Source organism: Microcoleus sp. B9-D4, assembly GCF_036705105.1.
Lineage (GTDB): Bacteria > Cyanobacteriota > Cyanobacteriia > Cyanobacteriales > Microcoleaceae > Microcoleus.
Genome location: NZ_JAUBTS010000048.1, coordinates 1 through 49,944, shown reverse-complemented (window position 1 = coordinate 49,944; position 49,944 = coordinate 1). Strand labels below are relative to the sequence as shown.

Annotated in this window: 37 protein-coding genes and 2 pseudogenes; 15 read left to right on the top strand and 24 right to left on the bottom strand. The window is 45.6% G+C overall.

Going from position 1 to position 49,944, the window contains the following annotated elements:
* The 4 genes and pseudogenes from QUB24_RS23950 to QUB24_RS23935 all read right to left on the bottom strand — a co-directional run.
* Positions 1-1,968, bottom strand: a pseudogene (locus QUB24_RS23950) (hypothetical protein); the annotation flags it as partial.
* A 508-nt stretch (positions 1,969-2,476) separates the two neighbouring features.
* Complete coding sequence (locus QUB24_RS23945; protein WP_333155999.1) at positions 2,477-3,652, bottom strand: D-alanyl-alanine synthetase; 1,176 nt, start codon at positions 3,650-3,652, stop codon at positions 2,477-2,479.
* A gap of 23 nt (positions 3,653-3,675) precedes the next feature.
* Positions 3,676-4,737, bottom strand: a complete 1,062-nt coding sequence (locus tag QUB24_RS23940; RefSeq protein WP_333155998.1) for a DMT family transporter — start codon at positions 4,735-4,737, stop codon at positions 3,676-3,678.
* Positions 4,738-4,879: 142 nt separating this feature from the next.
* On the bottom strand, positions 4,880-5,380 hold the full coding sequence (locus QUB24_RS23935) for a thioesterase family protein (protein ID WP_333155996.1): 501 nt from the start codon (positions 5,378-5,380) through the stop codon (positions 4,880-4,882).
* Positions 5,381-5,523: 143 nt separating this feature from the next.
* Here QUB24_RS23935 and QUB24_RS23930 point away from each other — a divergent pair, with 143 nt between their 5' ends.
* Entirely contained in the window at positions 5,524-6,375 is an 852-nt protein-coding gene (locus QUB24_RS23930; RefSeq protein ID WP_333155994.1) for a universal stress protein, read from the top strand.
* Between the two features lie 120 nt (positions 6,376-6,495).
* On the opposite strand, the gene psbM is transcribed toward QUB24_RS23930, so the two are convergent.
* The 7 genes from psbM to QUB24_RS23895 all read right to left on the bottom strand — a co-directional run bounded on the left by psbM (position 6,496) and on the right by QUB24_RS23895 (position 12,739).
* The gene (gene psbM / locus QUB24_RS23925) at positions 6,496-6,609 is read right to left on the bottom strand and encodes a photosystem II reaction center protein PsbM (protein ID WP_015177760.1); all 114 of its coding nucleotides are present in this window, start codon (positions 6,607-6,609) and stop codon (positions 6,496-6,498) included.
* A gap of 227 nt (positions 6,610-6,836) precedes the next feature.
* A complete protein-coding gene (locus QUB24_RS23920; RefSeq protein ID WP_333155992.1) occupies positions 6,837-7,133 on the bottom strand; it encodes a 2Fe-2S iron-sulfur cluster-binding protein in 297 nt (98 codons plus the stop codon).
* Positions 7,134-7,251: 118 nt separating this feature from the next.
* The gene (locus QUB24_RS23915) at positions 7,252-9,099 is read right to left on the bottom strand and encodes a TolC family protein (RefSeq protein ID WP_333155991.1); all 1,848 of its coding nucleotides are present in this window, start codon (positions 9,097-9,099) and stop codon (positions 7,252-7,254) included.
* Between the two features lie 141 nt (positions 9,100-9,240).
* Positions 9,241-10,626: a TIGR03279 family radical SAM protein gene (locus tag QUB24_RS23910; protein WP_333155990.1), complete on the bottom strand. Its 1,386-nt coding sequence runs from the start codon at positions 10,624-10,626 to the stop codon at positions 9,241-9,243.
* A 170-nt stretch (positions 10,627-10,796) separates the two neighbouring features.
* The gene (locus tag QUB24_RS23905) at positions 10,797-11,132 is read right to left on the bottom strand and encodes a hypothetical protein (protein WP_333155989.1); all 336 of its coding nucleotides are present in this window, start codon (positions 11,130-11,132) and stop codon (positions 10,797-10,799) included.
* Between the two features lie 354 nt (positions 11,133-11,486).
* The gene (locus QUB24_RS23900) at positions 11,487-11,648 is read right to left on the bottom strand and encodes a hypothetical protein (RefSeq protein WP_333155988.1); all 162 of its coding nucleotides are present in this window, start codon (positions 11,646-11,648) and stop codon (positions 11,487-11,489) included.
* Positions 11,649-11,836: 188 nt separating this feature from the next.
* On the bottom strand, positions 11,837-12,739 hold the full coding sequence (locus QUB24_RS23895) for an undecaprenyl-diphosphate phosphatase (protein ID WP_333155987.1): 903 nt from the start codon (positions 12,737-12,739) through the stop codon (positions 11,837-11,839).
* A gap of 322 nt (positions 12,740-13,061) precedes the next feature.
* Between QUB24_RS23895 and QUB24_RS23890 the strand changes: the two genes are divergently transcribed.
* Together QUB24_RS23890 and QUB24_RS23885 are read left to right on the top strand one after the other, a co-directional pair.
* Complete coding sequence (locus QUB24_RS23890) at positions 13,062-13,673, top strand: thylakoid membrane photosystem I accumulation factor (RefSeq protein ID WP_333155985.1); 612 nt, start codon at positions 13,062-13,064, stop codon at positions 13,671-13,673.
* A 250-nt stretch (positions 13,674-13,923) separates the two neighbouring features.
* Positions 13,924-14,985, top strand: a complete 1,062-nt coding sequence (locus tag QUB24_RS23885) for a mannose-1-phosphate guanylyltransferase (protein WP_333155984.1) — start codon at positions 13,924-13,926, stop codon at positions 14,983-14,985.
* 267 nt (positions 14,986-15,252) lie between these two features.
* On the opposite strand, the gene QUB24_RS23880 is transcribed toward QUB24_RS23885, so the two are convergent.
* The 9 genes from QUB24_RS23880 to QUB24_RS23840 form a co-directional block, all read right to left on the bottom strand.
* Entirely contained in the window at positions 15,253-16,332 is a 1,080-nt protein-coding gene (locus QUB24_RS23880) for a serine protease (protein ID WP_333155983.1), read from the bottom strand.
* Between the two features lie 181 nt (positions 16,333-16,513).
* The gene (locus QUB24_RS23875) at positions 16,514-17,071 is read right to left on the bottom strand and encodes a COP23 domain-containing protein (RefSeq protein ID WP_333155982.1); all 558 of its coding nucleotides are present in this window, start codon (positions 17,069-17,071) and stop codon (positions 16,514-16,516) included.
* 106 nt (positions 17,072-17,177) lie between these two features.
* A complete protein-coding gene (locus tag QUB24_RS23870) occupies positions 17,178-19,013 on the bottom strand; it encodes a trypsin-like peptidase domain-containing protein (protein WP_333155981.1) in 1,836 nt (611 codons plus the stop codon).
* A 68-nt stretch (positions 19,014-19,081) separates the two neighbouring features.
* Positions 19,082-19,657 carry a hypothetical protein gene (locus tag QUB24_RS23865; RefSeq protein ID WP_333155980.1) on the bottom strand — a complete coding sequence of 192 codons (576 nt, stop codon included), beginning with the start codon at positions 19,655-19,657 and terminating at the stop codon, positions 19,082-19,084.
* Positions 19,658-19,804: 147 nt separating this feature from the next.
* Complete coding sequence (locus QUB24_RS23860; protein WP_333155979.1) at positions 19,805-20,410, bottom strand: COP23 domain-containing protein; 606 nt, start codon at positions 20,408-20,410, stop codon at positions 19,805-19,807.
* A gap of 372 nt (positions 20,411-20,782) precedes the next feature.
* Complete coding sequence (locus QUB24_RS23855) at positions 20,783-22,519, bottom strand: serine/threonine-protein kinase (RefSeq protein WP_333155978.1); 1,737 nt, start codon at positions 22,517-22,519, stop codon at positions 20,783-20,785.
* A 185-nt stretch (positions 22,520-22,704) separates the two neighbouring features.
* Positions 22,705-26,088 (bottom strand): tubulin-like doman-containing protein, encoded by a 3,384-nt coding sequence (locus QUB24_RS23850; protein WP_333155977.1) that lies wholly within the window; start codon positions 26,086-26,088, stop codon positions 22,705-22,707.
* 253 nt (positions 26,089-26,341) lie between these two features.
* Entirely contained in the window at positions 26,342-27,256 is a 915-nt protein-coding gene (locus tag QUB24_RS23845; protein ID WP_333155975.1) for a VWA domain-containing protein, read from the bottom strand.
* Positions 27,257-27,292: 36 nt separating this feature from the next.
* Positions 27,293-28,906, bottom strand: coding sequence for an ABC transporter substrate-binding protein (locus QUB24_RS23840; protein WP_333155973.1), 1,614 nt, complete (start codon positions 28,904-28,906; stop codon positions 27,293-27,295).
* A 213-nt stretch (positions 28,907-29,119) separates the two neighbouring features.
* On the opposite strand from QUB24_RS23840, the gene QUB24_RS23835 reads away from it, so the two are divergent.
* From QUB24_RS23835 to QUB24_RS23820, 4 genes are all read left to right on the top strand, one after another.
* Positions 29,120-30,772, top strand: coding sequence for an AarF/ABC1/UbiB kinase family protein (locus QUB24_RS23835; protein WP_333155972.1), 1,653 nt, complete (start codon positions 29,120-29,122; stop codon positions 30,770-30,772).
* Between the two features lie 344 nt (positions 30,773-31,116).
* A complete protein-coding gene (gene uvsE, locus QUB24_RS23830; protein ID WP_333155971.1) occupies positions 31,117-32,061 on the top strand; it encodes a UV DNA damage repair endonuclease UvsE in 945 nt (314 codons plus the stop codon).
* A gap of 467 nt (positions 32,062-32,528) precedes the next feature.
* Positions 32,529-33,200 carry an SOS response-associated peptidase gene (locus tag QUB24_RS23825; RefSeq protein ID WP_333155970.1) on the top strand — a complete coding sequence of 224 codons (672 nt, stop codon included), beginning with the start codon at positions 32,529-32,531 and terminating at the stop codon, positions 33,198-33,200.
* A gap of 150 nt (positions 33,201-33,350) precedes the next feature.
* The gene (locus QUB24_RS23820; RefSeq protein ID WP_333155969.1) at positions 33,351-33,737 is read left to right on the top strand and encodes a VOC family protein; all 387 of its coding nucleotides are present in this window, start codon (positions 33,351-33,353) and stop codon (positions 33,735-33,737) included.
* 222 nt (positions 33,738-33,959) lie between these two features.
* On the opposite strand, the gene QUB24_RS23815 is transcribed toward QUB24_RS23820, so the two are convergent.
* Positions 33,960-34,577, bottom strand: a complete 618-nt coding sequence (locus QUB24_RS23815; RefSeq protein ID WP_333155967.1) for a CP12 domain-containing protein — start codon at positions 34,575-34,577, stop codon at positions 33,960-33,962.
* Positions 34,578-35,091: 514 nt separating this feature from the next.
* Here QUB24_RS23815 and glpX point away from each other — a divergent pair.
* The 3 genes from glpX to QUB24_RS23800 all read left to right on the top strand — a co-directional run bounded on the left by glpX (position 35,092) and on the right by QUB24_RS23800 (position 40,799).
* Entirely contained in the window at positions 35,092-36,129 is a 1,038-nt protein-coding gene (glpX, locus tag QUB24_RS23810) for a class II fructose-bisphosphatase (RefSeq protein WP_333155966.1), read from the top strand.
* A 145-nt stretch (positions 36,130-36,274) separates the two neighbouring features.
* Positions 36,275-37,567: a glutamyl-tRNA reductase gene (locus QUB24_RS23805; RefSeq protein ID WP_333155964.1), complete on the top strand. Its 1,293-nt coding sequence runs from the start codon at positions 36,275-36,277 to the stop codon at positions 37,565-37,567.
* Positions 37,568-37,790: 223 nt separating this feature from the next.
* Positions 37,791-40,799 (top strand): UPF0182 family protein, encoded by a 3,009-nt coding sequence (locus QUB24_RS23800; RefSeq protein WP_333155963.1) that lies wholly within the window; start codon positions 37,791-37,793, stop codon positions 40,797-40,799.
* A 326-nt stretch (positions 40,800-41,125) separates the two neighbouring features.
* On the opposite strand, the gene QUB24_RS23795 is transcribed toward QUB24_RS23800, so the two are convergent.
* The 3 genes from QUB24_RS23795 to QUB24_RS23785 all read right to left on the bottom strand — a co-directional run bounded on the left by QUB24_RS23795 (position 41,126) and on the right by QUB24_RS23785 (position 44,740).
* On the bottom strand, positions 41,126-41,794 hold the full coding sequence (locus tag QUB24_RS23795; RefSeq protein WP_333155962.1) for a hypothetical protein: 669 nt from the start codon (positions 41,792-41,794) through the stop codon (positions 41,126-41,128).
* Positions 41,795-42,022: 228 nt separating this feature from the next.
* Positions 42,023-42,973, bottom strand: coding sequence for a hypothetical protein (locus QUB24_RS23790; protein ID WP_333155961.1), 951 nt, complete (start codon positions 42,971-42,973; stop codon positions 42,023-42,025).
* A 240-nt stretch (positions 42,974-43,213) separates the two neighbouring features.
* Positions 43,214-44,740, bottom strand: a complete 1,527-nt coding sequence (locus QUB24_RS23785; protein WP_445300433.1) for a site-2 protease family protein — start codon at positions 44,738-44,740, stop codon at positions 43,214-43,216.
* Between the two features lie 493 nt (positions 44,741-45,233).
* Between QUB24_RS23785 and iscB the strand changes: the two genes are divergently transcribed.
* From iscB to QUB24_RS23760, 5 genes and pseudogenes are all read left to right on the top strand, one after another.
* Positions 45,234-46,520, top strand: a complete 1,287-nt coding sequence (iscB, locus tag QUB24_RS23780; RefSeq protein ID WP_333155959.1) for an RNA-guided endonuclease IscB — start codon at positions 45,234-45,236, stop codon at positions 46,518-46,520.
* Between the two features lie 7 nt (positions 46,521-46,527).
* Positions 46,528-46,785, top strand: coding sequence for a hypothetical protein (locus tag QUB24_RS23775; protein ID WP_333155958.1), 258 nt, complete (start codon positions 46,528-46,530; stop codon positions 46,783-46,785).
* A gap of 347 nt (positions 46,786-47,132) precedes the next feature.
* On the top strand, positions 47,133-47,462 hold the full coding sequence (locus QUB24_RS23770) for a hypothetical protein (protein ID WP_333155956.1): 330 nt from the start codon (positions 47,133-47,135) through the stop codon (positions 47,460-47,462).
* A gap of 83 nt (positions 47,463-47,545) precedes the next feature.
* Positions 47,546-48,815 (top strand): annotated as a pseudogene (locus QUB24_RS23765) (RNA-guided endonuclease InsQ/TnpB family protein).
* A 35-nt stretch (positions 48,816-48,850) separates the two neighbouring features.
* A partial coding sequence (locus QUB24_RS23760; RefSeq protein ID WP_333155955.1) for a hypothetical protein occupies positions 48,851-49,944 on the top strand: 1,094 nt, incomplete at its 3' end.

Sequence of the window (49,944 nt, the reverse complement as noted above, 5' to 3'; positions counted from 1 at the left end):
GATTTGACTTTGCAATTGGGAGATTTGAGAAGTGAGCTGAGATTCCAATTCAGAGCGACTTTGACGCACACTCTCTAGCTGAGCTTCTAAGTCGGATACTTGAGATTGAAGTTGAGCTTGATTCTGATTAGCTGTCTCGATTTGACTTTGCAATTGGGAGATTTGAGAAGTGAGCTGAGATTCCAATTCAGAGCGACTTTGACGCACACTCTCTAACTGGTGTTCTAACTCGGATACTTGAGATTGAAGTTGATTTTGATTCTGGTTGGCTGTCTCGATTTGACTTTGGAATTCCGACAGTTGAGAATAAAGTTGCGATCGTTCAATGTTAGCAGTTTCTAGCTGAACTTCTAATTCAGAGCGAGTTTGATGCAGGCTATTTAGCTGATTTTCTAAGTCCGATACTTGAGATTGAAGTTGAGTTTGATTCTGATTGCCCGTCTCGATTTGACTTTGGGATTCCGAGATTTGAGAAGTGAGTTGAGATTCCAATTCAGAGCGACTTTGACGCACAGTTTCTAACTGACTTTCTAAGTCGGATACTTGAGATTGAAGTTGATTTTGATTCTGATTTGCTGTCTCGATTTGAGTTTGCAATTGGGAGATTTGAGAAGTGAGCTGAGATTCCAATTCAGTGCGACTTTGACGCACAGTTTCTAACTGTTGCTCTAAGTCCGAGATTTGAGATTGAAGTTGATTTTGATTCTGGTTTGCTGTCTCGGCTTGACTTTGAATTTCCGAGAGTTGAGAATAAAGTTGCGAGCGTTCGGTGTTAGCAGTTTCTAGCTGAACTTCTAATTCAGAGCGAGTTTGATGCAGGCTATTTAGCTGATTTTCTAAGTCCGATACTTGAGATTGAAGTTGAGTTTGGATCTGGTTGGCTGTCTCTATTTGACTTTGGGATTCCGACAGTTGAGAATAAAGGTGCGAGCGTTCTGTGTTAGCAGTTTCTAATTGAGCTTGCAGTTCTGATAACTGAGACTGGAGTTGCGAGATATCTCCCTCCTTGCCATGTATCTGAGACTCCAATTCGGACAATTCTGACAGCAGTCTTTCTCGCTCTACAACAACCATTTCGGATTGAAGTTGTACTTCATGAAGTTGAGAGTTTAACTGCATTTTCTCCAGATTAGCAGCTTCTAACTGTCTTTGCAGTTCTAATAATTCAAATGGAGGTTGCTGTGCTTGTTCGCGAGCGGTTTGCAATTGAGAGTTGAGTGTTTTGCGTTCTTGCTCTGCACTCTCCAATTGAGCTTGTAGCTCTGACAATTCCGAAGTAAATTGCGATCGCTCGGCTTCGACTAATTGCAGTTGAGCTTGCAAACCCGCAAGTTGAGACTGAAGTTGCTGCCGCTCTTCAATGGAGCGATCGAACTTAATTTGAATTTCCGACAACTGGTACTGTACCTGCAATCTGCTTTGGCTAGCCGTTTCCAACTGACTCTCAAATTCCGACAGCAGAGCGTGAAATTGAGAACGTTCTGCATCCACCGTCTCTAACTCTGCTTCCATTTCCAGTAATTGAGCGTTAAGTTGCGATCGCTCCCGATCCGCAACTTCTAACTGCTCTTTAAGTTCTGCCACTTCTGCTAACTGGGACTCAGCTTGTTGAGCATTTTCTAGCTGAAACTGCAAATCAGCAATCAGAGCATCAATTTGCGATCGATCCTGGGCAATTCCTGCCAAAAATTCTTCCATTTCCGACACTTGATTTTTTAACACTTCTTGCTCGCGAGTCACAGTTTCCAAGCGACTTTGTAACTGAGACAATTCAGAATTTAGCTGATTTTCATTCTGCACCTTTTGCCGCAATTCCGAAGTTCGGGCATCCAACTGAGCAGCCAAATTCGATATAGCCTCCTGCGAACCCTGCATCCGCACCAAATTGCGTGAATTGCGCTTATTCAAAATTAGCCAGCAGACTAATGCCCCGCCTCCAAATCCTATTAATAAAAGTAATGCTTCCATGTGTTTTATCTAATTAATATAACTTGAGGGATTTTGATTCTGACCCAAAAAATGGTCTCTACAAATCGCTATCTTATATCGTTTCCGGTTGCATCGGAATCATAAAATCGAGTCAACAGTTAACACTCAACCATTCAGTTTTGCGACTCCGAGTCAATCGATTTTAGATTTTAGATTGAAGCATTGACTCCACGCATACATTCGGGGGGCAAGTTTCATCGAATACAGGTTTTTTATTTCTGGGTCCTGAGTCTGCTTTCGGAATGAATCCGGGGGCTTGTATCCTGGATGCTTTCGGTCAACTGTCAACTGTCAACTGTCAACTGTCAACTGTCAACTGTCAACTGTCAACTGTCAACTGTCAACTGTCATGAGGAGTGCAACCGCAATTGATATTACTCAAAGCTATCACAACTTGCCAGCCTGTGTTCACTTTGCTCAACAATTTATATTTCTTTACAAATCCCTTTTGTTTACAGGTAAGGTGCAGCGCACCCTGCAAGTCCGATTAATCAAGCAAATGCACAATATGAGGAATAATTTCGATATGCTGAGTCAACAAATAATCCAACCTATCCGCCAGTAAACTAAAAATTAAATCGTTATAACTCATTCCGTATTCCGCCAAACCTAAAGCTACCAAACTCGTCACATTTTCCCCTGGATGTTTCAAATCCGGTTTGGGATTTGCTTCCAAAACATAAAGCGATCCATCAGCATCACTTCGGACATCGATCCGCACCAAGCTGTTCAAACTAAACTCCCAATAAATTTTTCTAGCTAACTCAATTAACTCTTGTTGGAGTTCAGGTTCCTCACTGCCCATCAACCGTCCTCGATCGGCCGTAATTGCTTTTTTATCCATAGAAGTAAAGATAAGTTCGTCAGGCTCCAGCACCCGCTCTATCGTGGAAAAAGCAAAAGGTTTTGTATCTTTACAAAAGCCGCCTTTAGCATATTTAACATATCCACAAACTGCTACACAAAATTCTCGTCCCGGCAAATATTTTTCAAGTAAAGCAGTATTGTGAGTGGTTCGGTGAACTTCCGAAACCGCCTGAGACAAACCCTCAATTGTGTCTACAAAATGAACGTGCAGCGAAGCGCGACCGGATACGGGTTTAACAACAAACGGCCCTTGATAGTCACCAAAAGCAATGGCAAAACGCTGATGTAAATTAGGCTCAAAAATCCCTTGAGAAGGATGCCAAGTCATAAACGGAGCGGTTTTTATTCCGACTGATTGCAGTTCTCGTTTAAAAGCGTGTTTGTTATCTAAAGTTGAACTATTTAAAGGATTGTGACCGACATAAGGCATTCCCAACATTTCCAACAATGCGGGAGTGTGACAAACAGGATTGTAGCCCTGGACTCCGCCAGTATTCAGCCACACTAAATGAATGTTTTTTTGTTTTAGTTTTTCCGGCAAATTCATGTCATCAGGCATGACAAAGACTTGCTGAAAGCCAATTTCTGCTAAGGCTTTAGCAATCTCGCGGGCGACTACTTCGTAACTCTTCCAAGAGCGGGGATTGTGAGTTTTGTAAATCACTGAGCCGGGGCGATCGCAGTCGCCGCCGAACACCACAGCAATCCGCAATTTAGCAAACAGCACCTCCAAATATTGAGGCAGCAAACTAAAGTCGTAATGCCAGCGATTCAGGTTGATTGATGTTGGATTCATTTAAGTATTTTTTCCTTTTGGTTTCATTTTTTAGCCACCGAACCGCTAGATTTTCCCAAGTATATTCCCGCCAAAACCACAGAAAAAGCAAACCAATTAAACAAGCTCAAACTTTCCGAAAACAGCACCCAAGCCATAATCGCCGTAATTACGGGTTCTAGCAGCAGGAAAAAAGCTACAAATTCCGACGACAAACTACCGAGACTGTGGATAAGCAGTCCCTGACCGAAAGCTTGGCAAATCACGGCCAAAGCAATTACAGTCAGCCATCCCTGCTCAGAATAAGGGAAAACTCGATCGCCCGCAAGCAGAACCAGTGGCAAAACCAAGATACTGCCCATAAAACAGCGCCACATCAATATAGTTGTCGCCGGAAACTTGGTTCGCAAATGTTCTGAAATTAGCAGATTTCCTGCATAAAACATCGCCGATAAAAGAGCAGCAACGTCGCCGACAAGATGGTCTCCCGCAGTTTGCAAATCGTCGATTCCGATCGCAATTGCGCCGGACAAAGCCACCGCCAGTCCCACCAAAAACCTGTTGTCAAAGCGCCGCCCCAACAGCAGCCATCCCCCCAAAGTAGTAAATAAAGGAGTTAAGTTTCGCAGTACAGTAGAATTAGCGACATTAGTCTGACTCAGTGACCAGGCCCAGAAACCCACAGAAGCAGAAGAAACCACGCCTACGGCTATTAACAGCATCACATCCTGCAGAGTGTAGTTCGATCGCTCTTTAACTTGGGCCCCAGACATTCGGCGGCGCGCAGCATCAGCACCATTCCACACTCCAAATACCACAGTTGCTATCCACAAACGGTTAAAAACAGTAGCATTCGGGCTGATTTCCCGTTCGCTCAACCTAATAAAAATCGCCGCCAGCGACACCGCTAGCAGCGCCGCCGACAGCGAAACGATCGCCCAAATTTTGCCTTGACTGTCAGCTAATTCACCGTTTTTTAAACTGTCTGGCTTTCCCGAAACAATAGTTTTGTCTTCAGTTGTTAAGGCAGAGTTTAACTCGGTTTTTTCCAAAATATTGCGTTGAATTTCAATATTTGGCTCTGGCAATCCCAGTTTTTTTGACATTATTAAAAGTTCCAATGAAGGCAGAAGGCAGTTGTGTAGGGTGCGTGACGCAAGAAAATTTGGGCGACGAATAAAGTGACTCAAAAGTCACGCACTCTACTTACTAGGGCTGCACCAACTATTTTTTATAGTTAACAGCAGCTTAGGTTGAAGGTTTAACAGAAAGCCTTGTCAAAGCCTCCTTCAGCACCGGCGGCAATTGCCGGATAATCTTGCCTTTGTCGCGATCGACACCAACCAAAGTTACCTGTGCTGTCACATATAACTCCTGAGTATCAGCCGATCGAATTTCGTAATCCCAAAGCAGCCGCACACCCTCGGTAGCAGCGATCCGCGTTCTGACTGCCACAGATTGACCCATTTGTACAGCCCGGTGGTAGCGCAGCGAAAGTTCCACCACGGGCAATTCCAAACCCTGCGCCACCCAGTCTGCATACTCGATGCCAAGAGATCGCAAACTTTCCACCCTAGCTTCCTCCATCCAAGCAATATAAGTCCCGTGCCAAACCACACCGCTGTAGTCAGTATGGTGAGGGTAAACTCGCACCAAATATTCAAACCAGCCCTCAGAGTCTATTCTGGGCCGGTTTTGAATAGCACCAGCCGGTGCGAGTTCTGGTTGAGTTCGATCGTTCTCTAACACTTTACAAATCGTTCCAAAACGCTACATTTCTACAAATCATAAGACAAACTTCAGGCTTATGCTTGACAGTAAGCAACTAGAGTACCAACGCCCTAGTTTAACGTCGCACAAGAAAACTCAACTGTTTTTACCGCCAAAACCCCATGATAGAAAAAATTTTAGTAGCCGTCGCCGGTCGCGGCTTGTGCGAAGAGATGTTTAATATGTTGATGGACATCCCTTCCTTGCAACAAACCTCTGTCACCGTCTTGCACGTCGTGCCGCCCCAAGTAACATCCGATGGCATGGCCGAGAAACTGGAAGAAGGAGGCAAGATTTTAGCACAAGCAGTCCAGTCTTTGAAAATAGATCCCAGCAAAGTCAACCCCCGGCTCAAACAGGGAGACCCGAAAACCACAGTTTGCCAAGTCGCAGAAGAAGAACAATCCGACTTAGTAATTATGGGTTCCCGCGGACTCGGACGGCTGCAATCGATTTTGGAAAACTCAGTCAGCCAGTACGTTTTCCAGCTAACATCCCGACCGATGTTGTTAGTAAAAGACGATATTTACGTCAAAAAAATCAAGCGCGTCATGGTGGCGGTAGACAAATCAGAAGCTGCCAAACAGTCATTACAGCTTGCGCTATCTTTGGTCAAAGAAGTCAGTGGCGGAGAGATAATTTTAGTACACGTCACCAAAGATTTGACGGGAAAATCCAGCACAGATTTAACAACAAGTGCTGAAAAAGACGCTGTATTGGCCCCAGCAGTAGCACTAACCAAACAAATGGGAGTTAGCTACCGCTGCGTGAGTGCTACAGGCAAGCCAGGGGAAGAAATTTGTCGGATTGCAGACGAGTTGAATGCCGACTTGTTGGTAATCGGTTCCCCGGATCGGCGACCCAGCGTTGCCAAAAACTTTGTGGATATCGATCGACTCCTAGGAAATTCGCTATCAGACTACGTGCGAGTTTATGCCAACTGTCCCGTCTTGCTAGCCCGCACAGTCGGCTAGAATCTCATCGTTAACAGTTAGCCGCCAACACTCAACAGTTAACAAAAAAGCGCCTCAGCAAAAAGCTGTTGGCGCTTTTTTTTGCAAGCAGCTTGCGCCAGACAGAAATAGCAGCAGTTGCTAATCTTTTCTACCTTGACGGCTAGCTGTTTGAATGTACAGAATGATTAGAAAAACACTGGGAACCAATACAAACAGAATGGTTGCCACAAACCCTAAATCGTTAACTTCCATGAAGACGCTCGCCTCTATCTAAAAATATGAAAATACACACAACCAGGATATCACTCAAAGGTAGAAGGCAAACTTGAATACAGCAGAAGCCAGCACGAGACAGTGGAATAGGTAAAAAATCAAAATTCAGAATCCAAGAATTTTTATTTCCTTTTGCCCACTGCCCAATGCCCTGTTTGCCCAATGCCCAATTACCAATGCCCTGTTTGGCCAATGCCCACTGGCAGTTAGGGTTTAGTCTTCACGCTCACCTGACCATTGACCATAGCTTGACAAGCCAAGCGATAGTTTTCGGGCTTTTTCTTGAGCTTGCGGTTCTCAAAGTCAGTGCGGGGCGACAGATTTTCACTGCCCTCGACAATTTCCACAATGCAGGTGCCGCATTGACCAATGCCCCCGCAATTCATGAGCTTGCCCGAAAAGCTGTACAAATCGATGCGGTTTTCTAGAGCTTTGAGCCTCAAATTGGCCCCGTCTGCGGCGATGACTTCCTGATTTTCCTTCACAAACTTGATATTGGCCATTGCCGATTCCTTAACGCAGTTGACATCGCATTCTATTACAAAATATTAACTAATGTGTCGGACGTTTAATACAGGATGTCCAATTGATCTGGTAATTAAAGCTCGCCCCAACCCAATCTCAAGGAGCATCCGAGAGGTTATTAGTCGGAAGATTGCTCACAGCCCGCTGGAGAGACGAAAGCCCCAGGTTGTAGGTGACAATTGCCGACAATCGGTTTCTCTCAGCCCTAGTCAAATCAGTTTCCGCCTGAATCACATCCGTCTGAGTACCCACACCAGCTTGAAACCGCAGTCTAGCCAGACGCAGAGCTTCCCTTGACTGCAAAACCCCCGCCTCAGAAGTTTCGATATTCTCAAAACTCGACTCTAACCCAAAATAAGCTTGTTCCACTTCCCGGCGCACCTGGTTGCGGAGTTGGTCAAATCGACTTTCGGCGATCGCAATATCAGCATCCCGCTGTTTCACCCTCGCGTTCGCCGCGCCCCCGTCGAAGATACTCCAAGTCAGACTCGCCCGGATCGAATAACCATCCGCCCACCCACGAGTAGCAAACGGGTTGGGGTCGTCAGGGTCTTGTCCCAGCACGTTGTAACTACCCCCAACACTCAGTTGAGGCAAACGCCCCGCCTGAATCGATCGCCTCTGCTGCTTGCTGATATCCCTCTGCACCAACTGCTGTTCCAACTCGGGGCGATTCCTAAAAGCCTGCACGATACTCTCTTCCAAAGACAGCCTCCAAGAGCCCGCTTGCTCTACCGGATCGGCCGCCGTCAAGTTCGCCGACTGGCTGATATTCAAAATCTCAGCCAGACGCCGCTGGGCAACTCGCTGATCGCGACGAGCAACTGAGAGTTGTTGCACTTCGTTAGCCAAATTTGCCTGAGCCTGCAACACAGCAAACCGGGTTCCCACCCCTGCCCGTTCCAAAGCTTCGGCATCCCGCAAACTTTGCTGGGCATTTCTCACCGAAGCTTGGCGGATGGCAACTTGTCCGTCCGAGTTTTGCAAGTTGTAGTAAGCCTCAGCAGTGTCGAAGCGCAGTTCCTCGGCTTGGCGTTCCACATCCAGTTCCCGAAGCCGCAATTGTTCCTCTGCCGCGCGAATGTTAGCCCGCCGTCTGCCGAACAAATCGATGTCATAGTTCAACTGCAAAGTGCTGTTGAGACTGTTGTTGCCTAAATTTTGCCGGGCTTGCTCGGCTGGCTGCCCGGTTCCGTTAGCCCGAGAGTTGTTGAAGCGCTGCTGAGCCCGGACTCCGAGTTCTCCGCCGGCAGTCACAGAGCGGCTGGCGTCCATTTGAAAATTCAGGTCTGGATAAAGAGCAGCTTGCTGTTCGCGCAAAGCGGATCTGCTTTGTTCCACTTGCTGTCCGGCGATTTGCAAAACTTGGCTGTTGCGGCGGGCGAGGTCGATCGCCTGTTGCAAGGTAATTGACTCTGTTTGCTCGATCCTGACATCCTCCGGGTTTGTCGGAAACAGCAGCGGATTCGGGTTGGGTTCCAGGGAAGTCGGAGGCTTGGTGTCTAAAATGCCCCTCGGAGGGAGAGGGGGGAAACTTTCGTTCGGAGTGCCCCGGAGAATTGGTACCGGGGAACTGGGCACAGGAACATTGTTGGGAGGGTTCGGGGAAGGCTGCTGAGTCTGTGTCGGTTCCAAGCCTCTAAGAGGCGTTGAACCGGCCTGAGACAGAGTTGATGGGGAAGCCGGAGCAGCCTGTTGAGGCTTTGATGCTTGCTCGTCGGGCCCGGTTGGGGGGTTAAGGGCGATCGACTGTTCGGCCTGTGATGCTGATTCTGCAGCTGTGTTCGAGGTCGATCGAACATTCTGCCCTAATTCGAGCTGATTGAAGCGGGCCAAACTGTCCTGAGATTGAGTCGGAGACTGTGCTGAAGCACTCTGTGCGGCGTTGCCCAAAGTAATTGCAGCGCCCACTCCGACTACGATGATTTGACGAAAAACACGCATAATTTTTTAATTACTCTGCAATCCTAGAGACAATTTTAGAGCAAGATTGAGGTCTCAAGTTTCTAGTCTGTAGCCTGAACTCGACGGTTACAAGTCACAATTACCATACTCATCTTAACTTTTGAATGTTCGATTCAAAATTTAGAATTTAACTTCAGCAGTTGCCAGACTGATCGCCGCCGAGATTAGTTCCTCTACTCCGCTCACCGGCAAAATCCGGGTTTTCAGCGAGCTGGCGAGCTGTTCGAGGGTCATGTCGTCTAGAAAACGCGGTTCCCCCTGTTTTAGCATCACCGACGGCAGCAGGATACCATCTCCCAAGTCTCGCCCCTGCAAAGCTTCGAGCAAATCTTGCCCGGTGAGCAAACCCGTGACAGTGATAGTTTGTCCCCAGTAGCGGCTGCATAGTGCTGCCATGTTGACGGACAAGCCGGGAATTTGGTTTAGTTGTTGTACGATCGGCTCAAAAGCTTTTTCCACAGCATTCCCCACCACCCAAACTAACTTGCGATCCGGCTCGACTGGCATCGGTTGCAGCTTCTCAAAAGCCGTTTCAAACTGCTGGATAAACTGGCGGATAGAACCCACACCATTACCAATTTGCGGATAATCTTCGTAATCAGCAGCCGACGGCAAATCTAAACCAGCTATTAAAAACCACTCATCAGCCAGCCAAATACAGCGCGATTTTGAATTCTTCCTTTTCGTCTTTGGGCTACCTTTTCCTGTACTCAAAAGCCCTTGAATTTGCTGAACTTGCTCGATTACTTCTCGCGCTTTTTCCGCAGTAACTGCGATCAGTTCATCTTCAGCAGGGCGAAAGCGAGTTAAACCCACCGGCACTACAGCCACCGATGCTACAGCCGGAATACTTCCAGTATGAAACTTTGCCAAATCTAACAAAGTGCGTTCTAAATGTTCGCCATCATTAATACCGGGACAAACCACTACTTGAGCGTGAATTTGCAAGCGACGTTCTTGAAACCATTTGATTTGTTCGATAATCTTCCCCGCGCGGAGATTTTTTAGCAACTGAATTCGCACTTCCGGTTCCGTAGCGTGTACGGAAACATAGAGAGGAGAAAGCCGCATTTGTTCGATTCTGTCCCACTCTTTTTGAGTCAGATTTGTGAGAGTGAGATAGCTACCGTAAAGAAAGCTGAGGCGGTAGTCATCATCTTTGAGATAGAGAGTTTCCCGCTTTCCCGGTGGTTGTTGGTCAATAAAGCAAAAAGGACAGCGATTGTTGCACTGAATTAGTCCGTCAAAAAGAGCAGTTTCAAATTCCACTCCCAAGTCTTCGTCATAATCTTTTTCTATTTCTAACTTGTGAGTTTTGCCTTTAGTGTCTAATACTTCTAATTCGAGAAATTCATCGGCGCACAGGAATTGATAGTCAATTAAATCGCGGGGTTTTTGACCGTTGACGGCGACGATTGAGTCTCCGGGTTCAAATCCCATTTCGGCGCAGATGCTGTCGGGGATAACTTTGGTGATTAGGGCGGGCCGGATTGATAAGTCGCTCATGGTTATTAGTTATTAGTTATTAGTTATTAGTTAGCGGAGAATGTTTACAGTTTAACTTGTCTAGGCTGACAGAAGCGATCGGGCGATCGCTTCTGCCAGTCTAGGCGAGTGAATTGTCTTTAACGTCTTTAACAGAATTTACTTGTCGGGTTGCTAAATATACAGCATTATTATATTTTTTCCATAAACAGTTCTGCAATCCGCACCTCAAAAGTTATTCCGGGTAGCTGAGGCTGCCATCCAAGTTGCACAGCTTGCCGTATCCATTGTGTTGCATCAGAGGGTGTTACTGGTTTCACTTCGTTAGCGGGACTTAAACCTTGAGGATGAGGTCGATCGGTGATGATAACTAACACCGAACCCCGTTTTTGGGCGTGTTCGACACCAACATGAATATTTCCGCCAGCGTAGCATGATTGCGTATAAGTAGCTTGTCTTCGGATTAGCCAGATGAAACTTTCCCCATCAACAATTATTTTTCTGGCTCCTTTTTTCGGTATTGACATAGTTTGCTAAGGTCGATCGCCTTTAGAATCAGAATAAGTTCTGGGTTGTGAATTTAGCTTGGCTGTGAGAGGATGTATCAAAAATATGTATTTATGAAACTCAAAATTTTGACGGGTTCCTGACAGGCTTAGGATCGCGAATTAAATAATTTACACTCTTGAAAGTGGGGAGTAGGGGTTGGGCTTATAGCCCGCCCTTTCTGGACGGGCGGGACGCCCATCCCACAAGAACCATCACGCATTGTAAGTTATTTAATTCTCATTCCTTAGTTGTTTTTGCCAGCACAACACCGCTCTTTTGTCAACCCAGCCGTCCGGGAAATAATCGCTTTTTTTGCGATACTCTTCCATATATTAGCACTGGGATTCTGAACGGAGAAGCCGTTTGAAATCTGATACTATTGTTCTCACAATTCCGGGAGAGATAAAGAAGGACATCGCTACACCAATGCTAGCACCATGAACCAGCATAATTAGCGTTAATTGTTCATTTTGGCGCTCGCTATCTTCAGGCATTCTATATCCTTCACGGCGACGCTCACTTTGAGTTAAAAGCTAACAGCTTGTCAGCTATTAATAAGCTTTTTATGAACTGGATCTCCGGCCCGTTCCACAAGAAAATTTACTCTTTGTGGAACAGGCCGGAAAGCCTGTTCTTGTTTTGTGGAACAGGCCGGAAAGCCTGTCCTTGTAATTATAACAACCTACGCATTTTTCACTGCCCCACCTGCGATCGCCGTTAAAATGGCCACGCCAAAAGCTAGCCGATACAACACAAATATCCACATCTTTTGAGTTTGCAGGAACTTCATTAGCCACGCGATCGACAAATAAGAAAACACAAATGATGAAATCGTTCCGACTATCAAAGCTGCAACTCCAGCATCGCCGATTCCTTGTGCCAAATCACCCTTTAATTCCACTAATCCAGCCAGAGTAATTGCCGGAATTCCCAATAAAAAAGAAAACCGCGCGGCTGCAGGTCTTTCTAATCCCATAAACAATCCTGCTGTTAGCGTAGAACCCGATCGCGAACACCCCGGAATCAATGCAATTGCTTGAGCTAATCCCATCAAAATTCCGTCTAAGACAGTTAACTTTTCATAAGTGCGATTGCGCTTGCCAATTTTTTCTGCTATTGCTAACAGTAGCGACATGACGATCGAAGCAATGGCGATACTGGCCAAACTTCTAAGTGGCGAGTTGTCAAAATCTGGAACCAATGCCTTGATTAGCAGCCCAAAAAAGACTATAGGTATTGTTCCCAAAACCAGTGCTACCGCCATTTGAAACTCATGGGATTTGTAGTTGCGCTGCACCAGGGCTTCGACTGCACCAACAGCTATATTTGTCAAGTCTTTCCAGAAATACCAAAGCACTGCGACAATACTGCCCAACTGAATAATAGCAGTATAAGCAACCCCCGGATCGTCCCATCCCAGGGCGATCGGCACTACCTTTAAATGAGCGCTGCTGCTGATGGGCAAAAACTCTGTTAATCCTTGTACAACTCCTAAAACAAGGGCCTGCACCAGATTGATTTGAGCTGACCCGGAAACATCAGCGGCAGGCGTTTGGGCGAGGAGTGCGTCAAGCAAAGCTATCATTAGTTGTAAATTCCCAGTTGTCAGTTTCTAGTAATCAGTTGAATTTAATATCTTGCACCCTTCTGGGAAGCTAGAAGCCTACCCCACCACAAATAAATTTTCTTGTGGCGCGGACTGTTCCAGTCCGCCCCTGAAAAGGCGATCGCAAATAGTGATCTTCAGCCTGTCGAATCACCTTGTCGATCGCCACTATCAGCAATTTATGATCATCGAGCCGAAACTACTTTAACCTACTCAACAACATTTGCCTACATTTTCCTGATAAACTTAGGAAAGTTTTTGCATCTGATTTCGCTTTCCTTCCAGCAACAGCCCACAACCTATGATATTTACTGAGAACAAAAATTCAATCGTTACTGCTGCTTCTGGCATCCGCTGGCTGAGGCGAATCTTGTCAGCCACTCTTTTAACAGTGGCGATCGCATTTAGCTTCATACTGCTAAGCGGCACTGCGCCAGCCTTGGCCACTCTCACAGACGATCGCTTTGACGGTACAATATTTGCCCTCTACGCCGGCAACGGTTCCCTAGTTCCTCCTAAAGTCAAGATTGCAGATTCTTTCAAACGCCATAAACCCGTACTGTTAGTTTTTTACACTGATGACAGCAGCGACTCCAAGCAATACGCGATCGTCGTCTCTCAACTCCAGGAATTTTACGGGCGCGAAGCCGATTTTATGCCTATAACAATTGACTCTTTGCCTCCGCAACCGTCACCAGAAATCACCGAGCCAAGCCATTATTACGAAGGTTTCGTACCTCAAACTGTCATCTTAGACCAATCAGGAAAAGTAGTTTTCAATGAAAAAGGACAAATACCATTTGAACAGGTAGATGACGCTTTTCGGAAAGTATTTGACTTGCTGCCCAGAGAAAAATCAATCCCGCTCAAACGCCGTGTTGTGAACGAACTCAATATCGAATTGTCGAAGTAATAGGTAAGGGCTAATTCCTAGTGGCTATAGCAATCTTCAATGATTCCTCAACCAGAGTTTTTCTGTATTATATTGGATAAGGTATGCTGTGGCGCACCTTACATTGATCGTGATACTAATTGGATTGAAAAAGTGACAGGCAGAAGATAGAAGGTAGAATTAAAAATTCAGCTACGGGTAAAGACACGGCATTGCCGTGTCCCTACCGGTATCCAGGCAAAATAGATGTGAACAGTTTAAACTTTAAACAATGAGTAGAACCTTAATTCCTGTGATTCTGGCCGGCGGTAAAGGCGAACGTTTCTGGCCACTAAGTCGCAAGCAGCGGCCCAAGCAGTTTTTGAGTCTCGACGGTAGCGGCAAGAGTTTGCTGCAAGGGACTGCGGAAAGACTGTTGGAATTAGGTAACGGTTGGGACGATTTGTGGGTGGTAACGTCGGAAATGTTGGCTGCGGGGGTTCGCGAACAGTTGCCGCTGTTACCGCCGGAGAATTTACTGGCGGAACCGGAGGGCCGGGATACTGCGCCGGCGGTGGCCTGGACTGCTATAGAAACTGCGAAGCGTTACGGTGAGGATGCGGTTGTTGGTTTTTTCCCGGCGGATCACTGGATTGGGGAACCACAGGAGTTTATCAAGACTTTGGAGGCGGCGGCCGAGTTGGCGAAAAATCAGGATGCGATCGCGACTTTGGGAGTAAAACCAAGTTATGCTTCGACTGGTTACGGCTACATCGAACAAGGCGAGGAAATTGGCAGTTTTGGGGGTTTTCCCGCCTATCGGGTGGCGAGGTTTACGGAAAAGCCCGATCGCACAACTGCGGAAGAATTTGTAGCCAGCGGCAAGTTTAGTTGGAACGGCGGAATTTTTGTATTTCGAGTTGGAACAGTCTTGACAGAATTGCGAAATCATGTACCAGAAATGATGGCAGCTTTGGAAGCAAAAGGCGCGCAGGCGTACTCGGAATTACCCAAAATTAGCATCGATTACGCGCTGATGGAGAAGACGCAAAAAGCCTGTGTTCTGCCCGTAGGCTTTAGCTGGGACGATTTGGGTGATTGGAATGCGATCGGTCGTTTGCTGCAAGGAGACAAGCCGAATGTGGAGTTAGCAAAACACGTCGGAATTGATACGAGAGGTGGCATTTTTTATGCAGCCGATGAGAATGAGGTCATTGTCACCATTGGTCTAGAAGATGTGGTAGTTGTCAGAGATGGCAATGTGACTTTGATTGTAAAAAAAGACAGGACGCAGGAGATTAAACAGGTAATTAAGGTGTTGGGAGAAGATGAAAAATTGAAAGATTTATTGTAAGCAACGGAGGACATGGCAATGCCGTGTCCCTACCCCAAAATAATGAATTGTCGAGAAAAGGTACTGCCGTGTCCTGATTTTGGGTAATAGCCGAGCTCTGATTTTCGGTAATATATTGGGGGATAATCTCATATTTGTAAAAACACTTCTTCTGACTCTTTCCTTCTGCCTCCTACCTCAAAACTCCAATTTCTCGCTTGACTGTAAAAGTGAGATGCTCCCTATCTCGGCGGTTGAAACTGCGCCGACTAAGAAATAAAGAGCAGACTAAAGCTGAGTGCAACTTTTAGCAGCCTCCGCCTGTTGCCGCATCAGCTTAGCGGTGTTAACAACAGGTTGGGAAACTGTTAAATTCGATGTCCCTGGCCGCTCAGCCAACAACTGAGATGGTGGCTCTAAACTGATATTTTTAGGCTGTTTTTCTGCCGTTTTCGTCGAAAACTGCGGTGCTGATTGCAAAAATTTTTCGATCGGAATTCCCCAACTCGATCGCACCATTAACTCCCGCATTGGTTCACAGGGTTTCGAGCCATCCTGAAACACATATGGATCTCCCCAAAGTGGATAAGCGTGCATTCCGTTCACAGCGACCACCTCGCCACCAAAATTCAGCACAGGACCACCGCTCATGCCTTTTTCAATCTGATTGTCATAACCCAGTTGATAGCCGTCTTCGAGCGATTTTTCAGGTATGAGCGATACTCGTCCGGCAGTGAATTTCCATCCCCCTGGATTTGACTTGTCCGCCTCAAAAGGAAACCCGGCAGCATATACTTTGTCCCCTTCTTTAACCGTTGAAGAACTGCCCAATACACCTATTTTGTAGTCGGATTTGGTACTGGTAAACTGCAACAGTGCTAAATCTTTGCCTGCAAATTGAGTTGCTAAATATCGGGTAGCGGAGTAAATTTTACCGTCTGGAGTTTGGATGCGATATGTTTTTCCTGACTGCAATACGTGGTCGTTTGTGATCGCAGTATAAACTTGTTCTTGCCGCTGAATAATAATCCCCGAACCCCAACTATCTTCAGAAAGCACTTTTACCGTAATTGAACGAGCTTTTTGGAGCATTGCTTTTTCCAATAAATCTCCCGCCCTCTGGGGAATGGATTCTCCCTGGTTTTTCCCTGACAATGGTTTTACGGGTTTTGCAGGCAAATTCAGCGGCTTAGTGGCTGGCGACTTCACAGGTGGCTTGCCTAGTTGAAATATAGATCCTTGAGGTTGCTGCGGTAAATTTGTGCGGACAATTTCTGCGACAGAGAAACCTCGATTGTGTACTTGAACTGCCACTCCGGTTAACAAACCAGCAGTACAAGTTAAGAAGGCTAGGGAAACCCAATTCATTAAAGTTACATAATTTAGGTAATACCAATTTAATAGGTCGTTGCACATATTCCGATACCCCTAAATCCCCCTTAATAAGGGGAGTAGGGGTTGACTTTGATCGGAATCTTGTCCCCCCCTTATTAAGGGGGGTTAGGGGGGATCAAATTTTATGCAGCCTCACAAAAAATTGGTATGAGTCTTACCAGACAGGAATATTATCAGATTGCGAATTTTGCTGATCTTCTACAGATGCCTGTTTGAGATATTCGCTCATATCTATATAAACACGAGATGTGCTTTCATTGAGCGGTCCAGAAGCGCGAACGCGCACAGCAAGTAGATTGTTTAATACTTGACTGGGATCGCTCCCTCGTTTTAGCGTGAACAGCAATCCAGTGCAATCACCTCCTTCTCGATCGGCAACGCAAATTACTTGCTGGTTGTTCATCATACCAGTAGTCAGGTAATTCAGTTTTTGATTTCGGAAGTATTGCTGAAATCTTGCAGATACTTCAATACAGCGCCGTTCTGGACTGTAACCTGCATCGCGGAAACGATCGGAAGTCCACCGAATCACGGGTACGTCACCCCGATTAGTCCGAGCAATGGTTGCGGGAGCGCCGTTGTTCGTGCCACAGACAAAGGATCTGGTTTGAAGGCTGGTTTGAGCGCTAGCATGAGTCCCGATCGCACTTACAGCAAGTGCGATCGATCCAGCGGCAATAATCGATCTCAATAGCTGGTATTTTTCAATCATTATCACAACTCCTTGTGTTCAAAATTAACACTTAAAAACTTCAAGTTAGAAACAAGAATTTTATTTAACTCTATCTTCTAAATCTCTAGTTTTCTGCCTTGAAAAGTTACCATTCCTTTTCGGAAACAGGCGAGTTATTGGTTAGAGACTCAGGATTTCCTGACTGCATATTGCTCGTATCCACCGGCGACGTACCCGGACGGCAAATCGGCTTCCCCTGAACGTATAGGGGATCTGGCGGGCGGATGTTGCTGGCTTCATCGGTTTCGCAGACGATCGATACTGTGACAGGATTATTATTAGTAGCAGTTTCCGTCAAAAACACCGCTCCCACATAGGCTTTCTGGCTGGGGTTAAGAGGAATAGCATAGTGATATGCTCCCCTAGTAGTGGTATGAATGGCAAAGTTGAACTTCGACATCGGAAGTTGAATGTTAAAAGAGCGTTGGAGCAAACTGACAGTACCGGTAAATGCACCGTTGCGCGTGCGGAAGGTTTGCTGGCCGCGAATTAAGGCTTGAATTGCTGATTCCGCTCCTGGCGATGCAGCTTGTCGCACCGCTTGAGGTGCTGGCTGACTCAGTGGCTCTGGTTTTGGCGCAGGTGTGGGTGTTGGTTGTTTTGCTTCTAGAGAGTTATTGGGTGCTGGACGTGTTTGGGGAACAGTCCGGGCGGGCTGCTGTGGCTCCACTCTGGCAATTTGATTTCTCGGCAAAGATATTCCCAGTCCGCTGTTGAGTGCCATTTGGAACCCATCTTCATTCCCTGATGCTCCCTCAAGGGATGCTGCTTTTTGAGCGTCCTCATTTGCTCCTTCGCTGTCTCCGACTATCAGGCGCACTTCGCTGCGGCGGTTGTAGCCCACCGGGCTGTTGGGTGCTAGGCGGATGGCTTGGGCTATGTCGGCGTTGGCTCCTATGTAGTCTTTGATTTGAGCTCGGCTGACACCCCGCAGGCCGTAGGCATCTGCAAAGTTAGAATTGATTTGGATAGCTCGATCGAAGTCGGCGATCGCTTCTTTATGATTTCCCAATTGAGCGTTGCTAGCACCACGAACGCGGTGAGCTTCGGCTAATTGGGGATTGTATTGGATAGCTTTGATGGCATTTTCTAGAGCTGCTCTGTAATTTTTTTGAGCGAAGTTTGCGTAAGCTAAACCGTTGAAAACATCGGCAGAGTTTTGATTGAATCGCATTCCTTGGCTGAAGTCTGCGATCGCACCTTGATAATTTTGCCGTTTGAGTTTTTCTTTTCCCTGTTCCGCGTAAGCTTTAGGGGCGAGTTCGACAAAGGTGTTGATGGGAATTCCTAAGTTTACCCAGGCTTTCGCGACAGTCTCTTCTCTGTTCGCATCTGTACGTCCGTGAATGCCAATCACACGGCCGCGAAGATCGAGAATTGGCCCTCCGCTCATTCCCTGACGAGTTGGGTTTGTATAGATTAATTCATAGCCGTCATTTACCCGTTCGCGAGCTGAAATTTGTCCTGCTGTCATCTGACGGATCTGTCTTGTAATAGTTTCCCCCGGTTTTGGCCAGCCGGAAACGTAGACTTGTTCTCCGACTGTGACTGTTTTAGAATCTCCCAATTGTGCTATCTCATAATTGTTCGAGCTGATAAAAGGCACGATCGCCAAATCGACTCCCGGTAATTGGATAATGTTGTTGTTGTCCACTTGGTAGGAAGTGCGATCGGGCGCGACAATTTTTGCTTCGCCTCCTCCTGTTGTTACGTGTTTGGCAGTCAGTACATAATAGGTACTGCCTTCTCTAGCAATAATTATCCCTGAACCCTGATTTTGTCCTTCGATTAATACTGTAATTTTTTCGGCAATTTTGTTGACTTGTTCTGCTGTTTGTGCTACCGCTTTTTGCGTCTGCACGATCGCTATTGTTGCACCGATTAGCGCTGCTGAAAGTCCGTATTTAAACTTAATTGTCATAGGATGCTCCGTGTTTAATCTTAAGGAATAATTTTTGATTTTGAGCGACCTACTCATCGACATAATTTTCACCATAAAGGACGCTCCGGCTCAGGTTCGCCTTTGAGGCTACCGGGAGATGCGGGAGTCGCGAAAATATTTCGATCGCCTGGAACTGCTACTGTTGCGGGAAATCCGTTTAGCCAAACATTCATCTGAATATAAACAGGAAATCTTGGCAATTTTTCATGGGATTGGGAAAGTTGAGTGTCCGAACCCCAAAGAGGTGGCAATTGCTCATACAAATCACTTCCTGATTCAGAATTCAACACCTTTTCTGGCGAGTAAATACCACCTTGAATGATGGTGCAACCAGCTATTTGCTGGCTGCGAGCGGTAGGTTGAATGCAATTTATTTGCAGTTTTTCAGCCATTTGTTCGCATTGCGTTCGAGAATTAATTCCTAAAACTTGCAATTCCTCGGATACCCACCTACTTACTAGTATATTGCTCTGGGCTGTTTGAGCTATGATTGCTGGCTCGTTATTAATTGTACCGCAAAAAAAACTTACTTCTTGAGCGTAGCTGGCACTACTAAAAGTAATTGTACTTGCCAATGTTAATGCTAATGTTGTCGGAATTAAATTCAATACCTGAAGTTTCACAATTCACCTCCTTTCCCATCAAAAATTATCTCATGTTTCATGATTTTTGAGAAAATTTTTTTGAGGGGGCGGGTTTTTTGAAGAAGTTATCTGTTGTTGCATATCGACTTGCTCCCGTCTACCCGCCACTACCACCCAAAACTCATCTTAAAAAAGTGGGTTGCTAGCATCAGATTCCACAGACTGCGGGGATGCAGATTCGGCCGGTGGGTTTTTGAGATATTCGCCCATGTCGATGTAAAGTCGATCGTTCATTTCGAGATCTACTCGGCTAGAAGGCGCGCTTTCGTTGAGTGAATTTGTGCTAGCTCGATCCCGCAAATTCAACAGGCGTTTTAATGTATCTCGCGCATCGCTGCCCGGTTTAATTGTAAATAACAAGCCGTTGTTGGGCAAGTCGCGGGCACAATCGCCACCCTTGGTGTGGGCAACGCAAACTACAGGTTGTCGGTTGATAACTCCTGTTGTCAGGTATTTGAGCATTCCTGCTTTGTGATACTGTTGAAATCTGCCAGATACCAGTTCGCACCGGCGCTCAGCATCGAATCCAGAGTCTGAGAAACTATTAGAAACCCACTTAATTACTGTGACGTTGCCGCCTTCTGGTCTTTGCAAAATAGTTGCTGGCTGACCTCCACTTTTGCTACAGACGAAGCCTGTGGTTTGGGCGGCTGTCGGACTGCTAGCGACAATAGTGGTAGCAAAGGCGATCGCAGATGCAGTAATTAGCGATCTCAGTGAGTGAAGTTTCATTGGCAATTATTCCTTATTGATTTAATGGATTTCTGGGATGGAAATGATTGCTGATTCTGGGTAGGTGGATATTAAATGAAGCCGACTTGTCCCAGCGAGTTTTGGAATGGATGACTGATTCGCAGCAAACATCCTGATTCCCCCTGCTATCGTTTTCGACTGACTATTTTTGTATATCTGCCTGTTGAGTGTAATTATAAAGCAAAACTTAGAAATCAAATTTAAAGATTTAAGCAAGAACAGGACTGATATCAAGTCCGGTTGACTACTTATAAATACTGTAAGGGCATTGAACACTTGTACTGATCGTAATATTACGCAATTCCTAAAATCCCCAATCTAAAATCCCCAATCTAAAATCCCCAATCTAAATTAGAAGAGGGGTTTGTCGTCTTTAGGAGTTGGAGAATTCGGGAGAGAGGGCGAAGGTTTTGGTGCTGGTGCGGGTTCAGTACCATCAGGTGAGAATCTAAAAAGGTCGTCTTTAGCAGTTGGTGTTACTTCGGGGCTGGGGGCTTCGGGACTGGGGGCTTCGGGACTGGGGGCTTCGGGGCTGGGCGGTTGCGGGACGGAACTTTCAATGTCTTTAATCTGACGATCGCACTCTGCTAAATGAGCTTTCACTTTGTCAGCAACGAAGGAATCGGAAGCAATTGCTTTGAGTTTGTCTGCAGCTTGAGTCCATAGAGCTTTCTGTGTTGATAATTCGGTTTCTTTTGGCGCATCGGCTGCGATCGCCAGAGCTTCTTCTAATTGTTTCTGAGCTTGTTGTTCTCTTGTCAAATGCGCTTCCATCGCCGTCAACTCGCTTTGATAGGAAGGCAAAAGCTTTTGGGCATCCGCGTATACTTTGGCCGTTGGCGGAATACTTGATAGTTGGTCGATCGCATTTTTCAGGCGATCGCGAGCCGTCTGCAACTCTTGGTCTGTTTGAGCATTTTGCCCTAAAATACGGGCATCAGCAGCCTGTTTGACGGCGCTGTTGTAACTTTCGTTAAAGGGTTTATCCGCAGCACAGTTGTTCACAATCCCGCACACAAAAGGGATGGGAGACGACTCCAGACTAACAATCGCACCTACTAGCAGCAGAGTTGGCAGGACAATTAGGGCGATCGTTTTCCATCGAGATGTACTGTCAGGGATTTGAGTCTGTTGATTCCCATGATAATTTACAGGCTGGTATGGATTGACGGGATTTTGACTCTCAGTAGAAAGTTGAGTCGGAGGTAGTCCAGGAGCGGCACTCACTTCAGTTTTTGATGAACTCATAATAGTTTTCCTTTGTGTTTGGCTATTATCGAGAGCATTTAATACTTCTCTCGCTGACTGATAGCGATCGCTCGGTTTCTCCTTCAACATTTTATCAAGTACCGCAGCCAGTTGGTCGTTGACATTCACGTGCGATCGCCACTCCCACTCCGAATCATAATTCATCAAAGCATTGGGTTCTTTACCAGTCAGCAAAACAATCGCCGTCACGGCCAAAGCATAAAGATCGCTGTTGGGGTAACACTCGCCGCCCCGCAACTGTTCAGAAGGAGCATAAGCTCCTTTTCCCACCTGCGTAGGTTGGTGAGAATTCCCAGTTGTGCGTAGCTGCGTCTTCGCATATTTAACCACACCGAAATCAATCAAAACTGGTTGTTGTTTGCCATTGGGAAGCATGATATTGTCCGGGGAAATATCACGGTGAATAATCCCTTTCCCGTGAATATATATGAGAACATCCAAAAGATCCCGCAGCCATTGAATAATCTCCTTTTCTGAAAATATTTGACCTTGCAGTAGTAAATTCCAGTATGTTTTACCGTTGACAAATTCCTGCACAATAAACAAACGCCCATTATCCTCAAACCACTCCAGAAATTCCGGGATGTGGCGGTGCTTAAGGTCGGATAAAATTTTTGCTTCTCGCTCAAATAGTTCGCGAGCTTTTCGCAATTCCTCTGGCTTAGTATTGCTGGGAGCAAACTCCTTGAGAACGCAGTTATGTTTTTGTTGTTGATCTAATGCTAAATAAGTGCGACCAAATCCACCTTGACCAAGAATTCGGTCAATTAGATAGCGATTTTTAATCAAAGTTCCAGCGGATAGTTCTGGTATTATCACTATTTTATAATCCTGCTTCTATAGTTGCTCTCTCGATCGAATTAATACCAACCTAGTCTAAATTTGTAGTAACTCATATCTTGCACCCTTTTCAAAATGTTGTAGGGGCGGGTTCACCGATAATAATTGCCTCAAACCCACAATCTCGTAAACCCGCCCCACCCTACGGAAAGCTGCCAAAACCTTTAACTAACTTGAGTCAGCCGCGTACCGCACTTAGCACAGAATTTCGAGCTAGTTGGATTCTTGTGTCCGCAGCTAGTACAAAATACAAAATCTGGTGCTGGTAAAGTCGGCGGTTGAATTGGCGGTGGCGAAATACCCCCAGGAGCATTAATGACAGTATCATCAGTATAAATTTTGTCCAATTCTGAACGTACTGCCATCCCATTTGGTTGAGGCTGCGAAGGAGTTGCAGGATTAACTGGCGGCGGACTTTGAATATTAAATGACCCTGGCTCCGGCTGAGGAAACTTGTAAGTTACTATCACCTCTTGAATAATCTTCAGTTCTCGTTTATAAACTGGGCTTTCATCACCTCCCTCTTTATCTAATTCTGTCTTCCGCACGTCGAGATATGCCGTCAATTGGGTATATAAATGTTGTTTTTGTTGCACAGTTTCCGCCCCTGTCAGGATTGCTTTCACCTGTTTTTCAATCTCTTCTTTATCAGAACGACAGGCCACAACTTCCAAAAGTTGCACCGTTTCTTCCCAGGTAGAAGCCAGATCCACGTTCTCTTGACCAGTCACAGATTTTATCGTGTAGCGAATCACATTTTCCTTCGTACTACGACTTTCTTCCCGTCGCAAAACGCCTATTGCTCGTGCTTGCACAACCAATTGTAAAATTTTCGGGTCTTCTGGAAACACATCCCAAAAAGGCGCTTCTTTTTGAATGTGAACTGGGATAGGAGGATCTTGGCTTTCTCCCCGCGCTTTAGCCCGTTTTGCTTGAATTGATTGCCCTTTCCAGTCTTGATAAGACTGTCGCAATTCACGCATTCCTTCAATACAGCGCAGCGAAAAACCACCGACTTCTTGTACAAAAACAATCCGGTGGCGTTCGTCTTCTCCCAGCGGGGTAATTGCATCGGTGGCGCCAACCCGTTCTCTGATCAAAGGGATTAATTTCCTGGCGGCTGCTTCAGTGGTGTTACTTCCGCCAACGAGAGCGGCTTTGGTGTTGAGTGCTGGTGTAAACCCTGCATCTTTCGCGCTCATTATGGATTCGGAAAGCAAAATTAAGGGTTTAGATTTGTCATAGGCGATCTTTAATTGATTGCTAATGACTCCTTGATCATTGTTAAACATTTTAAACAGTCCATCACAGGCTCCCAAATCTCGCTTAAAGCGACTGCTATTAGGTGCATTTTTTATCACAAACTGCGTTTTTCGATCGATAATTTCCTTGAAATCTGGATATTGCACGTCATGCAATTGCGGCAAGTCAAACAGCCGCATTACCTCATCCGCCTCCCGGTTTTGTTTCCACATCGGGCTAGCTTCTGCGAGCACTTGACTCGACAAATTGCTGCAAGTTCCGTCCATCCCTAATTCATACTTGCTTTTCGCACCTTCGGAAGCACCTGCTAATTGCTCGATCGCATCTCGGTACAAATCATTTAGCTGTTGGCGGTCAAACAATTTGATACCGTTAATTACCAACACATCAGCACTGTTTGCTTGTTGGTCTGCTGTTTTTTGAAAGTCGTCGCGATTTTGCCGCAACTTTTGATTTAAGCGAGCCAAACGATTTTCCAATTCTGTTAAATGCTCTTGCAACCTGACAATTACTTCCAATCCCAAGGATCTGGATTTGCGCTGAATAATCGCGATCAAACTCCCCTCTAACCCGCTGAGAGCCGTAGCACAATACTTTTCCATAGCGTCTTGTTTGCTCAAACCAAACTGCTCTTGGAAGTGGGTAATATCTTCCAAACCCTTTTGGTATTGTTGCTGGAAACGAGCCTCATTTGGCTCCCAAACTTTTTCTCCTTCCCGGCGAAACTTCTCAACAGCATTTTCAAAAATCTGCCGCACTGTTGTGATAAAAGCATCAGCAAATTTCGGCCCTTTGTTGCGGTCTTCCAGAATCGTATAAAACTCAGCTTCTAGGGTTTTGCGTCCTTCTTTGATAATGCGGTTGCGGTTGTCGTACATTCTTTGCAGATAATCGCCGTGCAGCCGCTCGTCGGGACTCATTTCGCGCAGGTGGTCGCTGCGATATTCCTCGACTTTTTTCTGCAAATAATTGACAAATTGCAGAATCTTCCCTTTTTCTGCGCCGAAAATACCCAAGAATCCTTGTTGGGTGCATTGCATTTTTTTGTCTGCATTAATTTCATTGCGGATGCTGTTTACCCAGTTGGAAAGTTCTGCTAAATAAGATTTATCGCCCGCAGCACTCAAGTCAGTCAGCATTTCCATTTCTGTCAGCCGAATCCGCTTGAGGTCACTTTGTACCACCTCCAAGAGATTGGGAACTAATACAACTGATTCGTTCAGCCACCAAGTCACAAAATCAGCCGCTAGCCGATTGGATAAAGAAGTGCGAATTTGGGCTATGGGAATTTCAATTGTTGACAGCCCAAAACTCATAAATTGTTTGGAATAGCCGCGGCCACCCGGATCTTTTTCTGCCCAAGAGCTTTTAATGTTATCTCGGATCGATCGCTTGTGGGGAGCAAAATCTGAGGTCAAGTCCAGAAAAATATTCTGACCGATCATTTCCCGAATTTTGTCTAGAGAAAATTCAGTTTCACCGTTTCTAGTTCCGACTAAGTAAGTGAAGTCAAAGGGAGGTTTTTCATCGCGAATTTCATTGGTCAAACCGGCGCTATATTGAACTGCATATTCTGTGCGGTGGTCGGAGAAATAGCTCAATTCCATTAAGGCTGCGTAGCCGTTAGCTACAACCCGATCTCCTACATTGATACCTTGAAAAGCATTAGGCATCGGCACAATCGCTGTAGTAGAACTTGCCTGTCCTTGCAGCCACTTGCGGACAGCATAGCCGATATCGATGAGCATTCCGCTGCCGGTACCTCCAGAAATTGAGCCTGTGATAAACACGTTTACGGAGTTATTGTTTACCTTGACGTTGTATCTGTCAAGCATAAAATTGTCGTGACCTTTTACGCGATTGCACGCCGCATTAAATGATTGTTTAATCTTGTGATAGTTACAGAAAAAAGCAAACCGACCGCAGGCACGAATCTGTCCGGCTCCCGCACCCATTGCCCCAATATTTCGCTCTAATTCATTCGGAAACCAAGCTTCGATCCAGGGGAAGCTGCCCATGTTGGACATAATATTTTCAACTTCATTACCACTGACTTTAGCAAAGTATTTCTCGTTGTCCCTAAACGGAGTTCCACCCGCATCAGGATTCTGTAGTTTGTATCCTTCGTCTGTATCAATCACCAGAAAACTAATAATCGGAAAATTCTTCAAACTCCCATAAGTTTCTTCTACTAAACGGCGCACTCTTGCCAGCACTTCATTCCCCGTTCCTCCTACTCCGATTAAAATTGTAGGAACCATACTTTTTTCATCAACAGTAGCCATAAGAATCCTCCTTTTTGTTTTTAATTAACCCTGGTATCAACTTAAGACTGAAACCCATAATAAATGTCGCTTGTAGTCGAGTCTCGATCCCCCTAAATCCCCCTTAATAAGGGGAGTAGGGGTTGACTTTGAACGGTATTGTTACTCTTATTAAGGGAGGGCGGACTTTGAATGCTCTTGTTCCCCCCTTATTAAGGGGGGCTAGGGGGGATCGAGACTCGACTACAAGCGAGATATATCGTGGATTTCAGGCTTAACAACCGTCACCAAAAATTGGCAAACCAACTAATTTCCAGATAATGCTAGGCGTACTTGCAGTCCAGAAAAAAGCATTTCCCAAAGCCGCCTGACCTGCTAGAGTCATGTTCATTTTCATAGTGCCTTGAAACAACCACCGATCGAGCGGCATAGTCAGCGTCCACATCAAAGCAATCCAAGCAGCACCCAACCAAAAAATTACCCATTTGATGTTACTATTGAGCTTGGGAAAGATTTTTTCGGTAAATGAAGTATTGAGATTAACGTCTGCACCGGAAATATAAATTCCTCCTGTTTGTACAGTAGCTTGTTTTAGCGGCTCGAAACTTTTCCCTCCGAAGGTAATGCCATTTATCTTAACTTTTTGAGCGACTGCTTCGCTGACACTTTGCGGGGAAAGTTCAATGCCGGCATCGCTGACAATCACAATTTCGCGACAGCTATTTGGCACAGTTTTAAAAGCATTTAATGCCTGCCGGATGGGAACATCTAGGCTGTCTTGGGGGGGTTCTGGTTGGATAGATTTAGGCAGGTTGGGGTCTTGCAGAGCTCTGACTAATTCTGCTTCTACTTTTTTGGTATCTGAACTAAAGTTACTGGTTAATGCTGGAGCTTTCCCACCGCCAATTCCAAAGACTTGAATTGTATTTGGGTTTGTTCCTAATTTAGAATTTACCTCGAGATAGGCTTTGACTGCTGCCACTTCTTGCTGCATAATTGTGCCCGGAGCATTGAAGGCTTGGGGCTGGTAGGTGCTGCTGCTTAAATCGAGGGCGATCGCAACTGCTATATTTGGTCTACCAAACCCGAATATGCCAAACAGTGCTGCGGCAATTAAACAGAAGCACAGCACGATTAACGGTCTCTGAAATAAAGGATGTTGCCACAGCGGGCGTTGAGTTCTAATCACCGATCGACCTTTAGTAGTTTTAACTTAATTGGCAAACTATTTAACAGCATCGAACTGATATTTTGACCCTGGAGGGCCATCTTTACCTTCGACAGCTTTCACTAACGGTACTTCCTTCAACAGGTCAAATTCCTTAGCTGTTCCCGATATCAAAGTGCCTGCTGTGAGGAACTTGACTGTTCCCTCGCGAGTCGGATTACTGCTGACGGCTGCTGTTAAAGCTTGGGTGGCATCGAAAGCAGTTGCAGTGCGCCAACTGACTCGTCCTTTCCAAATTTCGGAGGCTTGTTTGGAAAAAGGATCGTCTTTTTCCCACCTCCAAGGAACGGCTAGCACTAAATCTTTAATGGCATCTCCTCCTTTGATTAAAGTAGTAGGATTATAAAGTTCACTGCCTCCCATTAATGCTAAAGGTGGGGATGTATCTTTGTTGGCTTGAGCGATCGCGATCGCCTGTTCTACTTGGTCTTTGCTCATCGCCATAAATACCACATTGGCTCCCGCCTGGCTAGCATCATTTAAAGCAGATTTAGCATCAAAACTAGCATCAGCTTTGATGTCAACTTCTTTGATAATTTTGCCGCTAGCTTTTGGCACTTCTACAACTAATAATTCCTTGAGTTGCTTGCTGTAAACGCTGTCGGAGTTGTAGAAAATTGCGATCGCGGCTGGCGAGTGATTTTTATTAGCATAATTCGCGACAGTTTCCCCAAGTTTTTGGAGGTATGTTTTCAGCATTTCATCGGTTTTTTCCAGCAACTTTGTCAGCTTCAAGGTGGCTTTGTTGGAAGGGTCGATGGAAACGCTGGAACTGACTGGCGAAAGGGCTGCTAATCCTGCGGTTTCATAGGTTTTGATGGCATCTTGAGAACTGCTGTCAATGCCGTGTCCCAAAACTCCCAAAACGCTGGGAGAGTTAACCAAGTCCTGAGCGATCGACTGAGTTTTGCCAAGTTCGTCATTAACAATTACAATTTCTAATAATCGACCGGGAACAGTTGGACTTTTGTTAAATTGATCTTGATATAAAGCAGCTCCTCGGAGCACTTCTTTAGCTGCATCAGGACTGGCACCGATGGGAACCACTACGGCGATTGTCAGGGGATTTCCTGTCTTTTGAGCCGTCGCATTGTTGAGGTATATTTTAGTTTCTGGGTCGTTGGGGTCGGTTTTGGTAGCTGCTTCATATTTGGCGATCGCATCGTCCCAATTCTTGCCTACAAATGCAGCAGCCCCAGCTTGTTTCTCAGCATCAGCTTTGCCACCTGTTAACAGAATTTTTTCCCCTTGACTAATCAGTGGGGCGCTGACTGCTTTAGAACTGAGGAATTCCCCCGATAAAGCAGGAGTTGTCGAAGTAGTCGATGTGGCTTCACCCGTTGTCTGGGAAGAATCTGGCGTTTGGCCTGAAAACGCTTTGTACAAACCAAATCCGCCACCACCAACGACTAATATTCCTGCTACAGCCATCAGAATTTGTTTGATTGGCGGTTGGGTTTTTGATCCCCCATTTCCTGTAGGAACCATAGCCTCTTTCGGCAAACCGCACATCATGCAAATTGGCCCGTCGTTGTCATAGGGTGGGTGGGGGCCACTAACGTTATATGGTTCTGAACTATTTTTGGGTACGCCGTCGCAGCTCCAAGTCATTTTTTGCTACCTTTTTTTTACCCTTTTGGGTATTGTACAGCTTGACATCTGTCTTGAGAAAGGTTTAACAAGCACAAATATGAAATCTTTAAAATACGCTGCTGGGAATCGCACTCTTAGCCCCAATTTATTCCCCAAGACAATGGTCAGCTCGGTCAACAGCGCTATCCTAGTAGTTATATAGCCCTTAAACCCGATCGACCCGGAGGCCCCTTGTTTAGCCTAGTTCAAAACAATTCTCGCAAAGGAGAAATTCTAGAGGTCGTCTTCCGCAACGGTTGGGACTACATGAAAAGCCTCCTAACCGGCCGCAAAACCGACGCACCCAGTCTCCCAACTCCAGCAGTTCTCCGCAACATCCTCGTCGAATTAGGCCCAGTATTTGTCAAATTGGGTCAATTGCTGAGCACCCGTCCCGACCTTTTACCGGCCAGCTATATCGAAACTCTCTCCACGCTACAAGCGGAAGTGCCGCCCGTACCGTGGTCGCAAGTAGAAGCAATCGTCCGCCAGGAACTCACACAATCTCTCGAAAATACCTTCGCCAAATTTAACACTGAAGCCATCGCCGCAGGTTCGATCGCCCAAACCCACAAAGCTACTTTAAAAGACGGCCGCGAAGTCGCCCTCAAAGTTCAGCGCCCCGGTATTGATATTGTCATCGAACAAGACATCGCCGTGCTCCGAGGTTTGGCAGAACTTGTCATGCTCACAGACTTCGGTCAACAATACGATATTGTCGCCTTAGCAGAAGAATTTGCGATCGCCCTGCGTGCAGAACTAGACTTCATTCAAGAAGCCAGCTACACAGACGAACTGCGCCGCAATTTATCTAAAAGTCGCTGGTTTGACCCCACACAAGTTGTCTTACCAGAAATTAACTGGGAGTTAACTACAAAAAAACTCTTAGTCATGGAGTGGCTGAACGGAGTTCCGATTTTGTTAGGCGATTTGCAAGGAATTCGCCACAAAGGAGATATAAATGCCGAACGCGAAGAAATTACAACGCTGCTTTGCCGCGTTTTCTTCCAGCAGTTGTACATCGACGGATTCTTTCACGCAGACCCGCATCCCGGCAATTTATTTTATCTCAAAGACGGCCGGATAGCTTTGCTAGACTGCGGCATGGTGGGCAGATTAGACCCGCGCACTCAGCAAAACTTGACAGAAATGTTGCTGGCAATTGTCGATTTAGATGCTCAGCGCTGCACTCAATTAACATTGGAAATGGCAGAATTTGCTCAGCCGAAAAGTTTAGCAGTTCTAGAGAACGATTTGGCGAGAATGCTGCGAAAGTATTACAATGTCAGCTTGTCGCAAATGAACTTGTCGGAAATTTTTTATGAGGTGCTGGAAATTACCCGCAAAAATAAAATTAGACTGCCCAGCAATCTCGGTTTGTATGCAAAAACTCTAGCTAATTTGGAAGGACTGGCGCGCTCTTTTAATCCTCGATTTAATATTGTAGAGCAGGTCAAACCGCTGATGACCGATATGTTTCGGCGTCAGTTATTAGGAGATGACCCGATACAAGCTTTGTTGAGAACAGCCCTCGATCTGAAAAGCTTATCTTTGCAATCTCCACGACAGGTGGAAGTGCTTTTAGACCGGGTTACTTCGGAAACTTTGAAGTGGAACTTGACACTAAAAGAACTCGATCCGCTACGCCGCACTCTGGGGGATTCGGCGAACCGACTTTCTTTTAGTATTGTCGTGGGTTCACTGATTATAGGGGCGGCAATTATTTCTTCTAACGCGCAAACTTCTCAGCTATCTTTTCTGAGCAATGGTTTGTTTGGGGCGGCGAGTTTTTTGGGCTTTTGGTTGATTATTAGCATTCTCAGGTCAGGGCGCTTGCGAAGTTGATTGAAAAGGGGAAATAGGGAAAATCAGGAGATATAGCAATCCTTTCGGGAAACTCGTAACTGGCTTTTTTTGTGAACGAACCGCGAACACGCTATTGACGCGAATCTTGAGAATAGAAGAGAAAGATTTCACAATTGATGCCAGGAGTGCTATAGCATCCTCAACTATTAAGCAACATCTCTGACTTAAGATAGGCGATCGCCCGCAACAGCTAAGTCTAAGCTAGAAATTATAGTTAGATAAAGTTTTGAGGGACTAAAGTCTCTCAAAACTTGATAACTAAGGACTTCCGTCCTTATTACAAACCTATTTTGCGATCGAAATAGAGCTAGGTGTTATTTTGAATGAGCAATATTAACCAAGTATTGGAAAAGGACAAATTGCCAGAATTAGGATTAGTCTGCATTACAACATCCGATGCAGTTCGCTTTCGCACAGTCACGCGGAAGCGACTTTTACAGCTTTCGGAAACTGAACAAGAAACAGTATTGCGCGAGCTTTATACAGACAACTTAAAGCGGCTTGACAAAGCGATCGACTTCTGTTCTGCTAATCAGATTAAGCTCTACCGCATGACTTCTGCACTGTTCCCTTTTGCAGATACAGATTTGGGGGAAGCAGTGCTACACTCTATGACTGAGGAATTGTGGACTACGGGCGATCGCGCTCTTTCTTTGGGCATCCGCTTGGTACTCCACCCCGATCAATTTGTCGTCCTCAGTTCCGACAAGCTTTCTGTGGTTGAAAACAGCATTAAAATTCTCGCGACTCATGCTTTAATTTTAGATATGTTGGGACAGCCCCGATCGCCCCAGGCACTGATGAACATTCACGGCGGCAAGAGCGATCGCATTTCGCAGCTCAAGTCTGTCATCCGCGATTTACCCGAATCAATTCGATCGCGCTTAACCTTTGAAAATGACGAATACGCTTACAGTTCCTCGGAAATTTTAGAAGTTTGTCTCGATACCGGCGTACCAATGGTTTTTGACGCCCACCACCACGTCATTCACGAACATTTAGAAACTTACGACGACCCCAGCGTTGGCGAAATGCTCGCAGCAGCCCGCACAACTTGGTCTGTTCCTGAATGGCAATTAGTACACATATCGAATGGAAAAGAATTTTTTGCCGATCCGCGCCACAGCGATTTAATTACAGAAATGCCTAATTGCTATTATCAGGCTCCTTGGATTGAAGTAGAAGCTAAATTCAAAGAATTAGCTATTGAAAAGTTGCGCGCCGAATGGTTGTCTGCGAATGTTCCACAATTTAGCAATGTCTCTTAGGGTGGGGTTTTACCAACAATAATTGCCTAAAACCAATCATCTCGAAAATTCGCCCCCACCCAAAGGTAAATCGCAAGAACAGGCAAGATGCCTGTTCCACAAAGAATGAATTTTCTTGTGGGGCGTCTCGCAAGAACAGGCAAGATGCCTGTTCCACAAAAAATGAATTTTCTTGTGGGGTGTCCCGCAAGAACAGGCAAGATGCCTGTTCCACAAAGAATGAATTTTCTTGTGGGGTGTCCCGCCCGGTTTATTCCGACAATCCGACAGGGGTTTTTAACCCCTGTCTCATAGCTAAAGTCCTCTAAAAGAGGACTAAAATAGATAGATATAGAGATCGTATTTCCAGTCGGTTTTAACCGACTTTAGCTTTGAGGCAGGGGTTTCAACCCCTGCCGGACTGCCGGATTACCCGACTGTCGAACTGCCGGAATCAATAAAAACCGCGTTAATACAACTATAAAATTATGTGTGGACGATACACTTTAACTACTTCAGGTGAAATCATAGCCGAGTTCTTCAAACTGTCGGCAGTTCCCGACATCAAACCGCGATACAATATCGCCCCAACTCAATCAGTTGCCACAGTAACAGTTGAACCAGAAAAAATGCAGCGAGAGTTTCAATTTATGCGCTGGGGTTTGATTCCAAGTTGGGCAAAAGACATGAAAATAGGCAGTCGCATGATTAATGCGCGATCGGAAACTGTAGCCGAAAAACCTGCTTTTCGCAGCGCCATCAAGCACAGGCGATGTTTGATAGTCGCTGACGGTTTCTACGAATGGCAACAGCAGGGAAAGAACAAACAGCCTTACTATTTTCAAAAGGCAGACGGCGAACCTTTTGCTTTTGCCGGTTTGTGGGAAAATTGGGAATCTCCAGAAAAAGAAAACATTGTATCTTGCAGTATAATTACTACCGCTGCTAACGAAACAGTGCAGCCGCTGCACGATCGAATGCCAGTGATTCTCCCCGACAGCGATTGGGAACAGTGGCTAGATCCTGCTGTTAAAAATGCTCAGGAAGTTTTGCCCCTGTTAAAGCCCTATGCTTCCGAAGCCATGAAAGCAAAAGCGGTAAGTGCGATCGTCAACAGTCCAAGTAGAGACAGTCCCGAATGTATTAGCGATCGACAATAAATCATTGCAGGGGACAAAACCGAGATAGTTTGAGTTATGATCTAAAATGATGTTTGAGTTGTAGCTGTGGTTTTATAAGGATCAGTTTAACTCAGTTGTTATTTGCTCAAACATTTTTTTAATCTTAACATCAGTTAGAAGACCAAAAATATGATCGGATACGTTACACTCGGTACCAACGATATTGAAACGGCAGCCAAGTTTTATGATGCTTTGCTTGCTGAAATAGGTGCTCGACGATTCATGGAATTCGACGGATTTATCGCATGGAGTGTTTCTCCCAATGGACCAGCACTTGCTATTACAAAGCCATTTGATGGTAACACAGCAACTGTTGGCAATGGAGTAATGATAGCTCTTCAAGTTGACAGTCCAGAAAAAGTCAATTTAGTTTATAACAAAGCGATCGAACTTGGGGCTAAGGATGAAGGAGCCGCGGGGCCAAGAGGCGTGTTGCCGGGGTTTTATGCGGGATATTTTCGGGATCTTGATGGGAATAAGCTGAACGTGTTTTGTATGACTGAGCCAAACACTTAAGATTTTTATTTTTCGTGAGGTTCGCCGAAAAAAAGCTATTTCCTGTCGTTAGCTATTAGTTATCAATTCCTAAATAATAGTTGATAACTAATAACTAATGGTTAATTATTATAGCAATCCTTGCAGGAGTCGTAAACTTTTTACCCCACCCCAACCCTCCCCTTGGTAAGGGGAGGGAGTAAGAAAATCACAAATGATGCGAGGATTGCTATAATAACTAAATTAACTGTCGTACATTCGCGCTTCAGCAGCCTCTGGATTTTCCTCGCAATACTCGTCAAAAGCCGTTTTTTCAAGCTTCATCGATCGCTGGTGAGAAGCCTCAGCCTGCATTTCCTCTACAATATCCCACGCTACCGCGCACTCTCTAGAGGTAGCGCCTTTCTCGGCACAGATAGTTCTGGCATCTGCGATCGCCTGTTCGATTTCTTCGTCAAATAAAACACTCTTCGGCTTCTCAAGAAAATCGCTTTTTGTCAATATATCCGTGACAGAAATAATGCCCACTAGCTCGTCCTTAATCACCGGCGCCCGGCGGATGCGGGTATTCGCGAACAACCTAGCCACATATTCCACGCCCAAGTCAGGATTGACCGTAATGCAAGGTTTGGTCATAATCTCGAAGACGCGGACTTTTTTCGGGTCTACTCCGTAGGCTGCTACTTTATAGACAATATCCGTTTCTGTCACAATGCCGTAGGCATCTTGTTCGTGGCGACGTTCCACAATCAACGCGCGCAAACACAAATCGTTCATCATCGCCACCGCTTCAGCTACAGTTGCCGAACCGCGAATGGTAACAACTTCTGTTGTCATAATATCTTGGGCTTTCATCATCATTTTTTATTCCTTCCCGCTGATAAAGTCTACTGCGTCCCGATTTGGGGCTGTCCATTTGATTTGTGATCATCATTAGGACTTACCCTTAGAAACCCGGTTTCTACCAAAATGTTGGGTTTAGTAACGATAAATCCGGTCTAGCAACCAGGTTTCTGAGAAATCGTGCGATCGCAAACTAATCATAAAACCTTTAACGGCATTCGGGATGACAAGTTGCCTGAAACAGCCGGTCGCGGCCCCGGAACCTCTGGAGTCCGCGATTTAGCGCTCAGACGGCAGGGCTGTTTCATTCTCTTGTAGGGGCCGTGCTACCCCTACTCCCCGTGCCGGCCCTCTTGGTCGGATCTTTGAGCTGGTTGGGAGCAGATTTTCCAGCCCCTGTATCAAAGAAGCAAAAGTTAACACAAACTAAGCAACTGCTTGCGCTCGCACAGATCCCCGCCTCTGATAAACTTGATGGCTGGGAGTGCAAAAGAGCACAAGGCACGCATCAGCAGTTGGGAGGATCTAGTTCGTGGACAATGTAATCGGTTTAGAGATTATCGAAGTAGTTGAGCAGGCAGCCATCGCCTCCGCTCGCTTGATGGGCAAAGGCGAGAAAGATGAAGCCGACAGAGTGGCTGTAGAAGCCATGCGGGAGCGCATGAACAAAATTCATATGCGCGGCCGCATCGTGATCGGTGAAGGCGAACGCGATGACGCACCCATGCTTTACATCGGCGAACAAGTAGGTATTTGTACCCGCGAAGATGCCAAAGATGTCTGCAACATAGATGAATTGATCGAAATTGACATCGCTGTTGACCCCTGCGAAGGTACTAACCTGGTAGCTTACGGTCAAAACGGTTCGATGGCAGTTTTGGCAATCTCTGAAAAAGGTGGTTTGTTTGCGGCACCGGATTTCTACATGAACAAATTGGCTGCTCCTGCGGCTGCTAAGAATCATGTAGATATTCGCAAAACCCCCACTCAAAACCTCAAAATTATCTCTGATTGTCTCGGCCGCAGTATTGAAGATTTGGTGGTGGTGGTCATGGATCGCCCCCGACACAAAGATTTAATTAATGAAATTCGGCAAGCGGGTGCAAGAGTTCGGCTGATCAGCGACGGCGACGTTTCGGCAGCGATTTCTTGCGCGTTTTCTGGTTCCAACATCCACGCACTTATGGGTATTGGCGCTGCACCCGAAGGTGTGATTTCCGCAGCAGCAATGCGCTGCTTGGGCGGTCACTTCCAAGGGCAGTTAATTTACGATCCGGCTGTTGTAAAAACTGGTTTGATCGGTGAAAGCAAAGAGAGCAATATCGCCCGCCTTAAAGAGATGGGCATCACAGACCCAGACAAGATTTACAATGCTGAAGAGCTGGCATCTGGAGAAACAGTTCTGTTTGCAGCTTGCGGGATTACTCCCGGAACGCTGATGAATGGAGTTCGCTTCTTTGGCGGCGGCGCTCGCACTGAAAGTTTGGTAATTTCTTCTCAGTCGAAAACGGCTCGATTTGTGGATACAATCCATATGTTTGACCAGCCGAAATCTCTGCAATTGAATTAGTGATTAGTTAGTGGTTAACAGTTAAATGTTAACAATTAACAGTTAACGGTTAACAGTCACCGATGATTAGCAATTAGCGATAAACTAAGAACTAATAACAGGTGACTGTTAACAACTAAGAAAGAAATAGTGACAAATCACAGATATGAATATTGCAGTCATAGGTCTCAGCCACAAAACAGCGCCGGTAGAAGTTCGCGAAAAACTGAGCATTCCAGAACAGAAAGTTGAAGCGGCGATCGCCCAATTGCGCGGCTACCCGCACATTCAAGAGGTTGCCATCCTCAGCACTTGCAACCGCTTAGAGATTTATATTGTTACCAGCGAGTCGGAGCCTGGTGTGCGAGAGGTTATTCAGTTCCTTTCAGAATGCAGTAAAGTTTATGTGCAGTCTTTGCGCCCTCACCTGTTTATTTTGCTGCACGAAGATGCGGTGATGCACTTGATGCGAGTGGCTTCTGGCCTCGACAGTTTGGTTCTCGGAGAAGGACAAATTTTGGCTCAGGTGAAACAAACTCACAAACTCGCCCAGCAGTACAAAGGTGTAGGCAGAATTTTAGAGCGCTTGTTCAAGCAAGCTCTCACAGCAGGGAAGCGAGTTCGCACGGAAACTAGCATCGGTACCGGTGCAGTTTCTATCAGTTCGGCGGCGGCAGAATTGGCTCAAATGAAGGGTCAGCATTTAGCAAGCAGCAAAATTGCGATTATCGGTGCTGGCAAAATGTCGCGGCTTTTGGTACAGCATTTGCTCTCAAAAGGAGCTAGCCATATTTCGATCGTTAACCGCTCTGTGCGGGGCGCGCTGGAGTTGGCAGGCCAGTTTAAAGATGCTGAACTGCACCTGTATCAGCTATCGGAAATGATGCAGGTAATTTCCAGTTCTGACTTGGTTTTTACCAGTACCGCAGCTACCGAGCCACTGTTAAATAAAGCTAAATTGGAAGCTGTTTTAGACCCGAATCGCCCTTTGATGTTGGTGGATATTTCTGTACCGCGCAACATTGACTCGGATGCGAATGAACTCGCTAATGTGCGATCGTTTAATGTGGACGACTTGAAAGCAGTGGTAGCTCAAAATCACGAAAGCCGCCGCAAAATGGCAATGGAAGCTCAGGGCTTGCTGGAACAGGAAGTAGAGGCTTTTGATCTCTGGTGGCGCAGTCTGGAAACGGTTCCTACTATTAGCTGTTTGCGGGATAAGATAGAATTGATTCGGGAACAAGAGTTAGAAAAAGCTTTATCACGTCTGGGTTCGGAATTTTCGGAGAAACATCAAGACGTGATTGAATCTTTAACAAGGGGGATTGTGAATAAGATTTTGCACGATCCGATGGTACAGTTACGCGCTCAGCAGGATATTGAGGCGCGGCGGCAAGCGATGCAAACTTTGCAAACACTGTTTAATTTGGATGTTGATGTCAATCAGCAGTACAGCTAGTTTGTCATTAGTCATTGGTCATTAGTCATTAGTCAGTTGACAGGAAAGCAGTTAGCCGTTGACCAGAAAGCAGGAGTCAGATTATGCCCGGTCAATTACCATGAATAAAAATGCCTCCAACCCTGGCGGCAAAAGCATCATTCGGGAGGGTAATTTGCTGGAACCTGATATCAGTTATCATTCAACCAATAACTAATGACTAACAACTAATGACTAATAACTAATGACTAATAGGCGAATTTATCAAATAATCCTACTGATTGCGGCGCTATGGCTGGTTGTTGAGTTTGCCTCCCGGATGGCGGCAGAAATTCTCTGGTTTCAGGAAGTTGGATATCTTCAGGTTTTTCTATTAAAGCTTACAACTCAAGGGTTGCTGGGGACGATCGCAATTGCTGTTTCTTCTGTCTTTTTGCTAGGAAATTTGGCTTTAGCCCGCTGCCTGCAACATCCCGCAGAGGAAATGAAATCGCCGGTTGCGGGGGCGCTATTCGCTTCACTGAGGGCGAACAAAACTGGGAAAAATTACGAATTACCTCTTGCTAAATCCCAAATTAGCTTTTCTTGGCTGCTGTTGGCAGTATTCGGATTGAGTTCGATCGCAACTTTTATAGTAATTCACTACGGGGTGTTAGCTGCAAATAGCCTCACCTATTTCGGTATAGCTGACAATTTACCTCCACCGCCCGTGCAGTTGGGAATTGAGTCAATCCAGCAAATAGCGCGACAGCTATTTTCTCACTGGTGGCAGTTGGGCTTGCTGCTGGGGACAATGTTAGCTGTGGTAATTAAGCCTGATTTTTGGCTGCGGGCGATCTCCCTTTTTCTCAGTTTGGCGATCGGGCTGATTGCCACCAGTCGCTGGACAAATGTTTTACAATATTTTCACCCTACTAATTTTAACACAACCGACCCTCTTTTTAATCAAAACATTAGCTTTTATGTATTTATTTTGCCAATCTTAGATTTGCTAGGCTTGTGGCTGACAGTTGTATTTTTGTACAGTTTAGTATCTTGTGCTTTAACATATTTGCTGTCAGGAAATAGCCTGAGTCAAGGGAGATTTTTGGGGTTTTCTCGATCGCAGCAGCGGCACTTGTACGGGTTGGGTGCAGCTTTAATGCTAGCCGTTGCATTCCGCTACTGGCTGGGGCGCTACGCATTGCTGTATGCGCGGGGAGACGTTACTTACGGGGCGAATTATGCTGACGTGACGGTGCGGCTGCCCTGCTATGGATTTTTGAGTATTTTGGCGGGGGCGATCGCACTTTTGATGCTGTGCCAGGTTTACCCATTCAACATTAAAAATGAACTCATAAAAAAGATTATTTTAGGGTGGCTAACTTTAAGTTTTTTGGGAACTTGGCTGCTGCCAACACTTGTGCAGCAACTCCTAGTTAAACCCAACGAACTAGCACGAGAAAAGCCGTACCTCAAGCGCAGCATTGCCTTTACTCAAGAAGCCTTTGACCTCAACAATATAGAAATAAAAACTTTCGATCCCGCCGGAAAACTTACTTATGCCGACTTAGAAAAAAATAAACTTACTATTAGCAACATCCGGCTGTGGGACAAGCTGCCGCTGCTGCAAACCACCCGACAGTTACAGCAAATTAGACCCTATTATACCTTTCCTGATGCCGATATCGAGCGCTACACAATCAAAAATGAAAAAGCAAAAAAGGGAGATTCTGAAAGCCAACAAGTGTTTCTGGCAGCGCGGGAATTAGATTACACAGCAGTTGCCCCAGAAGCTCAAACTTGGGTGAACAAGCACCTGGTTTACACTCACGGTTATGGCTTTACTCTTTCTCCGGTAAATACCGTCGGTGTCGGCGGTTTACCCGATTATTTTGTCAAAGATATTGGAGTTGCAGCCCAGACAGGAGAGACTGCTTTGGGAGTAACTAGCGATCGAATTCGGGCTAGTATTCCGATCGGCTACCCGCGAATTTACTACGGCGAAATCACCGATACAGAAGCGATGGCGCCCACAAAAGTTAAAGAATTCGACTACCCCAGCGGCGAAGACAATGTTTACAATACTTACAGCGGTAGGGGCGGAATTGCGATCGGTTCTATGTGGCGGCGCTGGCTGTTTGCTAATTATCTCAAAAATTGGCAAATGGCACTTACCCGCAATTTTACGCCTGAAACTAAATTGCTATACCGCCGAAATATTAACAAAAGAGTCCGGGCGATCGCTCCTTTTTTGCGCTACGATTCCGATCCGTATTTAGTAGTAGCCAACGCCAATCTTAGCAATGATGATATAGAAAAAGAAAAAGATGAAAATGGCAACGAGATTAAACCTTCACCCTCGGCCACTGATAAATCTCCCAACTATCTTTACTGGATTATCGATGCCTATACAGCGAGCGATCGCTATCCGTATTCTGACCCCGGAAATCATGAGTTTAACTACATCCGCAACTCCGTTAAAGTAGTGATTGATGCCTACAACGGGTCTGTTGACTTCTACGTTGCCAATCCCTCCGATCCGATTATTAACAGTTGGATGGCAATCTTTCCCGGACTCTTCAAACCCCTTGACAAAATGCCTCCGGCTCTCCGCAAACATATCAGATCTCCAGTAGATTTATTGAGCATTCAATCAGAACGCTTGCTAACTTATCATATGGAAGACCCACAAGTATTTTACAATCGGGAGGATTTGTGGCGAGTTCCCAATGAAATTTATGGCAGCGAACAGCAGCCCGTATCACCCTATTATTTGATTATGAAGCTGCCCACTGAAAAAGCCGAAGAATTTATTTTGCTGCTGCCATTTACACCAGTAAGTCGCAACAATTTAATTGCTTGGATTGCAGGGCGATCGGATGGTAGCGAGTACGGAAAATTGCTGCTTTATTTATTCCCCAAACAGCGATTAGTTTACGGCCCCGAACAAATAGAAGCTTTAATTAACCAAGATCCAGTTATTTCCGAACAAATCTCTCTCTGGAATCGCCAGGGTTCAAAAGCCATTCAAGGAAACTTATTAGTAATTCCCATAGAACAATCTTTACTGTATGTGGAACCTCTTTACTTAGAAGCCGAACGCAATAGTTTGCCAACTTTAATCAGAGTTATTGCTGCCTACGAAAACCGCATCGTCATGGCAGAAAATCTTGACTTGGCACTCAAAGCACTTTTTCAGCAACAATCTACTAATAAACCGGCCATTATTCGACCTCTAGAAGGAACAGCACCAGCTTTAAATAGTCAATGATATCAATTTCGGTTGCACTCATCATGATTGTTGACTGTTGACTGTTGACTGCTGGCTGTTGACTGTTTACTAGGGGTCTAAAAACTGAATGGTTGAGTGTTACAGCCTGTTCCAGGTTCATGAAGTACACTATAAAGCTATATTGTGTGGTGTTAATCTGTAGGGTGCGGATCTGCGAAATATTGGTCGATAAAACTTATAGATTGACGGGTGTATCCGCACCTTACACGGGCGATCGCTCTTCTTGTGTGTACCACATCTACATGGAATATGCTGTAAGTGTTGACTCTATTTTATTATTCCGCTCCCAGCGAAAACGATATAAATTACTGCGATTTCTGTTCGCTAGTAGCCTTGATATCCTGCCACCAAACATTGACATAGGGCCACATCAATCTCTCGTCTCCTCCAGAATCTAGTTTCACAGTCACCTCATAACGGTCAATATGCGTGAGCTCGCCAGTTTTACCATTCAAAAAAAATTGTTTGGGATTGTCGGTGCAAATTTCTACCCTTTGATTCAACAGCGGCAGCATCTGGGTAGAAGAACCCTGAAACGGATTTTTGCCTTTGAGTACATAGCCGCCAATCAAAGATAAGTACATTGAAGCTAGGAAAAATACTGTACATAAACCCACAATTACCAGTATTTTTTGTTGTGAAAAACTGGTATCAACGCTCGCATATCCTACGCACATAGTTCCAAAAAACAACAAATTTGGCAGGTACAGCCCATCTTCCAGAAACACGCTACCAAAAAGCATCAGGGCTACCTGAAAACCAAATAATGCAGCCACCCAACTCCAGCCAGTTAGCAATGATGCAGATAGTAGCCAATTCATTGCTAGAGTAAGGGCGATCGCCATTGCTATTGCCCCAAGCGGTGCTGCATAATCGTATTGTCTGAAGGGAAGAAGAACAAAAAATACTAAAGCATACGCAAAACCGGCAACAGCCAGTGCTAATCCACTAATTATTTGGTTCCCGTTCAGCATGGCGAGGAATTTTTAGAACACTAAAGTGGAGCGTTCATCTTCTGTTGTGATAGTAGCCGTTGACAATTCCCAGCGGACTAAGGCCAGAAATTCTAACCGTAGGGTGCGCCACGAGCAGCTTACCGCTATATTTAGGGGAGCGAACCGATTTGTTAACCAAGCGTGCTATCCCAGTTTCCGAAGGCAGAAGTCAGCCGGATCTGAAGGTAGAATTTTCAGAAAACCAGATTATTTAGGGTCGATCGACTTAACAAATTGTTGCACAGGCTGTGGTAGAGCCGGCACAAAAGTCTTTCTAAAACCCCTAACATCGAACACTCGCCACAAAATACCTACCGCTACCGTCAAGAAAAATAACGCTCCCAAAAAATTGAACACAGTAGACAGAAAACCGCTGTCCCTTTTTTTCGGAGGTGTAATATGTTTCATGCGATATACAGCCGGCTCGTAATCTCTCGACTCCTCGCGATTGCGGGGCGGCGTTTTGGGGCGCGAACTCGCACTGCGCTTCTGAGTCAAACCCGTTTTATTAGTTTTAGTAAAACTGCTGGGCGACTTTAGCTCAGAAGCGCCGCGGGTTCCCGTTAACTTGCTAGCAGAAGCCCCCGTTTGGCCAACAGCAGCATCCTGAATTCTGCTGTTAGGGCGCTGAGTCGATTTGCGTTCGGCGAGGGTACGCATCAAAGTTTGCAATTGCTGAGTCGCCGCCGGCGGGCGTTCCCCTTTCCTCGCCCAATTTAACAGCATCGCCCCGGTAATCCCGCAGAGATTCGTAGCGCCTACAGAAGCCAGCCGCTTCAGCAGAGGCTGGCTGTTGGACACAAAAATAACCAATGCGTCCGGGTGTTCCTGAGCCAAACCGTAAACGCACTGAGCCGTCGCCACTACCAGCATTGCTGGCTTGCTTTGATTTTTGATCGAAGGTTCGAGAGCTCGGTGTGTTTCCTGAGCGTCAGTTGCAATCCAACCACTGTCGGCAAAAAATCGCATAAACTCTCTAGCTACTTGCTCTTGAGCTTTTTCCACCGCTTGCCCTGTCAGACGATCTATTTCGTCGTACACTACTTCCGGGATATAGCAAGTTCCCACCTTGGCATATTCTTGCCACACTTGGGTTCTGCCTGTCATTAAAACATCTGCATCAAAAGTTACCAATACAGGAGGAAGTTGATTAGCCATGACTTTATCCTATAGGCTTAGATAAGTTATTTAAACTTAATCGATCAAGTTTAAACAAATTTTGGGATATAAAAAAATCAACTTTTGGTAGTAGATAAATTACCCTGGGCGGGGGTTTTAATTGGAAATTAGTAGTTAGGAACCCGATCGCCCTTCAGTTCCCAGTTCGATCGCTTAATTCCTAGATTCCACTAATTTACCGCAACCCAAGAGCCTATTACCAAAGATGCCCGACTACTGCTAGTTCCCGATTCCCAGACGGCCAGCCAAAGCCGGAGTCAAAGGCAACAGGGCAGCAATCATCAAGAACAAAGCTAGCAAACCCAAAGCCGCGCGAGCGTCGTCAGGCTCAGTCAGCTCGTTGAGGCTCGGCCGCTCCAAATTCCGCTGTAAAATCAGAATCACGATCGCCCAATACAGAGCCAAAGGATTAACTAAAGAAACGATGGCCAGCACCACAAAAGTCGCCAAAGTAGTGCGGCTGGCTATTTTCCGACCGTAGATGGCTTGCACGATTCTACCCCCATCCAACTGTCCCGCCGGCATCAAATTAATCGCCGTTATTACCAAGCCCAACCAACCGATAACTACCAGCGGGTGAACGTCAACAATCTGCTGCTGCAAAGCCGAACCCAAAACCACTTTTGCCAAAGTTCCCACCAAAACCGAGCCCTTGAAAAATTCTGCGGGAATTTGAAACAAACTGCCGGGGTGAGACAGCAGCAAACCCGTTACCAGCATTAGCACAGAAACTATTCCCCCAGCCGCTGAACCGGCAAAAGCGATGTCAAACAAAACTTTACGGTTGGGCAGCAGCGACTCAAAACGGTCGATCGCTCCAAAACAACCTATCTGCAAAGTTGGTATAAAAAATGGCCAACTCAAGCCAACCTTGTACCGATTTGCCAGCACTCTGCGAGCAATTTCCCCAGAGCCTAAAACCGCCCAAATTCCGGCGGAAATTGGCAGAACTTCTAGATATCTAGCCGGCGAGTTAAAGAAATCGAAACCTAGCAGCAAACCGCCTGTCTCTAAGCTAGTAGCAATTGTTGCCAGCAGCAGCACGACTGCTAGGATTTTTTGAGACACCGTTGTTGGCTGCGGGTCGTTGGTGCTGGGCAAGATAATAACTACGGGCTTGTCGTCCTGATTTTCTACTAAAAATAGACGGTAGCGATCGTTTAATTTTTCTTCCAAACTTGCCGTCAAACGTGAGTGTACTTGTTCTGGGTCTCCCCGGAGATTGCCTTTGAGAATTACCCCATCTTGATAAGGAATCGTTTCTGTGGCAAAGAAAGTATCAATTCCAAAGATGCCTTTAATTGCCTTGAGGTCTTCCACTGGAACGGGAATAATTTGTAATTCATTATTCGCAGGCGACGAGGTGACGATCTTAATGGTTTCTGGGCCTGGTGGTCGCTGCGACTCAGGGGCCGAGAAACCATCGCTTTGGGACTTTACCTCAGCAGCATCCGGGCGTGGCAGCACTGTATCAGATGCAGCCTTACGCAATTGCCGGCCCAGATAAATGTACAATCCCGTGGATGCCACTAGCAGCAACAATACCGCCACTAGATTGAGGTAAATTCCGGCGGCGAACAAACCAAAGAACAGCAGCCAGGGACTCATCAGCGCAACAGACTGCAACCAAGCCAAAATTCCCAGTTTGCCAAAAGGTCTGGCGCGATAAAATCCCCAACCCAGAATTCCCAGAGCAACCAATACGAGCGCAATTGTTGCCGTATTTTCCGATGCAACTATAGGCATTCCGGTTGCTTGCGCCAGTAGGGGCTTTAATCGGTCGATCGCGCTGCGGTCGAGTAATAGCATTAAATTTTGGGGAACATTAAATAGAGTTGTTGGGAACATATCCAAACCTATCGGAAACTAGCCTGATTACTAAGGATAACCTCTGAGGGCTACTCGGCCCACAACCTGCTGCTGGTGCTGTTTGAACATCGCAGGATCTAGGCTATTGACACAATAGACTTTTTATGATATCACATCGGCTGTGTCAAACCTATACTCAGAAGACTTACTAAAATCCTAGACATTTCTGGAGAAATCCCGAAATAGCTAAGTAAGTCCAGGCTTTCGTTATTAGGGAGCGTTAAAGTTCATACCTTGGAGTACGTGCCAGCCTCAAGCACTATAACTCCGCAGTTAAACAGGCAAGGATTTGTAAAGCCAGTGCTGTGGAGAAAGTACCGCCTAATAACTATGCCGAGGCAACCTTTACTAATTAGGAATAGACGCAACCATGTCTAAAACCCCCAATCAAGTATTCGTACTTGACGCTGACAAAAAACCTCTAACTCCGTGCCTGCCAGTGATAGCTAGAAAGCTATTGAATGCAGGCAAAGCAAAGGTTTTTAAACTGTACCCGTTTACAATTATTCTGGGAAAATCGGTCAACGATCTACCAGAACCAATTGAAATCCGCATCGACCCTGGTAGCAAGACTACTGGCATAGCTTTGGTTCAGGGAATCCAAGTCATTTGGGGCGCTGAACTCACTCATCGGGGTCAAGCTATCAAGTCTCGACTTGAAACCCGTCGGGGCGTCCGGCGCAGCCGCCACAACCGCAAAACTCGTTATCGAAAAGCGAGATTCTTAAATCGCACTCGTCCGAAAGGCTGGTTGCCTCCCAGCTTGCAGCACCGAGTCTTAACGACTATGACGTGGGTTTCTCGCCTTCGTAAACTAGCACCTATCCAATCAATTGCTTTCGAGTTGGTAAACTTTGACACTCAAAAAATGCAAAATCCAGAGATTTCCGGCGTTGAATATCAACAAGGGGAATTACAAGGTTACGAGGTTAGACAGTACCTACTCGAAAAGTGGAATCGGGAGTGTGCTTACTGTGGTAGTGAAAATCTACCGCTGCAAGTTGAGCATATCAATCCACGCGCCAAAGGTGGCACTAATCGTGTTTCTAATCTTTGCTTAGCTTGTGAAAGATGCAACCTCAAAAAGGGGACTCAAGATATTAAGGATTTTCTTAAGAAAAAGCCCGAAGTTCTTAAGAAAATAATGAGTCAAGCTAAAGCACCATTGAAGGACGCAGCAGCAGTTAACGCAACCAAGTCCGCTTTGTTCCAAGCTCTGAAGGCTACAGCGATTGAACCTATTTATGTAGGACGCGGTTCTTTGACGAAGTTCAATCGGACTAATTTGAAGTTCCCAAAGGCTCATTGGATCGATGCTGCTTGTTGTGGAGATGTAAGTCAAGGTTTGACTTTAACTATCAATCAACCGTTGCTAATTAAGGCGATGGGCTGGGGAAGTCGTCAAGTCGTGCAGACTGACAAATATGGGTTTCCGCGTTCGGGGTATAAACCAAAGAAAAAGGTCGCAGGCTGGAATACTGGAGACATTGTTTCGGTAATTGGTGGAAAACATCAAGGGGTTAAATGCAAAAGAATTAAAACCACTAGGTTCAAAGGTAATTTTGATATTCGGGTAAACGATAGCGTGATTAGCGTTTCTCGGAATCAACTTAAGCCTGTTCATCGCAGCGATGGATATAACTACTCGTTTGCATGAGATTGTCGTGAAATGTCCAAGAAAACAGTTAGAGTACCAGTGTCGATCGGCCAGAAGCGGGAAGATTCGCCCCGTTTGGCAGATGGGGCTTTTTAAGGATTTGTTTCGGATGCCCGACGCCGAAAATAAAAACTCGGCTCCGACCCTCGCAGAATTTCCAGAGCCAGCCGACTTACTCAACCAGTTGAAAGCGCGGCGCAAAAAATCCAGGGCGGACTTGGCAGACGTGGAGATGTTCTTGGAAATATTGGGTTCGGAGAGTTAACCCGTGTCTACTGCAAGGATGCCGGGATACCACCTGACCCAGATAGGCAGTGTTTCGCATTTGTTGTGCGAAACAAAATGCGAAACAAATGCGAAACAAATAAGGTTTGAGCCGCTCTCTCCTTTTCGGTAAAGAACGGCTCAAAGCATTGATGCTATTAGGTTTTGTTAACGGGTACGGCAGGACTTGAATCAAAGCCTCGCTCTTGAATTACGAATTTCCGTCGTTATAGGCATTTTTTGCACCCACTCTGAAAGTCCTGTTTTTGATTTGAGCGAACACTGAGCGACGTGCTGTAGGCTTAGTGCATCAGTCAAACTCAGCGCTATTAGAGTAGGGAGCGAAAGATGAGCGAAAAATCAAATCCAGTGACGGCAAGTACCACCGCAGACTACCTTATTGGCTACGAGCGGATTCTAGACTACTTCCAACAAGCACAGAAAGAATGCCCCAAGGGCGTAGGGCTAAAAAGAGACAGGAAAGCGAGCGGTGGTTACATAACGTTGCAATTCAAGTTAGGTGACAAGCGGGTCAACAAAACTTGTGGGTGCTACCTGACCATGCAAGGTATCACTGATGCTCTGAGGAAAGCTCATCTAGTTGCTAGCGGTTTACAGTCCTTCTCTAGCGAGAGTCGGTTTTTAGCCTGGTATCATAAAACTTCATTAAGTTTGTAAGCATCAATAAACAATAGTAGTATCATATAGTCAAGAAAGTCTCACAAGGAAATGTTGCTCTCGTTAAAAGATGGAGGCCCTGAATGCAACTAGCAGAGAGGCATATCATTAAATCTACAGAACACCGTTTCGCCCAGATTGATGAATTAGCTTTTAAATCCAAGAATCTCTACAATGCTGCTAACTACGCCATTCGTCAGAGTTTTGTTTATGGATGGAGTTACATCAATTACAACGAAATGAATCGTTTAATGAAGTCTCATCAAGCATACAAGGCTTTGCCTGCCAAAGTCAGTCAGCAAATCTTGATGATATTGGACAAGAATTGGAAATCATTTTTTGAAGCGGTTAAAGCCTACAAAACTGATCCCTCTAAATTTACTGGTCGCCCAAAACTGCCGTTGTACAAAGATAAGGTCAAAGGGCGAAACATTCTCGTGTACACGATTCAAGCAATTAGCAGCACGCAGTTGAAGAAAGGAATCATCAAGCTTTCGGGTACGGAAATTTTAATCAAAACCAAAGTAAATCCCGATCATATTTGCCAAGTTAGGTTGGTTCCCAAATGCGATTCGTATGTAATTGAGGTCATTTACAATGAACAAGAGTCCACCGCCAGCGACGATAATTTTGTGGCTAGCATTGATTTAGGACTAGATAACTTGGTGGCGTTAACTTCAAATCAGCCGGGTTTTACCCCGCTCCTGATTAACGGGCGACCACTGAAATCTATCAATCAGTTTTATAACAAACGCTCTTCACAATTACAATCTCAATTAAAAGGAAGTCGAAAAACTTCGCCTCGCATTCAGCGCTTAACTCGCTGTCGCAATCAGAAAGTTGACAATTACTTACATCATGCTAGCCGTCTAATTATTAACCTTTTGCTCACCAAGCAGATTGGGACGCTAGTAATTGGCAAGAACGCGCAGTGGAAAACAGAAATTGATCTAGGGAAGCAAACCAATCAAAACTTTGTTAGTATTCCTCACTCTCGATTAATTGAAATGTTGGAGTACAAAGCTCGGTTGGCTGGAATCAATGTAATTGTGCAGGAAGAATCCTACACATCCCGCTCCAGTTTTTTAGGTTTAGACCCCATTCCTGTTTATGGAAAAACCGAAAAAGAGCCTGTGTTTACTGGTAAGCGGATTAAGCGGGGTTTGTACAAAACATCGGTTGGTCAGCTAATTAATTCCGATGTGAATGCAGCGTACAATATCCTCAGAAAAGCAATCCCAAATGCGTTCAGCTTTCTTGATAGGGAGCTGCGTAGTTCAGCCGAGGCGGGTTAATCCGCTCAAAGTAAAACGGAAAGGGGAGGGGCTGACGCCTCCCATGTCATTGCAATAAATGACTATAGTTTTACCAGCTATGATGATGTTATTTTGGATAAAAACGTCATCAAAAATGATTTGATAACGTTTGGTCAGGCGATAACAAAAGTAGAGAAAGAATACTGGGATGGACGCACTAAACGCCGTCAACAACGTGACAGGAGCAGTATTAGTCAGCAACGTACTTGGATTGCCGTTTACGGTGACTACTATAAGCTGTTGCCACAAGATACGGTCGTAAACCTAACAGATGTCCTGTCCGTAGTTAACGGTAAAAAACCAGGAACCAAGTGCTTTAAAAATTGCTTGTGTGCCATGAAAAAGCTTGCTGAGACTATTGACAGTACAGACTTATTGGGCAGGCTCAAAGAGATTGACGGTACACAAACAGAATTTCGTGAAGACCTTCAAACTTTATCGGTTGATGAGTTTTTAAAGCTTCGCGAATTGGTTTTAGCTGTTCCCAACAACAAACGATACCATTTGGAATCACGTAGGCGGTGGATGTGGGTATTCTCAATGCAGTTGGTGTATGGCTTTCGAGTTCATGAGGTTTTTGCAATTCAGAATATTGACAAACCATTTAAGACGAAAGATGGTGTTATTATTCCTGCCTTGAATGAACCGATAAACAAACAAATGATTGCCGTAGTAGGCGAGAAGACGTTACTAGATACTACAACTAAGACGGGCTACAGATTGTGTATACCCATGCTCCCTCCTACTCATCCTGACTTGATGGAATGTTTAGAAATCAAGTCAGGCAACTTGCCTGATGTTAGAACATCGTCAAACAATCCAAAGACGATTAGTGGGCTATACAGTGACCGCGCACAAACTATCTTAAGAAGATGGGACAAAGGCTTTACCCAAACCCACGCTTTACGTCACTTAGCGAATCTCAACGGTCAAATGGCGGGGATGTCTCAGGAGACAAGAGCTAAGAGTTTGGGGCATTCAACACAGATGAATGAAGGTACTTATAAAAAACGAGCCAATACTCAGACAACGATTGATTTACTAACTCAGTCCACAACAGAAGCTATTCCATTGGGTAGTGCAATTGGAGTGCTTAAACAGTTGGGAAGTGACGGGAAAAATGTCAAACTGCTAGCCGCTATTTACGGCATTACACCCCACGAAGT

Excerpts from the sequence above, each read along its gene's own strand:
- QUB24_RS23945 (WP_333155999.1), bottom strand. The coding sequence starts at position 3,652 with ATGAATCCAACATCAATCAACCTGAATCGCTGGCATTACGACTTTAGT.
- QUB24_RS23940 (WP_333155998.1), bottom strand. The coding sequence starts at position 4,737 with ATGTCAAAAAAACTGGGATTGCCAGAGCCAAATATTGAAATTCAACGC.
- QUB24_RS23930 (WP_333155994.1), top strand. The coding sequence starts at position 5,524 with ATGATAGAAAAAATTTTAGTAGCCGTCGCCGGTCGCGGCTTGTGCGAA.
- psbM (WP_015177760.1), bottom strand. The coding sequence starts at position 6,609 with ATGGAAGTTAACGATTTAGGGTTTGTGGCAACCATTCTGTTTGTATTG.
- QUB24_RS23920 (WP_333155992.1), bottom strand. The coding sequence starts at position 7,133 with ATGGCCAATATCAAGTTTGTGAAGGAAAATCAGGAAGTCATCGCCGCA.
- QUB24_RS23915 (WP_333155991.1), bottom strand. The coding sequence starts at position 9,099 with ATGCGTGTTTTTCGTCAAATCATCGTAGTCGGAGTGGGCGCTGCAATT.
- QUB24_RS23910 (WP_333155990.1), bottom strand. The coding sequence starts at position 10,626 with ATGAGCGACTTATCAATCCGGCCCGCCCTAATCACCAAAGTTATCCCC.
- QUB24_RS23905 (WP_333155989.1), bottom strand. The coding sequence starts at position 11,132 with ATGTCAATACCGAAAAAAGGAGCCAGAAAAATAATTGTTGATGGGGAA.
- QUB24_RS23900 (WP_333155988.1), bottom strand. The coding sequence starts at position 11,648 with ATGCCTGAAGATAGCGAGCGCCAAAATGAACAATTAACGCTAATTATG.
- QUB24_RS23895 (WP_333155987.1), bottom strand. The coding sequence starts at position 12,739 with ATGATAGCTTTGCTTGACGCACTCCTCGCCCAAACGCCTGCCGCTGAT.
- QUB24_RS23890 (WP_333155985.1), top strand. The coding sequence starts at position 13,062 with ATGATATTTACTGAGAACAAAAATTCAATCGTTACTGCTGCTTCTGGC.
- QUB24_RS23885 (WP_333155984.1), top strand. The coding sequence starts at position 13,924 with ATGAGTAGAACCTTAATTCCTGTGATTCTGGCCGGCGGTAAAGGCGAA.
- QUB24_RS23880 (WP_333155983.1), bottom strand. The coding sequence starts at position 16,332 with ATGAATTGGGTTTCCCTAGCCTTCTTAACTTGTACTGCTGGTTTGTTA.
- QUB24_RS23875 (WP_333155982.1), bottom strand. The coding sequence starts at position 17,071 with ATGATTGAAAAATACCAGCTATTGAGATCGATTATTGCCGCTGGATCG.
- QUB24_RS23870 (WP_333155981.1), bottom strand. The coding sequence starts at position 19,013 with ATGACAATTAAGTTTAAATACGGACTTTCAGCAGCGCTAATCGGTGCA.
- QUB24_RS23860 (WP_333155979.1), bottom strand. The coding sequence starts at position 20,410 with ATGAAACTTCACTCACTGAGATCGCTAATTACTGCATCTGCGATCGCC.
- QUB24_RS23850 (WP_333155977.1), bottom strand. The coding sequence starts at position 26,088 with ATGGCTACTGTTGATGAAAAAAGTATGGTTCCTACAATTTTAATCGGA.
- QUB24_RS23840 (WP_333155973.1), bottom strand. The coding sequence starts at position 28,906 with ATGACTTGGAGCTGCGACGGCGTACCCAAAAATAGTTCAGAACCATAT.
- uvsE (WP_333155971.1), top strand. The coding sequence starts at position 31,117 with ATGAGCAATATTAACCAAGTATTGGAAAAGGACAAATTGCCAGAATTA.
- QUB24_RS23825 (WP_333155970.1), top strand. The coding sequence starts at position 32,529 with ATGTGTGGACGATACACTTTAACTACTTCAGGTGAAATCATAGCCGAG.
- QUB24_RS23820 (WP_333155969.1), top strand. The coding sequence starts at position 33,351 with ATGATCGGATACGTTACACTCGGTACCAACGATATTGAAACGGCAGCC.
- QUB24_RS23815 (WP_333155967.1), bottom strand. The coding sequence starts at position 34,577 with ATGATGATGAAAGCCCAAGATATTATGACAACAGAAGTTGTTACCATT.
- QUB24_RS23805 (WP_333155964.1), top strand. The coding sequence starts at position 36,275 with ATGAATATTGCAGTCATAGGTCTCAGCCACAAAACAGCGCCGGTAGAA.
- QUB24_RS23800 (WP_333155963.1), top strand. The coding sequence starts at position 37,791 with ATGACTAATAGGCGAATTTATCAAATAATCCTACTGATTGCGGCGCTA.
- QUB24_RS23795 (WP_333155962.1), bottom strand. The coding sequence starts at position 41,794 with ATGCTGAACGGGAACCAAATAATTAGTGGATTAGCACTGGCTGTTGCC.
- QUB24_RS23790 (WP_333155961.1), bottom strand. The coding sequence starts at position 42,973 with ATGGCTAATCAACTTCCTCCTGTATTGGTAACTTTTGATGCAGATGTT.
- QUB24_RS23785 (WP_445300433.1), bottom strand. The coding sequence starts at position 44,740 with ATGCCTATAGTTGCATCGGAAAATACGGCAACAATTGCGCTCGTATTG.
- iscB (WP_333155959.1), top strand. The coding sequence starts at position 45,234 with ATGTCTAAAACCCCCAATCAAGTATTCGTACTTGACGCTGACAAAAAA.
- QUB24_RS23770 (WP_333155956.1), top strand. The coding sequence starts at position 47,133 with ATGAGCGAAAAATCAAATCCAGTGACGGCAAGTACCACCGCAGACTAC.